The 57132-nt window shown below is 71.2% G+C and carries 49 protein-coding genes (2 of these 49 running past the window's edge); 33 read left to right on the top strand and 16 right to left on the bottom strand.

Annotated elements, in window-relative coordinates; genetic code table 11:
• Nucleotides 1-1253 carry the final stretch of a DUF5682 family protein gene (locus ACTMTI_RS23985; RefSeq protein WP_441122731.1) on the top strand. It extends 1516 nt beyond the left edge of the window, so the window shows 1253 of its 2769 coding nt (coding positions 1517-2769); the start codon falls outside the window, past its left edge; its stop codon occupies nucleotides 1251-1253.
• A gap of 59 nt (nucleotides 1254-1312) precedes the next feature.
• On the opposite strand, the gene ACTMTI_RS23980 is transcribed toward ACTMTI_RS23985, so the two are convergent.
• Complete coding sequence (locus ACTMTI_RS23980) at nucleotides 1313-1750, bottom strand: RidA family protein (protein WP_441122730.1); 438 nt, start codon at nucleotides 1748-1750, stop codon at nucleotides 1313-1315.
• Between the two features lie 186 nt (nucleotides 1751-1936).
• On the opposite strand from ACTMTI_RS23980, the gene ACTMTI_RS23975 reads away from it, so the two are divergent.
• Complete coding sequence (locus ACTMTI_RS23975) at nucleotides 1937-3907, top strand: WD40 repeat domain-containing serine/threonine protein kinase (protein WP_441122729.1); 1971 nt, start codon at nucleotides 1937-1939, stop codon at nucleotides 3905-3907.
• A 6-nt stretch (nucleotides 3908-3913) separates the two neighbouring features.
• Here ACTMTI_RS23975 and ACTMTI_RS23970 read toward each other — a convergent pair whose 3' ends face one another.
• From ACTMTI_RS23970 to ACTMTI_RS23960, 3 genes are all read right to left on the bottom strand, one after another.
• Nucleotides 3914-5353, bottom strand: a complete 1440-nt coding sequence (locus ACTMTI_RS23970; RefSeq protein ID WP_441122728.1) for a PepSY-associated TM helix domain-containing protein — start codon at nucleotides 5351-5353, stop codon at nucleotides 3914-3916.
• 139 nt (nucleotides 5354-5492) lie between these two features.
• The gene (locus ACTMTI_RS23965; RefSeq protein WP_441122727.1) at nucleotides 5493-6080 is read right to left on the bottom strand and encodes a hypothetical protein; all 588 of its coding nucleotides are present in this window, start codon (nucleotides 6078-6080) and stop codon (nucleotides 5493-5495) included.
• A gap of 67 nt (nucleotides 6081-6147) precedes the next feature.
• A complete protein-coding gene (locus ACTMTI_RS23960) occupies nucleotides 6148-6999 on the bottom strand; it encodes a polysaccharide deacetylase family protein (RefSeq protein WP_441122726.1) in 852 nt (283 codons plus the stop codon).
• A gap of 200 nt (nucleotides 7000-7199) precedes the next feature.
• Between ACTMTI_RS23960 and ACTMTI_RS23955 the strand changes: the two genes are divergently transcribed.
• The gene (locus tag ACTMTI_RS23955) at nucleotides 7200-8429 is read left to right on the top strand and encodes an RNA-guided endonuclease InsQ/TnpB family protein (RefSeq protein WP_441122725.1); all 1230 of its coding nucleotides are present in this window, start codon (nucleotides 7200-7202) and stop codon (nucleotides 8427-8429) included.
• A gap of 214 nt (nucleotides 8430-8643) precedes the next feature.
• On the top strand, nucleotides 8644-9297 hold the full coding sequence (locus ACTMTI_RS23950; RefSeq protein WP_441122724.1) for a hypothetical protein: 654 nt from the start codon (nucleotides 8644-8646) through the stop codon (nucleotides 9295-9297).
• Nucleotides 9298-9309: 12 nt separating this feature from the next.
• On the opposite strand, the gene ACTMTI_RS23945 is transcribed toward ACTMTI_RS23950, so the two are convergent.
• Nucleotides 9310-12558, bottom strand: a complete 3249-nt coding sequence (locus ACTMTI_RS23945; RefSeq protein ID WP_441122723.1) for a glucodextranase DOMON-like domain-containing protein — start codon at nucleotides 12556-12558, stop codon at nucleotides 9310-9312.
• A 150-nt stretch (nucleotides 12559-12708) separates the two neighbouring features.
• Between ACTMTI_RS23945 and ACTMTI_RS23940 the strand changes: the two genes are divergently transcribed.
• The 5 genes from ACTMTI_RS23940 (at nucleotide 12709) to ACTMTI_RS23920 (ending at nucleotide 19794) form a co-directional block, all read left to right on the top strand.
• Complete coding sequence (locus ACTMTI_RS23940; RefSeq protein WP_441122722.1) at nucleotides 12709-13869, top strand: Ig-like domain-containing protein; 1161 nt, start codon at nucleotides 12709-12711, stop codon at nucleotides 13867-13869.
• A 368-nt stretch (nucleotides 13870-14237) separates the two neighbouring features.
• A complete protein-coding gene (locus tag ACTMTI_RS23935) occupies nucleotides 14238-15104 on the top strand; it encodes a fumarylacetoacetate hydrolase family protein (RefSeq protein WP_441122721.1) in 867 nt (288 codons plus the stop codon).
• 181 nt (nucleotides 15105-15285) lie between these two features.
• Nucleotides 15286-15861, top strand: a complete 576-nt coding sequence (locus ACTMTI_RS23930; RefSeq protein ID WP_441122720.1) for an RNA polymerase sigma factor — start codon at nucleotides 15286-15288, stop codon at nucleotides 15859-15861.
• Nucleotides 15854-16792 (top strand): hypothetical protein, encoded by a 939-nt coding sequence (locus tag ACTMTI_RS23925; RefSeq protein WP_441122719.1) that lies wholly within the window; start codon nucleotides 15854-15856, stop codon nucleotides 16790-16792. Before ACTMTI_RS23930 ends, ACTMTI_RS23925 begins: the two co-directional genes overlap by 8 nt.
• Nucleotides 16793-16977: 185 nt before the next feature.
• Entirely contained in the window at nucleotides 16978-19794 is a 2817-nt protein-coding gene (locus tag ACTMTI_RS23920; RefSeq protein WP_441122718.1) for a beta-galactosidase, read from the top strand.
• On the opposite strand, the gene ACTMTI_RS23915 is transcribed toward ACTMTI_RS23920, so the two are convergent.
• Nucleotides 19791-20120: a putative quinol monooxygenase gene (locus ACTMTI_RS23915; protein WP_441122717.1), complete on the bottom strand. Its 330-nt coding sequence runs from the start codon at nucleotides 20118-20120 to the stop codon at nucleotides 19791-19793. The two genes, ACTMTI_RS23920 and ACTMTI_RS23915, sit on opposite strands and share 4 nt — an antisense overlap.
• Before the next feature lie 235 nt (nucleotides 20121-20355).
• Here ACTMTI_RS23915 and ACTMTI_RS23910 point away from each other — a divergent pair, with 235 nt between their 5' ends.
• From ACTMTI_RS23910 to ACTMTI_RS23885, 6 genes are read left to right on the top strand one after another with little or no spacing between them, the layout of a single operon-like run.
• Nucleotides 20356-21360, top strand: a complete 1005-nt coding sequence (locus ACTMTI_RS23910) for an ABC transporter substrate-binding protein (RefSeq protein WP_441122716.1) — start codon at nucleotides 20356-20358, stop codon at nucleotides 21358-21360.
• Nucleotides 21357-22163 carry an ABC transporter ATP-binding protein gene (locus ACTMTI_RS23905; RefSeq protein WP_441122715.1) on the top strand — a complete coding sequence of 269 codons (807 nt, stop codon included), beginning with the start codon at nucleotides 21357-21359 and terminating at the stop codon, nucleotides 22161-22163. Before ACTMTI_RS23910 ends, ACTMTI_RS23905 begins: the two co-directional genes overlap by 4 nt.
• On the top strand, nucleotides 22156-23112 hold the full coding sequence (locus ACTMTI_RS23900; RefSeq protein WP_441122714.1) for an ABC transporter permease: 957 nt from the start codon (nucleotides 22156-22158) through the stop codon (nucleotides 23110-23112). The genes ACTMTI_RS23905 and ACTMTI_RS23900 overlap by 8 nt, the downstream gene beginning before the upstream one ends.
• Nucleotides 23109-24431 carry an LLM class flavin-dependent oxidoreductase gene (locus tag ACTMTI_RS23895; RefSeq protein WP_441122713.1) on the top strand — a complete coding sequence of 441 codons (1323 nt, stop codon included), beginning with the start codon at nucleotides 23109-23111 and terminating at the stop codon, nucleotides 24429-24431. The genes ACTMTI_RS23900 and ACTMTI_RS23895 overlap by 4 nt, the downstream gene beginning before the upstream one ends.
• Nucleotides 24428-24949 carry an NADPH-dependent FMN reductase gene (locus tag ACTMTI_RS23890; RefSeq protein ID WP_441122712.1) on the top strand — a complete coding sequence of 174 codons (522 nt, stop codon included), beginning with the start codon at nucleotides 24428-24430 and terminating at the stop codon, nucleotides 24947-24949. The genes ACTMTI_RS23895 and ACTMTI_RS23890 overlap by 4 nt, the downstream gene beginning before the upstream one ends.
• Complete coding sequence (locus tag ACTMTI_RS23885; protein ID WP_441122711.1) at nucleotides 24946-25557, top strand: flavin reductase family protein; 612 nt, start codon at nucleotides 24946-24948, stop codon at nucleotides 25555-25557. Before ACTMTI_RS23890 ends, ACTMTI_RS23885 begins: the two co-directional genes overlap by 4 nt.
• Nucleotides 25558-25665: 108 nt before the next feature.
• On the opposite strand, the gene ACTMTI_RS23880 is transcribed toward ACTMTI_RS23885, so the two are convergent.
• Nucleotides 25666-26619 carry a helix-turn-helix transcriptional regulator gene (locus tag ACTMTI_RS23880; RefSeq protein WP_441122710.1) on the bottom strand — a complete coding sequence of 318 codons (954 nt, stop codon included), beginning with the start codon at nucleotides 26617-26619 and terminating at the stop codon, nucleotides 25666-25668.
• Nucleotides 26620-26681: 62 nt separating this feature from the next.
• Here ACTMTI_RS23880 and ACTMTI_RS23875 point away from each other — a divergent pair, with 62 nt between their 5' ends.
• Entirely contained in the window at nucleotides 26682-28913 is a 2232-nt protein-coding gene (locus ACTMTI_RS23875) for an ATP-binding cassette domain-containing protein (protein WP_441122709.1), read from the top strand.
• 190 nt (nucleotides 28914-29103) lie between these two features.
• On the opposite strand, the gene ACTMTI_RS23870 is transcribed toward ACTMTI_RS23875, so the two are convergent.
• Complete coding sequence (locus ACTMTI_RS23870; RefSeq protein WP_441122708.1) at nucleotides 29104-29820, bottom strand: TetR/AcrR family transcriptional regulator; 717 nt, start codon at nucleotides 29818-29820, stop codon at nucleotides 29104-29106.
• A gap of 99 nt (nucleotides 29821-29919) precedes the next feature.
• Here ACTMTI_RS23870 and ACTMTI_RS23865 point away from each other — a divergent pair, with 99 nt between their 5' ends.
• From ACTMTI_RS23865 to trpA, 4 genes are all read left to right on the top strand, one after another.
• Entirely contained in the window at nucleotides 29920-30858 is a 939-nt protein-coding gene (locus ACTMTI_RS23865) for an NADP-dependent oxidoreductase (RefSeq protein ID WP_441122707.1), read from the top strand.
• A 38-nt stretch (nucleotides 30859-30896) separates the two neighbouring features.
• Entirely contained in the window at nucleotides 30897-31577 is a 681-nt protein-coding gene (locus ACTMTI_RS23860) for an SDR family NAD(P)-dependent oxidoreductase (protein ID WP_441122706.1), read from the top strand.
• Between the two features lie 204 nt (nucleotides 31578-31781).
• A complete protein-coding gene (gene trpB / locus ACTMTI_RS23855; RefSeq protein WP_441122705.1) occupies nucleotides 31782-33005 on the top strand; it encodes a tryptophan synthase subunit beta in 1224 nt (407 codons plus the stop codon).
• Nucleotides 33002-33808, top strand: coding sequence for a tryptophan synthase subunit alpha (gene trpA, locus ACTMTI_RS23850; protein ID WP_441122704.1), 807 nt, complete (start codon nucleotides 33002-33004; stop codon nucleotides 33806-33808). The genes trpB and trpA overlap by 4 nt, the downstream gene beginning before the upstream one ends.
• A gap of 73 nt (nucleotides 33809-33881) precedes the next feature.
• Here trpA and ACTMTI_RS23845 read toward each other — a convergent pair whose 3' ends face one another.
• Nucleotides 33882-34676, bottom strand: coding sequence for a GntR family transcriptional regulator (locus tag ACTMTI_RS23845; protein ID WP_441122703.1), 795 nt, complete (start codon nucleotides 34674-34676; stop codon nucleotides 33882-33884).
• Nucleotides 34677-34783: 107 nt separating this feature from the next.
• Between ACTMTI_RS23845 and ACTMTI_RS23840 the strand changes: the two genes are divergently transcribed.
• Nucleotides 34784-36007: an endonuclease/exonuclease/phosphatase family protein gene (locus tag ACTMTI_RS23840; RefSeq protein WP_441122702.1), complete on the top strand. Its 1224-nt coding sequence runs from the start codon at nucleotides 34784-34786 to the stop codon at nucleotides 36005-36007.
• Nucleotides 36008-36139: 132 nt separating this feature from the next.
• Entirely contained in the window at nucleotides 36140-39046 is a 2907-nt protein-coding gene (locus ACTMTI_RS23835) for a M36 family metallopeptidase (protein ID WP_441122701.1), read from the top strand.
• Nucleotides 39047-39121: 75 nt separating this feature from the next.
• On the opposite strand, the gene ACTMTI_RS23830 is transcribed toward ACTMTI_RS23835, so the two are convergent.
• On the bottom strand, nucleotides 39122-39535 hold the full coding sequence (locus ACTMTI_RS23830) for a winged helix-turn-helix transcriptional regulator (protein ID WP_441122700.1): 414 nt from the start codon (nucleotides 39533-39535) through the stop codon (nucleotides 39122-39124).
• Between the two features lie 83 nt (nucleotides 39536-39618).
• Between ACTMTI_RS23830 and ACTMTI_RS23825 the strand changes: the two genes are divergently transcribed.
• The 3 genes from ACTMTI_RS23825 to ACTMTI_RS23815 all read left to right on the top strand — a co-directional run bounded on the left by ACTMTI_RS23825 (nucleotide 39619) and on the right by ACTMTI_RS23815 (nucleotide 41539).
• Nucleotides 39619-40431 (top strand): NAD(P)H-binding protein, encoded by an 813-nt coding sequence (locus ACTMTI_RS23825; RefSeq protein ID WP_441122699.1) that lies wholly within the window; start codon nucleotides 39619-39621, stop codon nucleotides 40429-40431.
• A gap of 100 nt (nucleotides 40432-40531) precedes the next feature.
• Entirely contained in the window at nucleotides 40532-41095 is a 564-nt protein-coding gene (locus ACTMTI_RS23820; protein ID WP_441122698.1) for a TetR/AcrR family transcriptional regulator, read from the top strand.
• A gap of 57 nt (nucleotides 41096-41152) precedes the next feature.
• Nucleotides 41153-41539, top strand: coding sequence for a tautomerase family protein (locus tag ACTMTI_RS23815; RefSeq protein WP_441122697.1), 387 nt, complete (start codon nucleotides 41153-41155; stop codon nucleotides 41537-41539).
• A gap of 234 nt (nucleotides 41540-41773) precedes the next feature.
• Here ACTMTI_RS23815 and ACTMTI_RS23810 read toward each other — a convergent pair whose 3' ends face one another.
• From ACTMTI_RS23810 to ACTMTI_RS23795, 4 genes are all read right to left on the bottom strand, one after another.
• Nucleotides 41774-42238, bottom strand: coding sequence for an N-acetyltransferase family protein (locus ACTMTI_RS23810; RefSeq protein WP_441122696.1), 465 nt, complete (start codon nucleotides 42236-42238; stop codon nucleotides 41774-41776).
• A 54-nt stretch (nucleotides 42239-42292) separates the two neighbouring features.
• The gene (locus ACTMTI_RS23805; RefSeq protein WP_441122695.1) at nucleotides 42293-42778 is read right to left on the bottom strand and encodes a hypothetical protein; all 486 of its coding nucleotides are present in this window, start codon (nucleotides 42776-42778) and stop codon (nucleotides 42293-42295) included.
• Nucleotides 42779-42932: 154 nt separating this feature from the next.
• A complete protein-coding gene (locus ACTMTI_RS23800; protein ID WP_441122694.1) occupies nucleotides 42933-43340 on the bottom strand; it encodes a hypothetical protein in 408 nt (135 codons plus the stop codon).
• A 138-nt stretch (nucleotides 43341-43478) separates the two neighbouring features.
• On the bottom strand, nucleotides 43479-44759 hold the full coding sequence (locus tag ACTMTI_RS23795) for a serine hydrolase domain-containing protein (RefSeq protein WP_441122693.1): 1281 nt from the start codon (nucleotides 44757-44759) through the stop codon (nucleotides 43479-43481).
• A 190-nt stretch (nucleotides 44760-44949) separates the two neighbouring features.
• On the opposite strand from ACTMTI_RS23795, the gene ACTMTI_RS23790 reads away from it, so the two are divergent.
• The 8 genes from ACTMTI_RS23790 to ACTMTI_RS23755 all read left to right on the top strand — a co-directional run bounded on the left by ACTMTI_RS23790 (nucleotide 44950) and on the right by ACTMTI_RS23755 (nucleotide 55236).
• On the top strand, nucleotides 44950-46062 hold the full coding sequence (locus tag ACTMTI_RS23790; RefSeq protein ID WP_441122692.1) for a LacI family DNA-binding transcriptional regulator: 1113 nt from the start codon (nucleotides 44950-44952) through the stop codon (nucleotides 46060-46062).
• A gap of 185 nt (nucleotides 46063-46247) precedes the next feature.
• Nucleotides 46248-47348, top strand: a complete 1101-nt coding sequence (locus ACTMTI_RS23785; RefSeq protein ID WP_441122691.1) for a Gfo/Idh/MocA family protein — start codon at nucleotides 46248-46250, stop codon at nucleotides 47346-47348.
• A complete protein-coding gene (locus ACTMTI_RS23780) occupies nucleotides 47345-48250 on the top strand; it encodes a PmoA family protein (protein ID WP_441122690.1) in 906 nt (301 codons plus the stop codon). Before ACTMTI_RS23785 ends, ACTMTI_RS23780 begins: the two co-directional genes overlap by 4 nt.
• Complete coding sequence (locus tag ACTMTI_RS23775) at nucleotides 48247-48957, top strand: cupin domain-containing protein (protein ID WP_441122689.1); 711 nt, start codon at nucleotides 48247-48249, stop codon at nucleotides 48955-48957. The genes ACTMTI_RS23780 and ACTMTI_RS23775 overlap by 4 nt, the downstream gene beginning before the upstream one ends.
• Before the next feature lie 53 nt (nucleotides 48958-49010).
• Nucleotides 49011-52952: a carboxypeptidase regulatory-like domain-containing protein gene (locus ACTMTI_RS23770; RefSeq protein ID WP_441122688.1), complete on the top strand. Its 3942-nt coding sequence runs from the start codon at nucleotides 49011-49013 to the stop codon at nucleotides 52950-52952.
• A gap of 5 nt (nucleotides 52953-52957) precedes the next feature.
• The gene (locus ACTMTI_RS23765) at nucleotides 52958-53989 is read left to right on the top strand and encodes a LacI family DNA-binding transcriptional regulator (protein WP_441122687.1); all 1032 of its coding nucleotides are present in this window, start codon (nucleotides 52958-52960) and stop codon (nucleotides 53987-53989) included.
• Nucleotides 53990-54030: 41 nt separating this feature from the next.
• Nucleotides 54031-54768 (top strand): class I SAM-dependent methyltransferase, encoded by a 738-nt coding sequence (locus tag ACTMTI_RS23760; RefSeq protein ID WP_441122686.1) that lies wholly within the window; start codon nucleotides 54031-54033, stop codon nucleotides 54766-54768.
• 279 nt (nucleotides 54769-55047) lie between these two features.
• Nucleotides 55048-55236 (top strand): hypothetical protein, encoded by a 189-nt coding sequence (locus ACTMTI_RS23755; protein WP_441122685.1) that lies wholly within the window; start codon nucleotides 55048-55050, stop codon nucleotides 55234-55236.
• Nucleotides 55237-55302: 66 nt separating this feature from the next.
• On the opposite strand, the gene ACTMTI_RS23750 is transcribed toward ACTMTI_RS23755, so the two are convergent.
• Both ACTMTI_RS23750 and ACTMTI_RS23745 read right to left on the bottom strand, forming a co-directional pair.
• Complete coding sequence (locus ACTMTI_RS23750) at nucleotides 55303-56289, bottom strand: endonuclease/exonuclease/phosphatase family protein (RefSeq protein ID WP_441122684.1); 987 nt, start codon at nucleotides 56287-56289, stop codon at nucleotides 55303-55305.
• A gap of 68 nt (nucleotides 56290-56357) precedes the next feature.
• Nucleotides 56358-57132 carry the 3' portion of an SAM-dependent methyltransferase gene (locus ACTMTI_RS23745; protein ID WP_441122683.1) on the bottom strand. It continues 17 nt past the right edge of the window, so only the last 775 of its 792 coding nucleotides appear in the window; its start codon lies beyond the right edge, outside the window; it ends in the stop codon at nucleotides 56358-56360.

The raw sequence follows: 57132 nt of genomic DNA, 5'->3' as shown, positions 1-57132 counted from the left end.
GCACCATCCAGCGGGCGCTGCTGGACCTCAACGCCAACCCCGAGCTGGTGCCCTGCTCCGAGTTGCTGTGGATGCTGCGCTACCTGCTGCCGCACGAGGCCGTGCGGCCCATCATGGGCGAGCGCAGGCTGGGGGAGCGCTCGATCCAGGAGAGCTGGGACCTGGCGTTCGGCAAATACCAGCGCTCCATCATCGAGCTCGGCTACGAGGGCGTCACCATCGAGCAGGTGCTGGAGCAGCGGCTGCGCCGGTCCGTACGCGACCCCAAGGCCACCGCGGCGGTCGCGCTGGCGGCGGTCGAGGACGCCGTGCTCTACCTGGGCAGCAGGCGTTTCGCCGACGAGCTCGGGGCGCGGGCGGTGGAGCTGCTCGCGAGCGAGCGCAGCGTGGACGACGCGCCGGAGGTGCTGCGCAGGATCCGGCGGCTGATGGGCTATTACCGCGCTCATGAGCCGGAGCTGCCGGCCTGGTGCGAGGAGTTCGCGACCGCCGGTTACGCGCATTACTGCACCCTGCTGCCGACGGCGTTCGTGGACGACGACACGGGCATCCGGCAGGTGGCGGCCATGCTGGGGTTCCTGTTCTCGATGGAGAGCCTGGCGCTGGCACTGGGTTGCGACCGGGTCCAGCTGGAGCTGGCCGTGCAGCAGTCGCATCCCGAGGCGCCGGGCAAGGTGGCGCTGCTGTGGGCGGCGCGGCACCAGCTCGGGCTGCTGCCGCTGGCCGACCTGCGGTCGCGGTCCGACGAGCTGCTCGCCAACCCGCTCGTCATCCCGTCGTTCCCGCACTACATCACGGGGTTCGTGCAGGCGCTGGAGCCCGTGCCCGCACTGTCCGGGTTCGTGGTGGAGGTGATCTCCAAGGCGTTCGGGCGGCTGCCCGACAACGTGCTGCTGCCGTGGCTGCCCAAGCTCATCACGACACTGCGGGACCAGGCGGGCGAGCTCATGCCGGTGCTCGTCCGTGAGGCGGGGCGGACGTTCCCCGGCAGCCTGGCCGCCGTGGACGCCTGGACACCGCCGTGGTCGGCCCGGCCCGCGCCGGCCCGGGTGGCGACCGCGCCGGTGGCGTCCGGGCCGGTGGCCGAGCTGCTCATGGGGCACCCGGCGGCCTGCGACGCGGTGGCCGAACTGCTCGGCTGCGAGGGCGGGTGGCGCATCCCGGCGGCGGCCGGAGCCGTACACCCGGAGGCGACCGCGCTACTGGCGGAGCACCCGGACTCCGCCCTGGCGGTGGCGGGCCTGCTCGGCTGAGGCGGAGGCGGGCGGGCGCTCGGTGCGACGCCCGCCCGCCCGAGCCAGGCGGCGGGGGATCAGCCGGACGCGCGCTCGGTGATCAACGCGACCGCCTCGACCTCGACGAGCTGGTCGTTGTAGCCGAGGACGGCGACGCCGAGCAGCGTGCTCGGCACGTCGTGGTCGCCCATGTAGTCCCGGTAGACCTTCCACGCTTCGCCGAGGTCGGCCTGCCGGGACGAGGCGACGTACACGGTGGTCTTGACCACGTCGGTCAGCGCGGCCCCGGCGCCGGCGAGCGCCGTGACGAGGTTGCGCATCACCTGGTGGGTCTGGCCGGCGACGTCGCCCACGGCGACGGTCGCGCCATCGGCGTCGAGCGGGCAGGCCCCCGCCGCCCAGATGGCCCGCACCGGCACGTCCGCGACGGCCGCGTACGCGTAGTCCACGCTCTGTGCGAGCTCGGGGCTGCGGATCAATCGGACACCGGTGGTGGTCCCTGCAAGTGAAGACATGGCGGCCATCGTAGGGAGTCCTCTCGATCACGGGAAATGAATTATCGGGCAACGGTGAATGTCTTCTTCGTAGCGTTCGCAGGGAAAGGTCGGATCTGGCCAACTGTGTCTTCTTTGGGGGTAATCCGGCGCTGCCGCTGAACCGTAGTATCCGGTGCTGAGTCTCCTGATACGAAGAGGTGGGCCTTGTCGCCTCCGGACCCGGGCCAGGACCTTGGGCACATCTCCGGCTACCGGCTCACCGGATTCCTCGGCGAGGGCGGGCAGGGCGCGGTGTATCGCGGCCTGAGCCCGGTGGGCGACGAGGTCGCGGTCAAGGTGCTGCACGCGCGGATGTCGGAGGATCCCGAGGAACGCCGGCGGTTCTTCAGACAGGTGGACCTGGCGCGCCGGGTCGCGCCCTTCTGCACCGCCAGGGTGCTCGACATGGGGATGCACGACGACCGCCCCTACATCGTGAGCGAATACATCCGCGGCGAATCCCTCGACCGCGTCGTCCGGCACGAGGGGCCGCGGACCGGCGGCGGGCTGGAGCGGCTGGCGGTGGCGACCGCGACCGCGCTGGCCGCGATCCACCGCGCCGGGGTCGTACACCGCGACCTCAAGCCGGGCAACGTCATCCTCGGCCCCGAGGGTCCGGTGGTGATCGACTTCGGGATCTCGCGAGCTCTCGATCACGCCGTGACCCAGTCGGGGGCGTTCGGCACGCCGGGGTACACGGCGCCCGAGCAGGTGAACGGGGACGAGGCCGGTCCGGCCGCGGACGTGTTCAGCTGGGCCGCCACGATGGTGTTCGCGGCCACGGGGCGGCGGCCGTTCGCCGGCGCGTCGGTCGCGGCTGTGCTGCACGCGCTCCTGTACGACGAGCCGGACCTGACCGGCGTTCCCGAGTCGCTGCGGCCGCTGGTGGCGGCCTGCCTGGACAAGAACCCCGGCCGGCGGCTCACCACCGACGACCTCGTCCGCGCCTTGACCGGCGGCGAGGCGCCGACTGCAGATGCCGCCGCCCCCAAGGTCGCGACCCCCACGGCCGAGATCACCGCCCCACCGCCCCGGCGGGTGCCCGAGCTCCCGCGCCGTGCGCTGCTCGCCGTCGGAGCGGCGGTCGCGGCGACGGTCGTGGCCGTGTCGATGTGGCCCCAGGCCGAGACACCCCTGCCTCGCCCTGCCCCTACGACCGCGTCCGGCGTCCCGTTCGGTGGCGAGATCGGCAAACCCCTTGCCGGGCACACCAACGACGTGCGGGCGGTGGCCGTCGGCACGCTCGACGGCGTCCCCGTCACGCTGACCGGCTCCGACGACGAGACCGCCCGCGTCTGGAACCTGCGTACCTCCCAGCAGATCGGCCGGCCGTTGGCCGGACACACGGAATGGGTCAGGGGGGTCGCGTACGACCAGCTCGACGGCGCGCCGATCGCCGTCACGGCCGGCGACGACGACACGGCCCGTGTCTGGGAGCTCGCCACCGGCCGATCCCGCACCCTGGCCGGGAACCGCGGAGACGTCAAGTCGGTGGCGACCGGCCGGATCGGCGGCACGCACGTCGCCGTCACCGCCTCCACCGACGGCACCGCCCGCGTCTGGGACCTGCGGACGGGCGAACAGCTCGGCGCGCCGCTCACCGGACACGCGGGAGCGGTGTGGGCGGTGGCCATCGGTCAGGTCGGCGGCATGCCGATCGCCGTCACCGCCGGCGACGACGCGACCGTGCGCGTGTGGGACCTGGACTCCAGGAAACAGCTCGGCGCGCCGATGACCGGCCACGCCGGCTGGGTGCGATCGGTGGCGATCGGCAACCTGGCCGGCACGCCGGTGGCGATCACCGGCGGCGAGGACAGGTCCGTGCGGGTGTGGGACCTGGACTCCAGGAAACAGCTCGGCGCGCCGCTCACCGGGCACACCGGCTGGGTGTGGTCGGTCGCGATCACGAACCTGGGCGACCTCCCCGTGGCGGTCACGGGCAGCGAGGACGCGACGGTGCGGGTGTGGAACCTCAGCACCAGGACGCAGCTCGGCACGCCGTTCACCGGGCATGCCGACTGCGTCTGGGCGGTGGCGACCGGCCTGCTCGACGGCCGGCCGATCGCCGTCAGCGGCAGCCGCGACCAAACGGCCCGCGTCTGGAGCCTCGGCCCGCCGTACCCGACCGGCGGCTGAAACCCCTCAGCCGACGATCCGCGCGAGCGCCGGGACGCGTCGCAGCACGAGCCAGTCCAGCAGCAGCACCGCCACCATCGACACACCTGCCAGCGGGAACAGCAGCCCGAGCAGCGCCATGATGACCATCACCCCGTACGCGGTCCGCCTGTCGGTGGGGCGGGCGGGCGCGCCGGCCCGGCCGCGCGGGCGGCGCTTCCACCACATCCACACGCCGGTGACCACGAGCGTGATCAACGCCAGGCAGGCGCCGAGCATCACGACGAGGTTGGCGGGACCGTACCGGCGGCCCTCGTGCAGCGCGACGCCCTGCTCGACGAGCTTGGCCATGGTGCCGTACTCGGCCCAGCCGTACGACACCAGCACCTTGCCGCTGTACTGGTCGACGTGGAGCGTGCGCGCGTCGGACGGGTCGCGGCGCGGATCGGCCACGATCGTGTAGACGCCGGTCGGGCCGTCCGGGAGGAGGACCTTGACCTCGCACTCGGCGCACGCCGTGATCGCGGGCCGGGCGGCGGCCAGCGCGGTCTCGACCGGCACGGCGCCGGGCTGCAACACGCCGCCCCCGCTGCCGTGCGCGCCGTGCCCGCCGGACTCCGGCACGGGCAGCCGCTCCGCCGCCCACGGCACCTTGGCGTCCGGGTTGGCGGACAGGTCGCCGGACAGCGGGGGAGTCGAGGTGTGCGGGAAGTCGTCCGCGCTGGGGGTGGTGGAGCCGGTACGATCCTGGATCTGCTGCAGCCCGTCGCCCCACACACCCGACCAGGGAAGCCCGGAGATGACGAGGAAGACGACCGCGGCCCCCGCACCGAGCCCGACCAGGATGTGCAGGCGGCGCAGCCGACCGCGGCCCGAGCGCGGTGCCTTCGGCCGACCACGCCGGCCACTCCACCACAGGTACGTCCCGGTGGCGACGAGGATCAGCGCCCAGCACGCGGCGATCTCCACGATCCGGTCGCCGACGGTGCCGGACATCAAGTCACCGTGGATGGTACGCACGACGCGCATGAACGTGGCGCCGTCGTCGATCTGACCGACCACGGCCGCCGTGCCCGGGTCCACGTACACCGAGATGCCCTGCGCCCACGGGCCCGTGTCGGCGCCCTGCAGGATGACGCGGGTGGTGCGCTCGGGCGACGGCGGCGGGATGACGGACATGACGGCCGAGCCCGGGAGCGCTTTCTGGGCGGCGGCGACCTGCTCCGACAGGGGCCGCGCCGCGGCGACCGGCTCGGCGAGAGTGCGGACGTCCTGGTAACGCCACTCCTCGAATGGCTCCTTGAACAGGTAGATCGAGCCCGTCACGGCGAGGACGAGCAGGACGGGCGCCACGAACAGGCCGGCGTAGAAATGCCAGCGCCAGACGGCGCGGTAACGCTGGGAGGGGGCGCGGGCAGGGGCGATGGCAGGCAGGGCGGCTTCAGGCCGCGCCTCGACAGAGGTCATGGGGCTCCGTTCCGGAGGCGCGCACGCCGGACGGGCGCACGCGTGAGCAGGGGGATGGTCGCGGCCGTCCTGCGGCCACGCCGAACCGGCCGTACGGACCCGCTGGTCACGTACGGCATCGAAATTTCAGTCGGCCCTGCTAACGGGGCGGCCCCCGGCGGCACATCGCCCAGGCCAGCACCTGGGACGTGCGGATGACGGCCGCGGCCGTCACGACCGGGCCGGGACGCGGCGCCGGCGGGGCCGCGAGCCGGGCGGTCAGCCGCCACAGGTCCCGCAGCGAGCACGCCAGCAACAACACGAACGTGACCAGCGCCGTCTCGCCCCGCTCCAGCCACCACGCGCACAACGTCGCCACGATGACGTGCGCCACCAGCATCCCGATCCCGGCCTGGAGCCCGCTCCCATGATGGCCGGAGTAGGGGGCGGCGCCCGAGCTGAACAGGTGATGCATCCCGTACTGCGCCGCGAACGAGGCGCCGAGCAGCGTCCCCATGGACCGGCGCCGTCGGGCCAGCAGGAACGCCCCCGCCCAGGTCATCGCGACGGCGGCGGCGAGCGTCCGCAACGAGACGCCGGGGCCGCCGGCCAGGATGTGCATCCCCAGAGCGGCGTACACGCAGACCGCCGCGAACACCGCCGCCCGCAGCCCGCGCAGGCCGGCCCGCCCGGCCTGCGCGGTGTCCCTGCTGCCGGTGCCGCTGTGTCCTTTCTGATCGGGGTTCATGCGCGATCACCGCTCACACAGGCAGATACGCGGACGTATTGAGAAAAGTTCAGATATGCCCGGATGCTCAGAGGATGCCGGGACCGCCACCGCTGTAGGCCAGCCGCGGCGTGGCGCCGCCGAACAACTGGCTGACGGTGACGAACTTGTAGCCCCGCTTGGACAGGCTCTTCAGCACCCATGGCATGGCCCGCACCGTCGTGGGGTGGATGTCATGGAACAGGATGATGCTGCCCGGGCGCACCGACCTGACCGCCTTTCTGGCGACCTTGGCGCTGTCGCGGAAGCGCCAGTCCAGGGTGTCCACGCTCCACATGACCATGGGACGCGAACTCTGCATGCGCACGGCGGCGTTGAGCGCCCCGTACGGCGGCCTGATGATCCGCGGCACGATGCCGGTCGCCGCCTTGATCGCCTGGTCGGCCCGGGCGAGCTGGGAGCGGACGCCGGCGGCCGACAGCCTCGTCAGGTCGGGGTGCGACCACGTGTGGTTGCCGATCTCGTGCCCGGCCGCGGCCGTCCTGCGCAGGATCCAGGGGTAGGCGGCGGCGTTCTGACCCACGACGAAGAACGTCGCCCGGGCGCGGTAGGCCGCGAGCTGTTTCAGCAGCGCGTCCGTGTAGCGGCCCGGCCCGTCGTCGAAGGTGAGCGCCACGCACTTGGCGCGGCGGCAGTCGACCGGGTGGCCGCGCGCTTCCTCCGCGGCGGCGATCATGGGCGCGAGCAGCGCCTGCGACGCCTTGGACCACATCTGGGACAGCCCCGCGTACGGCCACTCGGATAACCCGGTCGGCGACGCCCCGGGCGCCGAGCCGCCGTCCCGGGCGTCGGACCGCGGCGCCGCCTGGACCGTTCCAGTGCCGGTCGCCAGTTGGCCGGCTCCGCATGCCGCCGCCGCCAGGAGGGCCGTGGCGATCATCCTCGCCGTCCCCCGTCTCGCCCCAGGCCGAACCGGCCGGCGCGACCTCGCACCCATGTTCATCTGAATTGTGGCGCGGAGACCCGGTCCTTCAGGACCGGGAGGGAGCGCCACTCCTCCTTTCGAAAACAGTATGGAAAAGCTCGGTAACAGTAAGTAATATGCTCGGTGAGTGAGCCTGGAGTGACAGGAGGTGCGCGATGGCGATCCGCCGCTCCGCCACCAAACGGCAAGGCCTGCCCTCGGTGGTGCAACTCCGGCTCACACCCAGCCCCGCCCAGGCCGACGCCCTGGCCGCGGCGGTGCTGGTGTCCAACCAGGCGGCCACCGTCGTCTCCCGCCTGGCCTGGCAGCAGCGCACCTTCACCGTGCTGGAACTGCACCGGCTCGCCTACTACGACGTGCGCGCGCAGGTGGCCGGGCTGGGCGCGCAAGCGGCCGTACGGGCCATCGCCCGGGTCGCCGGGGCCTACGCCAACCGGCGCGCCACCAAGAAGCGTGCTCACATCTTCCGCCCGCACGGCGCCGTCCCCTATGACGCCCGGCTGATGAGCTGGAACCGGGACGCCCGCACCGTGTCGCTGTGGACCCCCACCGGCCGCGTCACCGTCCCCTACACCAGCCGGGCAGAGGACCTCAAGGCCGTCAACACCCTGCCGATCGGCGAGGCCGACCTGATCTACCGGCGCGGCGTGTGGCTGCTGCAGGTCACCCTCACCCTGCCCAAACCCCGCACGAGCGAGCCGGTCAACGGCTTCATTGGGGTGGATCAAGGAGTGGCCAACCTGGCGGTCACCAGCGACGGGGCGGTGCTGCCCAGCCCCGCCCTGCCCGGGCCGATCAACGGCAACGGCCACGTCCGCACCCTGCGCGAGCGGCGGCATCGCCAACGCCGCCGCCTGCAGGCCAAGGGCACTCCTGCGGCGCGGCGGGTGCTGCGCCGCCTGTCCGGGCGTGAGCGCCGGATGATGACCGACCTCAACCACCAAATCAGCAAACACGTGGTGCGCGAAGCCGAACGCACCGGCCAAGGGATCGCCCTGGAAGACCTCCAGGGCATCCGCGGACGGGCAAGGGCTCACCGGCTCCAGCGGCGCACCCTGCACAACTGGGCCCTCGCCCAGAACATCGAGTTCACCCGCTACAAGGCCGAACGCGCCGGAGTCGCCTTCGTCCTGGTCGACCCCGCCTACACCTCGCAGGCCTGTCCAGGGTGCGGATGTGTCTCCAGAGCGAATCGGCCGGCACGGGGCCGGTTCGTCTGCACCGGATGTGGCCTCGCTGGGCACGCCGACCACATCGCGGCCCGCAACATCGCCGCACGCGGCGCTGCGGGCTGGGCTGCTGTCAACCAGCCACACGCTACCGGCCTCCCCTCAGCCAGACGGGACCGTGAGAGCAAACCACCGGCTTCAACCGGTGGCAGTTGACCGATCCCCCTTGCGCACCGCCCCGGTGCCCCCTGAATGCGGCCCCGACCGGGACCACCCCATATGAGTTCGACAACCGACGTACGCCCTTGGTTCGCGGGAGCCCGCTTCCCGGATGACCGGCCGGCGGCCGTTCTTCGCTCCCCAGGCCTTGGGCCGCCGCGTCGGCGCGTGCGCTTGCTCCGGCGCTCCCGGGCCGGGAATCATCCGGGGGATGGACTACTACCTGATCTCCACCTCGGCAGGCGACCGGTCACCGGCGGGAGTCCTGGTGGAGGAGTTCGTCCTCGGCGAGGATTACACCGCCGCCGGCATCGACAGCGCCGAATGGGGATCGGCGACCGGCGTCTGGTCCGCCGCCCCCGAGGTGAGCCGGGCCATCCGTACGGACGCGGCCCTGCGCGCCCGGGTGACGCCGGTGGGCAGGCGGAGCGCGTACGACACCTACGCCCGGCTCGGCGGCGGCGAGCTGCCGGATGAGGATCGGTTGCGCACCTTCTTCCGGCGCCGCCAGCCCCTGCCCGCGGCCGCGCCACTCAACCTGGGCACCTCGCCGGCCAAGTCACGCCGCTACCGCATCCTGTTCGCCGGGGAGCTGGGCGCGGACGGGCTGGCGAACGCGAGCCAGGCCCTGCGGCTGGAGCCGACCGGCGACCCGCGCGTGGTCGGGAAGGCGTCGGGCAGCGCGGGCGGCCACGGCTTCACCTGGGAGCTGCGCCGCATCGGGGCGGGCATCGCCTGGTGCGTGGACGTGACCGCACGGCTCGGCACCGGCCCGGTCGCCGCGCTCGGGGCGCTGCTGCACCACCACCGGCAGGCCATCCGCGAGCAGGGCCTGATCCCCGTCACGGTCGAACGCTTCGCCTGACGGGACACCCCGTCAGGGCACCGGGACGGCGGGCACGGCGACCGGGCCGAGCAGCGGGTTGAGCACGTCCGCCTGGGACCGGCCGACCGGGACGATCACGTCCACGGCCTTGGGGACCGTGCCCGGGCCCACCGCGCACAGCGGATCCGTGCCGCCCGCCGCGCACACCCCGAACTGGTACGGCTGCGGCGTCGCCGCGAACCCTCTGGCCTGGTCGGCGCTGAAGCCGTCCTGCCCGGTCAGCACGACGGCGAACCGCCACCCCGGCCCCGGCGTGCCGAAAGCGCTCCTGGGCAGCGCGACCGTGATCGTCCGTGTGGTGCCGGACGCCCGGACGGCGGCACCCGCCAGGTTCGCGCCCGCGGCCGTGACCCACACCGGGGCCGCGAAGCCCTGCACCTCCACCCGCTGCGACCAGGCGTCCGCGATGCGGTGGTTACGCTGCGGGAACGCCGCCTCGGCCGAGCGCGCAGCCACGGCCGGGTCCTGCACGTAGACGTCGAGCAGCTGAGCGCCCATCTGGTTGCCGAACGTGGGGGACAGGTCGCGGACCTCGGCCCGCAGGTAGACGGTGGTCGCATCCGTGATCACCTGGAACCTGCGCAGGTCGAAGGCCCCGTCGTGGAAGTCGGCGGCCGTCGGGTAGGCGTACGTGCCGGGGCCGTCGTCGTCGCCCTCGGGGTCGGTGACGTCGAGCACCGTCGTGGCGTTCACGATGTCGCCGACGACCGTGCGGCGGGCGTGCCCGGTGCGGCCGTCGGCGGTGGTGGCGGTCACGGTGAGCACGACCTCGCCGAACGAGACGGGCGCCGAGGCGGCGAAGGCGCCGTCCGATCCGGCGCGCACCGACACGACCTTCGTGGGAGCGCCCGTGTCGATGGGCGTGGCGGCGATGTCCACGCGCGCGCCCGGCGCCGTGGTGCCCTCGACGGCGACCGACGTGCCGGCGACCGCGGCGCCGTCCGCGGGGGCGCTCACGGTCAGCGGCGCGGCCTGCGGCATGCCGTGGGCGGCGTAGCGGCGGCGTACGACGTCGGGCTGCTCGACCGGGCGGGCCGAGCCGAGCGACAGGATCAGCCTCAGTGCCTGCGCCTGGGCCCAGGTGAGCGGGGATGCCGAGCCCGCGGCCCCGCCGTCGCGGAAGCCGATCGACGCGGTGGCCGGGTCGGCGCCGTACGGGGCGGCGGCCAGGTCCGGGTTCTCCCACGCCTGCTCGGGGACCAGTCCCGTGCCCGACGACATGGCCCGCATGGCCGTCAGCAGCGCGCTCGCCGTGGCCTGGTCGCCGGTCTGCAGCGCCTGCTCGGCCCGTTCGCCGGCCAGGACCGGCCACACGTGACCCGACCCGGTGTTGCCGGTCGGCCACGGCTTGCCCGACGGCGCGCAGGAGGTGGGGTCGGGCTCGTGGCAGTCGCCGTACCCGTCCTCGGTGCCCGCGGTGCCGGAGCCGTAGCGGTACCAGCCGGGCCCGCCCGCGGTCGTGCGGCGGAGTACCCGGTCCACGACCGGCAGGCTGGCCAGCACGTCGGGGTCGTCGGGGCGCAGGATGCCGAGCCGGGTCAGCTCCAGGAACCCGGCGTCGACCACGCGCCGCTGGTCCTCGGTGGGACCGCCGTTGCCGAGGTTGTACGACTCGGCCGCGTCGGGGTCGCCGGTGCGCGACAGGCGCAGGAAGTAGCGGGGCGCGTACGGGCCGGTCGTGGTGACCGTCCACGACTTGACCGAGCGGGCGAAGCGGTCGGCCGTGGCCCGGTAGAGCCTGGCCCTGGCCCGGTCGCCCTGCTCGGCGGCGATCTCGCCGGCCGCGACGAGCCCGGCGATCTCCGCGGCGATCGTGGACGGCGAGTGGCCCGGCTGCTCCTCCCACCGCTCCGCGCCGAACGCGGGACCTCGCGACACCAGGAAGTCCGCCGCCGCCCGCACGTCGTCCCACACCCCGGTCAGCCCGGACTGGTACGCCATCAGGATCGGGTACGCGGTCTCGTCCAGCTGGTCCCCGCCCGAGTCGGGCGCCAGCTTGCCGTTCAGCAGCGAGTTGCGCGGCAGCCGCCCGTCAGGCAACTGCTGACGTTCGAGCAGGAACCGGGCCGTCGCCCGGGCGGTCGCGAGGTCCCCGGCCGCGAGGAACCCCGTGAACGCCTCATACAGATCGCGCGAGAACACCTCCCGATAGGACCCGAAATAGACCGCCTTGCCGCCGACCAGCTCGCCCGCGCCGACCGCCTGCCCCCACGGGCTGGCCAGCGACGCCACGACCGCGCCGGGGAACGTCTTGTCCTCGCTGGCCTTCAGCACGTTGGCGGACAGCCGGTAGAGGTCCTCCAGCCCGCGCGGCGGCCGGCGCAGGCCCGCGTCGTAGGCTGCCCAGCCCGCCTCGTACTTCGCCCGGGTGAGCGCGAACGGGCGGTCGGCGGCCTCGCCCGCGGTCCGCAGCGCGGCGGCCCTGGTGCGCCCGAATCCGAGCGCGAACGTCACCTCGCCGTTGGCGTCGATGGGCAGTCGCGCGGTGGCGACCACGTTGCCGTCCGGGGCCTCGGTGTAGGGGGTCAGCGTGCGGGCCGTGTCGAGCTGGGCGGCGCCGTCGCCGGGCGTGCCCGCGTACCCGACGCTCGCCTGCGGCAGCCGCCGCTCGGCCCGCAGCGCGAGGTGGGTGGGCACGGCGTAGTCGCGGGCCGGGGCGGAGGTCTCGGTGTTCTCGTCGGAGATCACCGGGGCGCCGGTGGGACCGTCCACCACTCCGCTGTCCGCGCCGCCGTTGGCCTGGCCGCCGCCGCCGTTGCCGTTCACGCTCGCGTCCAGCCGCACGTACAACCCGAGCCCCGGCGGCTGCAGCCGGACGCGGGCCACGACGGCGTTCCGGTCGGGATCGGTGACGTACGTGGTCGTCAGCCGGTAGCGGCCGCTCCTGCTGGCGGAGGTGATCGTGCAGGTCAGCCCGGAGCGGTCGGTGGCCACCTGGTACGTGGTGTCGCGCGCCTGCAGTTCGGTGAACGTGCTGCCGTCGGTCACGACGAACTGCATGGTCTCGACGTTGGTGTTGTCGATCGTGGGCTCGTAGACGTCGGACAGGACGCCGCCCGCGACGGTGTACCAGACTTTGGACGACTTGCCGGCCGCCGTCCCCACGCAGTCCTTGCGGGCCAGCCCGAAATGCGACGGCGCGCCGGGCGCTCCCGGCGCGGGCCCGGTCGCCAGCACCGGATCGGCGGGTACGCCGATCAGCGCGGCGGAGACGCATAAGACAAGGACGATTCGTCGCATCGCGGACATGGCAACTCTCCCGTCGGACCCCGTATCGTCGAGCGAAGACCCGCCTCAGCCGCCTGTCAACCCTGTCCGATCCGCATGCTTGCCGCCGCTCGGGGCACACAGGGATAGTTCCTCATAAGTCAGGCACGGGAGGCATCGGTGATGCGGACCGGCACGATGATCGTTCTCGCGGCGGTGCTCTTAACAGCCGGCTGCACCTCTGGCGGCGGCACCGCGTCCCCGGACAAGCCGGTCGCCCCCGTGGCCAAGCTGTCGATCACCCCCGCCGACGGAGCCAAGAAGGTGCCCCCGGACACCCCGATCAGCGTCAAGGCCACCGGCGGGAAGGTCACCGGGTTGACGGTCGCCGACGTCAAGGGCCGCGCGGTGAAGGGCGCGATGGCCGCGGACGGGACCTGGCGGCCCCAGTGGGCGTTGCGCCCGTCGACCGCGTACACGATCAGCGCCCAGGCCATGGGCACCGACGGCAAGCCGGTCACGGCGCAGGCGAAGTTCACCACGCTGAAGCCGAAGCGCGTGCTGGAGAGCGGCATGTCGCCGCTGGACGGGGAGACGGTCGGCGTCGGCATGCCCGTCCAGCTCCTGCTGTCCCAGCCGGTGACCGCCAAGGAGGACCGGGCCCGGATCGAGCGGTCGCTGGTGGTGCGCATGTCCAAGCCGGTCGAAGGCGCGTGGAGCTGGGTGAGCGACCGCGAGGTGCAGTTCAGGCCGCGCGAGTACTGGCCGGTCGGCGAGCAGGTCACGGTTGTGGCGCACCTGGCGGGCCTGCGCGCGGGAGAGGACGTGTGGGGCACCAAGGATCGCACTCTGGCCTTCACCGTCGGCCCTGAGCACATCACCAAGGTCAGCAACGAGACGCATCGGGCTGTCGTGCGGGAGAACGGCGAGGTCGTCAAGACCATCCCGGTCAGCCTGGGCAAGCCGGGCGACGACAGCTACTCCGGCGTCATGATCGCCCAGGAGAAGGCCGCGGACATCGTCATGGACTCCGCCACAGTCGGCAAACCGGGTGAATATCGCATCCGCACCAAATGGAACGTCCGGATGACCTACAGCGGCACCTTCTTCCACGCCGCTCCATGGTCGACCGGTGCACAGGGGAGCCGCAACGTCAGCCACGGCTGCGTCAACGCCAGCCCGGAGAACGCCCGCTGGTTCTACGACTTCACCCAGCGCGGGGACATCATCGAGGTCACCGGCACCTCCAGGAAACTGCAATTCGGCAACGGCCCCACACCGTGGGCCAAGTCGTGGCAGGCCTGGCTGGCGGGCAGCGCCTTGGGCAAACCGATCAACGGCTGACCGCGGTGCGCGGGAGCGGGTGCGGCGAGCCAGACTGGGTAAATATCGTCATCGTCGAAGAAAGGCGTTGAGATATCGGGTGCCTGCTGACGGAGGCGGACGCGAGGTGGTCCGGCTTCCCACGCTGCTGCTGTGGATGCTGGTCTGGCTGCTGAACGTCTACGAGTTCCTGGTGGCCTTCTGACCGCCCGCGCCCGGGACCACCAGGCCGGACTCGATATCGCGCTACGTGCGTCAGTGATTACAGCAAGCCACAGCCCGTGCTGTCAGGCGATCGCGACCGAAAGCATGAGCACCCGGCGGGACGTCGCTCCGGACGGGTAGGGAAGACTCTCATCGGACCCATCTGACGAGAGTGAGGAACAGCCATGCACATCGTACGGTTCGTCAGCCCCCTGGCCGGCGCGGACGCGGTCGGCGTCGATGACGGCGAGCAGGTGGTGGAGCTGTCCGGGGTCACCACCGTCGGCGAGCTGCTGCGGCTGCCGTCCGGGGAACTGCGCGAGCGGTGCGCGGGCGCGGACGGGACGCGGCACCCGTCGGGTTCGGTACGCAGGCTGGCGCCGGTGGACGGGCTGATGGAGGTCTGGGCGGCAGGCGTGACCTACCGGCGCTCGCGGGAGGCCCGGGTGCTGGAGAGTGAGCGCGCCGCCGACGTGTACGAGCTGGTGTACGACGCCGAGCGGCCCGAGCTGTTCTTCAAGTCGGTGGCGTGGAAGGTGACCGGGGACGGCGGGCGCATCGCGGTGCGCGCGGACTCCGAGATCGACGTACCGGAGCCGGAGCTGGGCCTCGTCCTCAACGCGGCCGGCGAGATCGTCGGCTACACGGTGGTGGACGACGTCAGCTCGCGCACCATCGAAGGGGTCAACCCGCTCTACCTGCCGCAGGCCAAGATTTACCTGGGCGCGTGCGCGGTCGGGCCGGCGATCAGGCCCGCGTGGGAGGTGGCGGACCCGTACGCGCTCGACATCACGCTCACCATCGCCCGCGCGGGGGAGACGGTGTGGGACGGCAAGTCGTCCACGTCCGAGCTGCACCGCCGGCTGGACGAGCTGGCCGGCTACCTGTTCAGGGCCGACACCTTCCCCGACGGCGCCGTGCTGGCCACCGGCACCAGCCTGGTCCCGGACCTGCCGTTCACGCTGCAGGACGGCGACACCGTGACCATCGGCATCGCCGAGGTCGGCACCCTGACCACCACCGTGGTCCGTGGCCTGAACGCCATGCGCTGACTCCGTTGCCCGGCAAACCCGGCGCGGGCCACCGGGACCAGCCCGGCGCCCGCGCTCGCCGCCGAGCCGGCACGGCGCGCGTCGGCCGGCGACCTCGCAGGGCTGCCATGGCGGGAACCGCAGGAGGCTCATCGGGCTAGTGACGGGTGTATGGACAACATCGAGACGCGGAAGGCCACGCGTGAGCACACCCGACGTGATACCCGAAGAGTGCGATGAAGCGTTACTGAGGCCCCGGTCACTTGACGACCCCGGTTGCTTCGACGATCTCTTCCGCCGGCACGCACCGCCGATCCACCGCTACGCCGCCCGGCGGCTGGGCAGTCATCTCGCCGATGACATCGTCGCCGCGACCTTCCACCAGGCGCTCAAGCACCGCGACAGCTACGACCCTGCCCGCGGGGACACGCTGTCGTGGCTGTGGACCATCGCCACCAACCTGATACGCCGTCACCACCGTTCGGAGGCACGGCTCTATCGCGCGCTCGCCCGTACGGGCGTCGACCCCGTCATCGAGGGCCACGCCGACCGCGTCGTCGACCAGGTCACTGCGGCGACCGTGACTCCACGCCTGGCCAAAGCCCTGGCAGGACTGCGCAAGGCCGATCGCGATCTGCTGTTGCTGGTCGCCTGGGGCGAACTGACCTACCAGCAGGCCGCCGACGTGCTGGACATCCCTGTGGGCACGGTCCGCTCGCGGCTGAACAGGACCCGCGCCAAGCTGCGCAAAGCTCTGGGAGAGGTATCGGATGGATGAGATGAAGCTGCTCCAGCAGATGCGCGCCGAGATGCCTACGCCCGATCCCGACGCTCTGGCGGTGGCCGTCGGCTGGCGATCGGAGCGCCCGGCAGAGCAGCGCCGCCCGAACCGCCGGCGTTCACTCGTACTCGCCCCAGACCTGAGCCGGGGGCTGATCGTCGGCGCTGTATTGACCGCGGTGCTGGCAGCAGTTCTGGTGATCGGCCCGAGCGTCGTGCCCGGCGGGTCGGGCAGCGCGACCTCTTACGCCAACGCCGCCATCGAGATCGAGAAGGAGGACGGCTATTGGGTGGCCAAGATCAAGGACCCGCTCGCCGACCATGAGCGCTATGCCGAGGGGTTCAGGGCGGTGGGGTTGGATGTACGACTGCGCCTCGTTCCAGCTTCCCCGGCAAAAGTTGGGCGTTTGGTTGGGCTCGATGCGGACAAGCCGCAGACCAGCCCGCCGCCGCGAAGTGATGGAACACCGAGACCTCGCGTCTACATCGACATTTCAGCGGGTAACGAGCCGTCCGGCTGCCAGATCGGGCAGGGCGACTGCCGCCTTACCGTACGCATCTCCGAAGATTTCCACGGGGCTGTGTCGGGTGAGTTGGGCCGGCCCGCGCAGCAAGGGGAGCCCTACCAATATCCGACTCTCGCCACCGATCCCGGTGAGGTACTCCAAGGCGTCGATGTACACGAGCGGCCTGTGGCTGAGGTCCTCGACGAGGTCAAGGAGCGCGATCTTCAAGTCGTGTACGAACGGGTGACGTCCCATGACGAGGAGCCGTCCAACTATGTCTATAACCAGAGCTACCACCTGACATTCGCCCCCATCGACGCCAAAGAGGTCGGGGCGGACTGGATCGTCTGGCAGGCGCGGTCGATACAAGACGGCGTAATTCAGCTGCAAGTCTCGCCCGAAAAGCTCAAGCCCCTGTCGTGATCGACAGGCCGGTGGCGGGCGGCACTCGCCCGCCACCGACTCTTCAAGAGGCTGCGGGCCTGGCCGGACATCGGCCCGTTGAACACCGTGGTAGGCGGTCGTCGCGGCTAGGGCGTTGACTTTTGTTTGGATGATCGCCAAATTAAAGAGGCGCATTCCGCTCCGCGCAGACCTGGAAGGCGACCATGAGGCGCTTGCTCTCGGTGCTCCTGGCCATGCTGCTGACCTGGGCCGTTCCGGTCGTGCCCGCGCACGCCCGGACGGCGCACGAGGTCACCTACGACCGGTACTCGCTGATGGTGGACGGCCGCCGGATCGTCCTGCAGTCGGCGGAGTTCCACTACTTCCGCCTGCCGAGCCCGGAGTTGTGGCGGGACGTGCTGGAGAAGGTCAAGGCGGCCGGGTTCAACGCCGTCTCGCTCTACTTCTCCTGGGCCTACCACTCGCCGAAACAAGGCGTGTACGACTTCGCCGGCGTGCGCGACGTGGACCGGCTGCTGCGCACCGCCTCCCAGGCCGGGTTGTACGTGATCGCCCGGCCTGGGCCGTACATCAACGCCGAGAGCAGCGGCGGCGGCCTGCCCGCATGGGTGAAGACGGTGCCGGGGCGGGCGCGCAGCAGCGAGGCCGGATACCAGGCCGCGTACCGCGAGTGGCTGCACCGGATCAATCCGATCATCGCCAGGCACCAGGTCACCGACGGCGGACCGGTGATCCTCTACAACGCCGAGAACGAGTACCAGGTCAACACCGACGCCGCGTACATGCAGGACATCCAGGATCAGGCCCGGGCCGACGGCATCGACGTGCCGATCACGACCAACGACTGCTGCGACGGCGGCAGCTGGAGCTCGACGTGGGCGACCGGCCCCGGCGCCGTACAGATCCCGGGCATCGACGACTACCCGCAGTCCTTCGAGTGCGCCACGCCGGACGTCTGGGGTCCCTGGGGCGAGGGGCTGACCGAGCGGCTGCGCGACGACATCCCCGTGTTCGCCGCCGAGTACCAGGCGGGCGCGATCGACCTCGGGAACGCCGGGTACGAAAAGTGCCGTGAGCTGACCGGGCCCGCGTTCATGAAGTTCTTCTACAAGAACAACCTGGTCACGACCGGGGCGACGATGTTCTCGTACTACATGGGGTACGGCGGCACCAACTGGGGCTGGCTCGCCCAGCCCAACGACGTCTACACCTCCTACGACTACGGCGCCGCGATCACCGAGGCCCGCCGGCTCACCCCGAAGTACGCCGAGTTCAAACGCCAGGGCTACTTCCTGCAGGCGGTGGCCCCGCTGGCCAAGACAGACCCGGTCGCCACGCCGCCCGCCCCGGACAACCCGGCCCTGACCACGGTGGCGCGCGCCAACCCGGACACCGGCACCCAGTTCGTCCTGGTACGGCACACCGACCGGGCCGCGACGACCACGGACTCCGCCACGGTCGACTGGGCCGGCCACCGGGTCCCCGTGCAGGTCAAGGGGCGTGACGCGCACGTCCTCGTCGCCGGGTACGACCTCGGCGGCCAGCGCCTGGTCCTGTCCACCTCCGAGATCATGACGCACGCCGCCATCGGCGGCCGCGACGTCGCCCTCCTCTACGGCACGAGCGGCTCGCCCGGCGCCACCGTCCTGCGCTACGCCTCCCAGCCTTCGGTCACGGTGCTCGACGGCAGCGTGACCAGCGCCTACGCCAATGGCGACCTGCGGCTGGACTACACGCACGACGGGCTGGCCCGGGTGCTGGTCACGGGTGGCGGGCGGCGGCCGCTGCTCCTCCTGCTCGGCACGGATGAGGAGGCGGGGACGTTCTGGCGGGCGGACACGGACTCCGGCCCTGTCCTGGTGCGCGGCACCGAGCTCGTACGCTCCGCCTCGGTGCGCGGTGACACCGTGCGCCTCGCGGCCGACACGGTGGCGGGGGAGGTGGAGGTGTTCGCGCCGGGCCAGGTCCGGCGCGTACAGATCGGCACGCACGACGTCGCGGCCGCCCGTACCAAGAGCGGCTCGCTGCTGGGCGCTACCCGCGCGCCCGGCGCGGTCCGGCTGCCCGAGCTGACCTCCTGGCGCGCCCGCGCCGAATCCCCCGAGGCGCAGCCGGGCTTCGACGACTCCCGCTGGACCGCCGCCGACCGCACCACGACCACCAGCCCGCACCCGCCCAAGACCCTGCCCGTCCTGTACGCCGACGACTACGGCTACCACTACGGCAACGTCTGGTATCGCGGCCACTTCACCGCCACCGGCGCCGAGACCACGATCGACCTCAACGCCATCACCGGCCGCCGCGGCAACTACCTGGTCTGGCTCAACGGCCGCTACCTCGGCTCGGCCGCGGGCGGCGTACAGGCCGACTCCGGCGACCAGTGGACCCCGCCCAACCCGGACCCCGGCCCCGGCCACTTCGCCATCCCGTCCGGGCTCCTCAAACCGGGCGCCGGCAACGTGATCGCCGTCCTCGTGGCGAACATGGGGCACAACGACGACTGGATCGCCGACGACCTGCGCTTCAAGCAGCCGCGCGGGCTCGTCGCCGCCTCCGTCGGCGGCACGCCGATCACCTGGAAGATCCAGGGCGCGGCCGGCACGGACCCGGTCCGGGGCCCGCTCAACAACGGCGGTCTGTACGGGGAACGCACCGGCTGGCACCTGCCCGCGTATGCCGATAAATCATGGAAAAACGCTGGCGGCCCGCTAGCGCCGGGCGTCACCTGGCACCGGACCGCGTTCCGCCTGGACCTGCCCGACGGCCAGGACGTTCCGGTGGGGCTCCGCTTCGGTGGCGAGCAGTCGCCCGCGTACCGCGTAATGATCTTCCTCAACGGCTGGAACGTCGGCCAGTACGGCGGCGACATCGGCCCGCAGAAAGACTTCTACCTCCCGGCCGGCCTGCTGAAGGAGCAGGGGACGAACACGATCGCCCTCGCCGTCACCGCCGAGCAGGCCGCACCCGCGGGACCGGGGCCGATCAGCCTGTTCGCCTACGGCAACGTCCGGGTGGACTAGCGCGGGGGGACGGCCATCTCGCCGAGCTCCGACCAGTCGTCCTGCGGGACGGCCGCGTTGACGATGCGCGGCGTCTCGGCCAGGTAGTCCGGCAGCGTGCGCTGGGCCTGCTTGAAGTGGTCGGAGCGCACGTGCGCCGCCCCGGCCGCGTCGTCCCTGAACGCCTCGACCAGGACGTACTCGTTGGGGTCGGCCACGCTACGCGACCAGTCGAACCACAGGCAGCCGGGCTCGGCGCGGGTCGCCTCGGTGAACTCGCCGGCGATCTCCGGCCAGCGGTCGGCGTGCTCGGGCAGGACGCGGAATTTCGCGGTGATGAAGATCATCGATCGGGCTCCGGAGATCGGCTGCACTACGTGACGAGCCTAGCGCGATCTATTTCCCTATATTCATGTAGGAAATATTGACTTCATCGTTCCCCGGCCGTAGCGTCGTACGCATGAGCCAGGGCCTTCACCTGACCCGGCGCCCGCACGTGGACTTCGGCCACGTCGCCAGCGCGCAGTGTCGCTGATCACGTAACGCAAGGCAGACCTCTCTCCCTCCCCAGAGGAACCCATCGTGATCAAGTTCAGACATGCCCTCCTATCCGCGCTTCTGACTGCCGTGGTGGCCGGCTGCGGCGTGGCCTCCGGAGCAACGGAGGCGAAGGTGCTGCGCTACCAGGGCAGCACCGGCGCCGTCACCTTCCCCGAACTGGCCGAGGAGCTCGGCTACCTCGGCGACGTCAAGCTGAAGTGGGTGGGAAACACCACCTCGGGACCGCAGGACATCCAGTCGGCGGCCACCGGCCAGACCGACTTCGGCGGCGCCTTCGACGGCGCGATCGTCAAGCTCAAGGCCGCCAAGGCCCCCATCAAGGCGGTGATCGGCTACTACGGCGCCGACCAGGAGAACTTCAGCGGCTACTACGTGAGCGAGAACAGCCCCATCAGGGCCGCCCGCGACCTCGTCGGCAAGAAGATCGGCGTCAACACGCTCGGCGCGCACCACGAGGCCGTCATCAAGGAGTACCTCCGGCGCGAAGGGCTGACGCCGGAGGAGATCAAGCAGGTCCAGCTCGTGGTGATCCCACCGGTCAACACCGAGCAGGCCATCCGTCAGGGACAGCTCGACGCCGGCACCCTCACCGGCGTGCTCAAGGACAAGGCGCTCGAACGCGGCGGGCTGCGTCCGCTGTTCACCGACGTCGGGCTGCTCGGCCCGTTCACCGCCGGGTCGATCGTCATGCGGGAGGACTTCATCGCCCGCAACCCTGCCACGACCAGGACGTTCGTGACCGCGTTCGCCAAGGCCGTGGAATGGGCTCAGACCCACTCGCGCGAGGAGGTCATCGCCACCTTCGAGAAGATCATCGCCAAGCGCGGCCGCAACGAGAGCGCCGACACCGTCCGGTTCTGGAAGAGCACCGGCATCGCCGGCAAGGGCGGCGTCATCGCCGCGAAGGAGTTCCAGACCTGGATCGACTGGCTCGAACGCGAGCGCGACATCCGGCCGGGCCAGGTCAAGGCGGCCGACCTCTACACCAACGAGTTCAACCCTTACGGCGGCGGGAGCGCCTCATGAGCAAGATCGTCATCCGGGACGTGACCAAGACGTTCCAGGTCAGGGACGCCGGCGAGCCGTTCACCGCGCTGTCCGGCATCGACCTCGACGTGCGCGAGGGCGAGTTCCTCACGCTCGTGGGCCCGAGCGGCTGCGGCAAGTCCACCCTCCTCGACCTCGTCGCCGGGCTGGTCCGGCCGACGACCGGTGAGATCCTCATCGACGGCGCGCCCGTCACCGGGCCCGGGCTCGACCGGGGCATCGTCTTCCAGCAGTACGCCCTCTTCCCGTGGCGCACCGCCCAGGCCAACGTCGAGTTCGGGCTGGAGGCCAAGGCCGTGCCCAGGAAGGAGCGGGCCCGGCGAGCCCGGGACCACCTCGCGCTCGTGGGACTGTCCGGGTTCGAGGACCGCTACCCGCACGAGCTGTCCGGCGGGATGCGGCAGCGCGTCGCGATCGCCCGCAGCCTCGCCTTCGACCCCGACGTCCTGCTGATGGACGAGCCGTTCGCCGCGCTCGACGCGCAGACCCGCGAGTCGCTGCAGGAGGAGCTGGTACGCGTCTGGCAGCACACCGGCAAGACTGTCGTGTTCATCACACACGGCATCGACGAGGCCGTCTACCTGGGACAGCGCGTCGCGGTGATGACCTCCAGGCCCGGACGGATCAAGGAGGTCGTCGAGGTGGCGTTCGGCTCGCGCGAGGGCGACCTGCGGGCGGACCCGGCCTTCGGCGAATACCGCCACCACGTGTGGCAACTGCTGCGCGACGAGGTCGCGGCGGCGCAGGCGCAGGAGCGAAAGGTGGTGACCTCCCATGGCTGACGCCCTGGACGAGCGCACGAAGCCGCCCGGTGACCGCCACTGGTACGACCTCCCGGACGACGAGGCCGACCCCACCGCGGACCCTGACGACGGGGAGCGCGCCGGAGCGGCAGTGGCGGACACCGCGCGTGCGGCGGGCGCCGGCGGCGCCGGACCGGAGCGGCCCCGCGCCAGGACGCGGTGGCAGGCCATCACCCTCAAGGTCCGGCGGGCGGCCGTGAACTCCGCCGCCATCCTGCTCCTCCTGGCCGCCTGGGAGCTCCTGCCCAGACTCGGCGTCGTGGACCGCGTCTTCGTCCCCCCGCTCTCGGAGAACCTCGCCGCCTGGTACGACCTCCTCATCAGCGGCCGGCTCCCCGAGCACCTGCAGGCTTCCCTGGTCCGCTCGCTGTCCGGCTTCGGCCTGGCCATCGTGCTGGCCATCCCGCTCGGCCTGCTGATCGGCTGGTACCGGCCGCTCGCCGACCTCCTCACCCCGCTGCTCGAGGTGTTCCGCAACACCTCGGCGGTGGCGCTGCTGCCGGTGTTCACGCTGATCCTGGGCATCGGCGAGACCACGAAGATCGCGTTCGTGCTGTACGCGTGCTCGTGGCCGATCCTGCTCAACACCATCAGCGGCGTGAAGACCGTCGAACCCTTGCTGATCAAGTCGGCCAGGTCCATGGGCCTCGGTCCGGTCCGCCTGTTCCAGAAGGTGATCCTGCCCGCCGCCGTGCCCACGATCTTCACCGGCGTGCGGCTGGCGGGCGCGTACTCGATCCTCGTGCTGCTGTTCGCCGAGATGGTCGGCGCCAAGGCCGGGCTCGGTTACCTCATCCTCGACACCCAGTCCAGCTTCCGCATCCCCGACATGTACGCCGGGATCATCACGATCTCCGCGCTCGGCCTGCTGTTCAACCTGCTCCTGATCGCCGTCGAGCGCCGCTTCTCCACCTGGAGGACCACATGACGAGAAAGCTCCACCTCAACGCCTTCCTCATGGGCGTGGGCCACCACGAGGCGGCCTGGCGGCACCCGCGCACCGAGCTCGCCCGTCTCACCGACGTCCGCCATTACCAGGAGCTGGCCAGGATCGCCGAGCGCGGCACGCTCGACTCGGTCTTCCTCGCCGACGGCGTGGCACTCCAGGGCAACGTCGCCCACAACGCCCTGGGCGGCCTCGAACCGCTCACCCTCCTGTCCGCCCTGGCCGCCGTCACCGACCACATCGGCCTCATCGCCACCGTGTCGACGACGTACAACGAGCCCTTCCACGTGGCCCGCAAGTTCGCCTCGCTCGACCACATCAGCGGCGGCCGGGCCGGCTGGAACATCGTCACCTCCGCGGGCGAGGCCGAGGCCCGCAACTTCGGCGCGGAGCGCCCCGCGCACGCCGCCCGCTACGCCAGGGCCGGCGAGTTCCTGGACGTCGTGCGCAAGCTGTGGGACAGCTGGGAGGACGACGCGATCGTGGGCGACCGCGCCGGCGGGCGCTACGCCGACACCAGCAAGATCCATCCCATCGAGCACGCGGGCGAGCACTTCGCGGTCCGCGGCCCGCTGAACACCTCCCGTCCGCCCCAGGGCCACCCGCTCCTGGTTCAGGCCGGGTCGTCGGAGGACGGCAAGGAGTTCGCCGCCCGCCACGCCGAGGCGGTCTTCACCGCGCAGCAGACGCTCGCCGAGGCGCGGGAGTTCTACGCCGACCTCAAGGGCCGGCTGGCGGCCTACGGCCGCCGGCCGGACGAGCTGATCGTCCTGCCGGGGATCTCGCCGATCATCGGCTCGACCGAGCGCGAGGCGCTGCGGCTGGAGAAGGAGCTGGAGGACCTCATCATCCCGGCGTACGGGCTGTCCCAGCTCTCCCACTTGACCGGCATCGAGCTGACCGAGGACGCGCTCGACACGCCGTTGCCCGACATATCCGTCGAGACCGAGGGCGCCCAGAGCCGCCGCAAGCTCGTCGTGGACCTGGCCAGGCGCGAGCGCCTCACAGTCAGGCAGCTCCTCGCCCGGCTGGCCGGCGGGCGCGGCCACCGCGTCGTCGCCGGCACGCCCGAGCAGATCGCCGACCAGCTCCAGGAGTGGTTCTTCGCCGGCGCTGCCGACGGTTTCAACATTATGCCGCCGATCCTTCCCAGCGGCCTGGCCGACTTCGTCGACCACGTGGTGCCGGAGCTGCGGGCGAGGGGGCTGTTCCGGCACGAGTACGAGGGCCGCACGCTCCGCGAGAACTACGGCCTGGCCCGGCCGGGTTCGCGGTACGCCCGGCTGGCGGTGGCCGGATGAGCGTCGTCACGCTGGTCGGCAACCCCCGGGCGGGCTCCCGGACCCGTACCGTGGCCGTCGAGGCCGCCCGCGCGATCGGGGAGCGGATCGGCGTGCCCGGGCCGTACGACGTCGTCGATCTGTCAGGGCTCGGACCGCACCTGCTCGCGCCCGGCCCCTCCGCTGCCGTGGAGGCGGCGCTGGAGCTCGTCGCGGAGGCGAGCGTGCTGGTGGTGGTCAGCCCGACCTACAAGGGCACCTACACGGGGCTGCTCAAGGCGTTCCTCGATCGGTTGCCGCCGGACGCGCTGGCGGGGAAGGCGGCGCTGCCGGTGCTGGTCATGGGGGACGCCCGGCACTCGCTGGCAGTCGAGGTGCACCTGCGGCCGCTGCTGGTGGAGCTGGGCGCGCTCGTGCCCACACCCGGCCTGGCGGTGCTCGAATCCCAGCTCCCGCGACTGGCGGAGGTCGTGGCGACATGGGCGGATCGGGTCGCGCCACAGGCCGCCGTGACGATCGAGGAAGGAGCGCTCCGATGACGGAAACGTTCTCCGAGAGGAGGTCCCGGCGCGGTACCGGGCCCGCGGGCGAGCCTCCGGGCGGAACACGGCCCGCGGGGGAGCGCCGGCGCGGGGCCGACGTCCGGTTCCCGCCGCTGGGCAGGGAAGTCGACGCGGGCGGGTTCCGGCGGGCGCTGGCCGCGCACGCCGCCGGCGTCGTGGTCATCACCGCGCAGGCCGACGGCGTGCCCGCCGGGCTCACCGCCACGTCCTTCTCCTCCGTCAGCCTCGATCCGCCGCTGGTCTCCTTCTACGTCGACCAGTCCTCCACCACCTGGCCCAGGCTGCGCTCGGCCGATCATTTCGCGGTCAACGTCCTGGCCGGCGACCAGGCCGAGCTGGCGGCGCGGTTCGCGCGCAAGGACGTCGACCGGTTCGCCGAGCCCACCCGCTGGCGACCGGGTCCGCTCGGAGCGCCCCTGCTGCAGGACGTCTCCGCGCACCTGATCTGCCTGCCGCACGAGATGGTCGACGTCGGCGACCACGTCCTCGTCGTCGGCCTGGTCGCCGAGGCAAGGGTGCACGGCCCCGGCCGCCCCCTCCTCTACCATCAGGGCCGCTTCGGCCGCTTCATCGCCCACCCCTAGGTGTGGCGACCGGGCGCGTCGGCCTCGGTGACGCGTTCGAGGGCCGGGATCGGGGAGCTCCCCTCTGGAAGTGGTGTGAGGGGAGCTCCCCGATCCCGGTCCGGATTGTCACTCGCAATCGAGGAGGCGTGCGCCGAAGGCCTGGCAGGCGGTTCGGAAGGCGCGCGGTTCATGGATGGTGAAGCCGGCGTCCAGGAAGGCGAGGCTCAGGAGCAGCCATTCCCAGGTGTCGAGCATCAGGACGACCTTGGTCCGGCGCTCGTCCAGTGCCGCGAGTTCGGCCTCTTGGTACTTGAGGGCGTCGGCGACAGCCGGGAGGGGCGCCTCCACGGTGAGAACGACGCGGTCGCGGTGCTTGTTGAGCCCTTGCCGGAGATAGTCCACGGCGGTGTCCGCGGGCAACGGCCTCGGCGTGTAGGTGCTGGTTGACGTCTGGAGACCGGTGACGCGGTCTATACGGAAGAGGCGCCAGTCGTCTTTGCGGGTGTCCCAGGCGAGGAGGTACCACCGCTGGTGGTGGTGAATCTGGCGGTGGGGTTCGACGCGGCGGGAGGAGACCGGGCCATCCTTGCCGCTGTAGTCGAAGGTGACGATCAGGCGGCGCTGGATGGCGTCGGCCAGGGTCGACAGGTCCTCGGCGCTGGTGCTCGGGCCGAGCGAAGTGCTGGTTTCCAGGCTCGCGCGGAGCTGGGTGGCGCGATGCCGGAGGCGCTTCGGCAGGTATTGGTCGACCTTGCCGTAGGCGCGGGTCGCGGCCTCGTCCACGCTTCCCTCGGTGGCGCTGCCAGTGGCGGCGAGGGTGGCCAGCCCGAGGAGAGTCGCGATCGCCTCGTCGTCGTCGAGCACAAGCGGTGGCATGGCGTTGCCTGCGGTAAGCCGGTAGTGGCCACCGGGGCCGGGCTGAGTCTGGACCGGGTAGCCGTAGCCGCGGAGGCGGTCGATGTCGCGGCGCAGGGTCCGGGGACTGACGTCGAGCCGTGCGGCGAGCTCGTCGCCGCTGAACGCCCGTCCGGACTGAAGAGTGGTGAGCAGGGCGAGGATGCGTTGGGTGACGTCCGCCATGCATCCAGTCTCACCAAAATTGCGGCCACTCTCTGTCCACATCTGTTCATAGCCTCACCGACATGCACAGGCGAACGATCCGCATCCGGGGTGCCCGGACCAACAACCTGAAGTCCGTCGACGTGGACATCCCCCGCGGCCGGTTGGTCGTGTTCGCGGGCGTGTCAGGTTCGGGGAAGTCATCGCTCGTATTCGACACGATCGCGGCAGAGGCCGGGCACCAACTGAACGAGACGTTCCCACCATTTGCCCGTAATCGACTGCCGAAGTGGACTCGCCCCGAGGCAGACGAGATCAAGGGACTGTCGCCGGTGGTGGTGATCGATCAGCGCAGGATCGGCGGGAACGCCCGATCCACCATCGGCACCATCACCGACACCTGGACCTATCTGCGGCTGCTGTTCTCCCGCGTCAGCTCACCGCATGTGGGCGAGTCGAACCGCTTCTCGTTCAACGACCCGGCCGGCATGTGCCCCACCTGCGCTGGGCTGGGCGAGGTCGTGGCGAGCGCCGTCGACCGGTTCCTCGACCTGGACAAGTCGCTCGCCCAGGGGGCGATCCTGCTTCCCGGGTTCGGCAACGGCGGCTACTGGTACTCCCAATACGCCGACATCGGCAGCTTCGATGCGGGCACTCCGCTCCGGGACTGGACCGAGGGGGAACGCGACGCCTTGCTCTACGGCGGTGAACACGCCGCACGCCTGGGCACCAAGCCTCCTGCGGATTACGAAGGCGTCGTGGAGCGCTTCGAACGGATCTACCTGCACACCTCCGACAACCTCTCCGATCGCAAGCAGGAGACGATCGCCCGGTTCACCCGCTCAGAGATCTGCCATGACTGCCGCGGCGACCGGCTCAACGAGGCCGGCCGCACCGCCACCGTCCTCGGCTGCACCATCGGCGAAATGGCCCGCATGGAGATCACCGAGCTCGCCGGCCTCGTCGAGCGGGTGGCCGACCCGGCTGTCGCGCCCGTCACGGCCGCGCTCAGGGACCGGCTCGGAGCCATGGTCACGATGGGGCTCGGTTACCTCCACCTCGGCCGCGCCACCACCAGCCTGTCCGGCGGGGAGTCGCAGCGCATCAAGACCGTCAAGCACCTCGGCAGCAGCCTCATCGAGATGCTCTACGTCTTCGACGAACCCACCGTGGGTCTCCACCCGCACGACATCAAGTCGATGGTCACCCTGCTGCAGCAGCTCCGCGACCAGGGCAACACCGTGCTGGTCGTCGAGCACGACCCCGCGGTCATGGCCGTGGCCGACCAAATAGTCGAGATCGGGCCCGACGCCGGCGCAGAAGGCGGAGAACTGGTCTTCCAAGGCACCTTCGACGAGCTCCGGACGGCGCGAACGGCGACCTCCACGGCCCTCGCCAGGCAGACCCCGATCACCACTGACCCGCGAGCGGCCACCGGTGTGATCACGGTGGCCGGCGCCACCCGAAACAACCTCAAGAACCTGACCGTCGACATCCCTGCCGAGGTCCTCACGGTCCTCACCGGTGTCGCGGGGTCGGGCAAGTCCAGCCTCGCGGCCGAGCTGGTCGCCCAGCAGGGCGCGGTCGTGATCGACCAGAGGCCGGTCAGCGTCAACCGTCGCTCCACCCCTATCACCTACACCGGCATCGCGACCCCGATCCGCAAGCTCTTCGCCAAGCACAGCGGCTTGCCGGCCGGCTTCTTCAGTGCCAATTCCGAGGGCGCCTGCCCCGACTGCAAGGGTCTGGGCGTCATCTACACAGACCTGGCCTTCATGGACGGCCAGGAGACCGTTTGCGAGACCTGCCAGGGCCGGCGGTTCACCGGCGACGTGCTCCGCCACCGAGTCAACGGCCTGTCCATCGCCGACGTCGACGACCTGACCATCAGCAACGCCATCGAGCAACTGCCCGACCGTGCGATCCGTACGGCGCTGCGACACCTCGACCAGGTCGGACTCGGCTATCTCCGCCTCGGCCAGCCATTGACGACGCTGTCCGGTGGCGAATGCCAGCGAGTCAAGATCGCCAAGGAGCTGCGCGACACCGCGGAGCCGACCCTCTACGTGCTCGACGAACCCACCACAGGTCTGCACCTGCGCGACATCGCCACCCTGCTCCAGATCCTCGACCAGCTCGTCGGCCAAGGCCACACCGTCGTCGTCATCGAACACAACGTCGACGTCATCCGGCACGCAGACTGGATCATCGACCTTGGCCCCGGCCCCGGCAAGCACGGCGGCCAGATCCTCTACCAAGGGCCAGTCGCCCAGATGGACGGCACTGTCACCGCAGACGCCCTGCGAGCCGGGTAAAAGCGCAAGCCGCCCGGCGCTGCCCCGGCCGCCCGGCGACGACCCGGGCGGGGTCCCAGTGACTATCGAGCAGAATCCAACGAACCCGGGTGAGACGCTGGAGGAGCTGGCGCAGTCCCTTCCAAGGGTGGCGCCGTCGAATGGGTGTACTGGGACGGCGGTATCGCTCACCTGCTGCCCCGCGGCATCGTCAACGGCTGTCTGTTCGCTGGGTGTCCCCTCTGGGGGCGGGGCGGGTGAGGCGGACCATGGCCCGATACAGCGCGGTGGGTGCAGGAGCCTGCTCCAGAGGCGGGAGGTCGGCGCCGGGGGCCGCGTAGGCGCGCAGCATCTGGCCGACCAGGCGGCGCCAGCTACCGGGGGCGGCGTCGCCGGTGGCGGCGACGACGCCGGCGTTGGCCATCAGCAAGATGACCATGTCCTGGTGGGTGAAGTCCTCGCGCAGGCGGCCGGTGGCCTTGGCGCGGCCGATGAGTTCGAGGAAGCCGTGGTAGGCCTCGGCGCGGCGCTTTTCCAGCGCCTTGGCGGCGGGAAAGGTCGTGGCCAGCACATCGGCGAAGCCGCGGTCGGCGGCCTGCATGGCGCACACGGCCTGGATGAAGCCGATGAAGCCGTGCCAGGGGTCGGGATCGGCGAGGGCGGTGGCGGTGGCGGCGGCGTAGGCGTCCATGCGGTCGGCGAAGACGGCGTTGATGAGTTCTTCGCGGGTGGCGAAGCGGCGCGACAGAGTAGCTTTGCCGACGCCCGCCTCGCGGGCGATGCAGGCCATGGAGACCTCGAGCCCATGGCTGGCGTACAGGCGGCGGGCGGCGGCCAGGATGCGCTCGCGGTTGCGTTCGGCGTCGGCGCGCAGTCCCGGTTCGGGTTGGCGGTCGGTGGGCGAGTCGGGCTCTGCGGTGGGTGTCACGATCTCACTCTACCCAACTGGAACAGGCTACCCACTTTCGTTGTTAGGCTGTCATCATGGAACCGGGTAGGCCGTTCCACTTTCTGAAAGGTGCAGCTCATGCGTGCTGTAACGCTGAACTCCGTCCCCGAGACCCCGGCCGTGACCGAGGTCCCCGCTCCTCGCCCCGAGGCCGGGGAGGTGCTGGTGAGGGTGGCCGTCTCCTCGATCAACGGCTTCGACGCCTCCACTGCGGCGGGCTATCTGCAGCAGATGATGGAACACCGCTACCCGCTGGTGCTGGGGAAGGACTTCGCCGGCACCGTCGAGGCACTCGGCAAGGGTGCCGAAGGCTTCACGGTCGGACAGGCGGTGTTCGGCGTGGTGATGAAGCCCTTCCTGGGCACCGGCTCGCTGGCCCAGTACGTCACCGTGCCCGCCGGCTACGGCATCGCCCCCATCCCCGAGGGCCTGACCGTTCAGGAGGCGGGCGCGCTGGGCGTGGCCGGTACAGCGGCGCTGGACAGCATCACCGCCGTGGCGCCGGCCGAGGGAGAGACGGTGTTGATCTCCGGCGCCACCGGCGGGGTAGGCGCGCTGGCCGTGCAGCTCGCCGCCGCCCGCGGCGCCCGAGTGGTTGCCACCGCCCGTCCCGGCGCCGAGGCCGACTTCGTCACCGGCCTCACCGAAGCCAAGGTCCACCTCGTGGACTTCAGCGGCGATCTGCCGGCTCAGGTACGCGCGCTCGCCCCGGCAGGTGTGGATGCCGTGCTGCACCTGGCGGGCGACGGCCTCCAGCTCGCGAACCTGCTGCGGCCCGGTGGCCGCCTCGCATCCACCCTCGGCCTTACCCCGGATGCCGTTCAGGGACCCGACGTCACCGTCCACACGATCATGGCCGACCCGAACCCGCAGACCCTGGCCGTCCTGGCCGAGCAGGTCGCCTCCGGCACGCTGCGTGTCCCGGTCACCGCCACCTATCCGCTGGAGCGGGCCCCGGAGGCGTTCGCCGCCTTCGGCGCCGGAACGCTCGGCAAGCTCGCCGTCACTTGCTCCTGAAACCCCCGTCCCTGCCCTTCCACGGAAGAGATTCGATCGTGCCCACCATCGCCATCATCGGCGCCGGCCCCGGCATGGGCCTGGCCATCGCCCGCGCCTTCGGCAGCCGCGGCTTCGACGTCGCCCTGATCGCCCGCACCAAGGAGAAGCTGGGAACGCTGGTCGCCCAGCTCGGCCAGGAAGGCATCACGGCCGCCGCGTTCCCCGCCGACGTCCTCGACCGCGCCTCACTGACGGATGCCCTGGACGCGGCCAAGGCCCGCTTCGGCGGCATCGACGTATTGGAATACTCGCCGGCCCCGCACTCCCCGGTGCCCGGCTTCACTCTGGCCGCTCCCTCGGAGGTCACGGTGGACAATCTGCAGCCGCAGATCGAGTACAACTTCTACGGCGCCGTCACGGCGGCCCAGGCGGTACTGCCCGCCATGCGGGAGGCCGGCGCCGGGACCCTGCTGTTCACCACCGGCGGCGGATCCGTGGACCCGGTGCCGATGCTCGGCAACGTCAACGCGGCCGCAGCAGCTCTGCGCAACTGGGCGATCAACCTGAACAAGGAGCTGGCCGGCAGCGGCGTGTACGCCGCCCACGTGGCGATCAACGTCTGGATCGGCGGGGGTGGCCCGGCAGGATCCCGGACGGCCACGCCCGAGCAGATCGCCCCGCTGTACTGGGACCTGCACGAAAACCGCGACCGCTCCGAGGCCGTCTTCAACGCCTGACCGGCCGGCCCGCCCCGCTTCCGGGAGGGGGCATCCGCTCCCTCCCTACCCCATCCCCTCTGCCAAGGAATCCGTACGTGAACGTCTTCCTGTGGATCGTGCATGCCGTGCTGGCCGCCATGTTCGCATGGCCGGCAGTTGACGCGTCGGAGAGAAGGCAGCTAAAACCGTTCTAGAAGACTAGAACTTAAGGGGCGGATCTCCATGACAACAGATCGCGAGCTTTCCCGGCGCGCAGGGCCGTACTTCGGCGGGTTCGGCGGGCGGTTCACCCCCGAAGCCCTGGTGGCCGCCCTGGACGAGCTGGAGGTCGCCTATCAGCAGGCGCTTTCGGACGCGGAGTTCGTCGCCGCGATCGAGGCCCTGCACCGCACGTACACGGGCCGGCCGAGCCCGATCACCGAAGCCCCCAGGCTCGCCCGGCACGCCGGGAACGCCCGGATCCTGCTCAAGCGTGAGGACCTCAACCACACCGGCTCCCACAAGATCAACAATGCGCTGGGCCAGGCGCTCCTCACCGTGCGCATGGGCAAGCCGAGGGTCATCGCCGAGACGGGCGCCGGCCAGCACGGCGTGGCCACCGCCACGGCCGCGGCGCTGCTCGGCCTGGACGCCGTGGTCTACATGGGGGAGGTGGACATGAGGCGGCAGGCTCTGAACGTCGCCCGCATGCGCCTGCTCGGCGCCCAGGTCGTCCCCGTGACGTCTGGCTCGCGCACGCTCAAGGACGCCATGAACGAGGCCATGCGCGACTGGGTGACCAACGTCGAGCACACCCACTACCTGATCGGATCCGCGGCCGGACCGCATCCGTTCCCGACGATGGTGCGCGAGTTCCAGCAGGTGATCGGCGTGGAGGCACGCCGGCAGGTGCTCGAGCTGGCCGGACGCCTGCCCGACGTCGTCTGCGCCTGCGTCGGCGGCGGATCCAACGCGATCGGCGTCTTCCACGCCTTCCTCGACGACTCCGGGGTCGAGCTGGTGGGGCTGGAGGCAGGGGGTGCCGGAATCGAGACGGGCAAGCACGCCGCGTCCATCTCCGGCGGCTCGATCGGCATTCTGCACGGTAACCGTACGTTCGTCCTGCAGGACGCGTACGGCCAGACCCTGGAGAGCCACTCGATCTCCGCGGGGCTCGACTACCCGGGCGTCGGGCCGCAACACGCCTGGCTGCACGACATCGGCAGGGTCCGCTACGAGCCGGTCACCGACGCCGAGGCCATGGAGGCGTTCGGGCTGCTGTGCCGTACCGAGGGGATCATCCCGGCCATCGAGAGCGCCCACGCGCTGGCGGGCGCGATCAGGGAGGGCAGGCGGCTGGGGCCGGACGGGATCGTGCTCGTCAACCTCTCCGGCCGTGGCGACAAGGACATGGACACGGCCGCCCGCTACTTCGGGGTGCTGGACGGAGAGGGGAACGGCGCATGAGCGCGCGAACGGTCATCGAGCGGGCCGGGCGGGAAGGCCGGGCCGCGCTCATCGGCTACCTGCCCGTCGGCTTTCCCGATGCCGCCACCTCGGTGGCGGCGATGAAGGCCATGGTCGCCGGTGGCGTCGACGTCGTGGAGGTGGGGCTGCCGTACTCGGACCCCCTCATGGACGGCCCGCTCATCCAGCGGGCGACCGAGGCGGCGCTCGCGGGCGGGGTGACGCCGGCGGACGGGTTCACCGCCGTCCGGGAGCTGGCAGGGGTTCCGGCGCTCGTCATGACGTACTGGACGCTCGTCGACCGGTACGGGGTCGCGCGGTTCGCGGCGGACCTGGCGGCCGTGGGCGGCGCGGGGGCGATCACGCCGGACCTCATCCCGGACGAGGCCGCCGGCTGGCACGCGGCGGCCGACGACCACGGGCTCGACCGCGTCCACCTGGTGGCGCCGACCTCCACACCGGAGCGGATCGCGCTGGCCGCACGGTCGTCGCGCGGCTTCCTGTACGCGGCCTCCCTCATGGGAGTGACGGGCGAGCGGGACCTGGTGAGCGGTGCGGCGCGGGACCTGGTCGCGCGGGTCAAGGAGGTCACCGAGCTGCCCGTGTGCGTCGGGCTCGGAGTGGGCACCGGCGCGCAGGCCGCCGAGGTCGCGGGGTTCGCCGACGGGGTGATCGTCGGATCGGCGTTCGTCCGGGCGCTCATGGACGCGCCCGATACGGCGTCGGGCCTGGCCGCGGTCGAGGCGGTGGCGCGGGAGCTCGCGGCCGGCGTGCGAAATGCCGTGGGCGTCGAGGTGAAGTGAGACGGCCGGCGTGCGAAATGCCGTGGGCGTCGAGGCGAAGTGAGACGGCCGGCGTATGAATGTGAATGAGGGTTCAGGCGTCGAGGCGTAGCGAGACGGCCGGTTCCTGGACCTGCCGCCTGGTGGTGAACACGATGTGGGAGGCGCACATGACCGCCCGATCCGCCAGCACCGCCCGGTCGTCCGCGTCATAGGTGACCCGTGTGCTCATGAGCGCCGCGTCGCCGGTCGGCCGGCGCAGCAGAGTGGCCTGTTCCTCCGACAACACGACCGGCCTGATCGCCTCGGTGGCCCACGCCGGCGACACCCCGCACCGCTCCTCGATCAGCCGGTAGAGCGGCGTCCGTTCCAGCTCGCCGCCCGTAGGCTCGCCGCCCAGGTCGAGCGGTGTGTAGGACACCTGGTGGATCACGGGGGAGCCGTCCACGACGCGTAGCCGTTCGATGACCGTGACCTCGGCGTCCGGGCCGAGCCCCAGCTCCGCCCGCACCGCCGCCGAGGCCGGCCCGCGGCGCGTGCCGAGCAGCACCGTCCGCAGCTCGATCCCCTGCCCGGCGAGATCCTCGGCGAGACTGCCCAGGTTGTTCATCTGGTAGGGGATCACGGTCCCGGCCACGAAGGTGCCGAGTCCCTGCCGCTGCTCGATGCGCCCCTCCGCGCTGAGCCGTTGCAACGCCTGCCGGACCGTCATCAAGCTGACCCCGTAGTAGTCGCTCAGCTCCCGCTGCGCGGGCAGCGGCTCGCCGGGCGGGAACGTGCCACCGTCGATCTGAGCGAGCAGATCACGGTAGATAGCCTGATATTTTGGCTCACCCCCCTGCGACCCGGTGAGGCGCGGCCGCGGCTTTCCCTGAGGGAACGTGGGCATGTCTAACTCCCTGCTGAAAACCAAAGCTTATCTTCGCCTACTGGCACAACCCTCCTGGGAGATGCCATGATCCGGACCACCGTGCCAGCCCAGCGAGGTGAAAGATCATGATCTTCCGTCGAGTCCTGTCCGTTGCCGCCGCGGCAGCGCTCCTGCCCTTAGTGCCGGGCACGGCGGAGGCCGCGAGCCGCGCCACCCGGTTCGCCACCTTCAACGCCTCGCTCAACCGCAACACCGAAGGCCAGCTCGTCGCGGACCTGTCCACACCGGACAACACGCAGGCGAAGGTCATCGCCGAGATCATCCAGCGGGCACGCCCCGACGTCCTGCTCATCAACGAGTTCGACTACGACGCCGCCGGCGCGGCCGCCCGCCTCTTCCAGGACAACTACCTGTCGATCGGGCAGGGCGGCGCGCGGCCGATCTCCTACCCGTACCGGTTCACCGCCCCGAGCAACACCGGCATCGCCTCCGGCTTCGACCTGAACAACAACGGCGCCGTCGTGACCACGCCCGGCGCGCCCGGCTACGGTGACGACGCGTTCGGCTTCGGGGCCTTCCCCGGCCAGTACGGCATGGTGGTCTACTCCAAGCACCCGATCGACGTCCGCGGCGTGCGCACGTTCCAGAAGTTCCTGTGGAAGGACATGCCCGGAGCCGCGCTGCCCGACGATCCCGCCACGCCGGAGCCGGCCGACTGGTACTCGCCGGAGGAGCGGCAGGTGTTCCGCCTGTCCTCCAAGAGCCACTGGGACCTGCCGGTCCGCGTCGGCCACCGTACCGTGCACTTCCTGGTCAGCCACCCGACGCCGCCCACGTTCGACGGCGCGGAGGACCGCAACGGCCGCCGCAACCACGACGAGATCAGGCTCTGGGCCGACTACACGCACCCGGGCCGCGGCGGCTACATCTACGACGACCGCGGCCGGCGCGGCGGCCTCCCGCCCGGCGAGCCCTTCGTGATCGCCGGCGACCAGAACGCCGACCCCAGCGACGGCGACAGCTACCAGGGCGCCATCCACCAGCTCCTGGAGCATCCCAAGATCGACTCCGGGTTCGCGCCGTCGAGCGCGGGCGCGACTGAGGCCGCCGCGCTGCAGGGCGGCGCGAACGCCACCCACACCGGCGACCCGAAATACGACACCGCCGACTTCGCGGACACCGCGCCGGGCAACCTCCGCGCCGACTACGTGCTGCCGGCCAAGCGGCTGAAGGTGGCCGGCGGCGGCGTCTTCTGGCCGGTGTCCAGCGACCCGCTGTCGCGCCTCACCGGCGTCTTCCCGTTCCCCAGCTCCGACCACCGCCTCGTGTGGCTGGACGTCAAGCAATAGCAGGCCTCACGGGAAAGATGCCGACGGTCCGCTCCCGTCCCACATCCAGATCTTGTCACATGGTCAATGCGGTGTTACCTCTTGCGAGTGCGCGTGATCCGCGCACTCCGGATCCGCAGGAGGGAACCGACCTTGTCGTCAAAGTCCTGGTTACGCAGCAGCACCCTCGTCGTCGTCGCGTTAGCCGCGTCCGCTCTGGCCCCCACTGGGGCCGCCCGAGGTGAACCCGGCAACGGGCAATCGAACATCGTCCACGACTTCCAGGCCGAGGAACACGGCAAGCCGGACCTCGACAACAGACAGGGCCGGGTCCCGCCGCCCGCCGGAGCCAACGCGCGCAGGGCGGGCCCCGGCGCCGAGATCCGCTGGAACGCTCTCGGAACCCCGGCGGCCGTCGTCAGCTCCGAACCCCTGGCCGAGGGCCTCGGCTCGGACCCCGAGCAGGCCGCCCGCGCCTACCTCAAGAACAACGAGAGCGTCTTCGGCCTGCCGGCCGCGGCCGTCGACGCGCTGGAGCGGGTCGCGGTCAACCCCATCGGCGCGGGACACGCCGTGCTGCTGCGGCAGCGGTTCGGGGACCTGCCGGCCGGCGTGGACGGGCTCGTCGCGATCGGCGTCGTCGACGGCACGGTCAGGCACGTCACCTCCACGTTGTCACGCGCCACGCAGGCGCCCCCGGCCGCCGCGATCAGCGCGCAGCAGGCGATGGAGATCGCGGCCAGGGACGGTGGCATCGACCTGGCCACGGCGGCCACCAAGCAGGCGACCCCGGTGGCGGTGCCCGCGCCCGACGGGGTGCACCGCGCGTACCAGGTCGTCCTGATCGGCGGCGGGGACGGTGAGGCGGCGGCGTACACGACGCACGTGGACGCGGTCAGCGGCGCCATTCTCGTCCGGGAGAACCTGGTCGACCACTTCGAGCCGGACAACCCGCACTGGGAGGCGTTCCCGGCCAACCCGCGCGACGACTACTCCTCCGCCGACACCCGCCAGACCTGGTGTCACCAGCAGGGCCCCGGCTGCGACTACGTGAGCGGCGGCGACCCGGCGACGGGCAAGGCCTGGGACGTCGACCACACCACCGGCGAGCCGACGAACACCAGCCTCGGCAACGCGGCCAGGACCTTCGAGAACCGGGCGAGCGGCGACCCGTTCACCGTCGGCACCCGTTCCAACGTGCTCACGCCGACCAGGAACTACACCTACCCGTGGCGCAACACCTGGTACACGGCCAAGTGCGACCCGGCCGTGCTCGACCAGCCGGGCGAGAACGACCTCGAGGCCGCCATCGCCAACCTGAACGCCATGCACAACCGCATGCACGACTGGTCCTACCGGCTCGGCTTCACCGAGACCGCCTGGAACATGCAGGGCGACAACGGCGCGCGCGGCGGGCTCGGCAACGACCCCGAGCAGGGCAACGCGCAGGCGGGCGCGCGCGTGCTGTCCGTGCGTGACAACGCCAACCAGATCACCGGGCCCGACGGGGTCGCGCCGATCACGAACATGTACCTGTGGCAGCCGATCGCCGGGGCCTTCTACTCGCCCTGCGTGGACGGCGACTACGACATGTCGGTCATCGGCCACGAATACACCCACGCCATCTCCGGCCGCATGATCGGCGGCCCGAACGCGGGGTGGAGCGGCGCGCAGGCCGGCGCCATGAACGAGAGCACCTCCGACCTGTTCGCGATGGAATACCTCTTCGAGTACGGCTTCCGCCCCGCGGGGCGCACCCCGTACGTCACCGGCGGCTACGTGACCGGAGACAAGGAGCGCGGCATCCGGAACTACGACATGTCGAAGTCCCCGCTCAACTACAGCGACCTCAACTACGATCTCGTCGGCCAGCAGGTGCACGCCGACGGCGAGATCTGGTCGGCCACGCAGTTCGACGTGCGCGCGGCCTTCCTCAAGCGGTACGGCGACGGCACGGCCAAGCTGCAGAGGTCCTGCGCCGACGGGCAGACGCCGGTGGAGCGGTGCCCGGGCAACCGGCGCTGGGCGCAGCTGTCGTTCGACGCACTGCTGCTGATGGCCTCAGGCGCGGTCGACTATGTCGACCACCGCGACGCGCTGCTCGCCGCCGACGCCATGCGCTTCGGCGGCAAGAACCAGGACATCATGTGGCGCGCGTTCGCCGAGCACGGCCTGGGCAAGGAAGCGGCCAGCACGGGTCCGAACGACGGTGAGGCGACGCCCAGCTTCGTCAACCCGGCGGGCAAGAACGGCTCGCTCCAGCTCAAGCCCCTGGGCGAGGCCAAGGACGCGGCACTGCGGCTGTACGTGGGCGACTACGAGGCACGCGCGGTCCCGGTGGCCGACACCGACCCGGCCACGCCGCTCGGCGACACCGTGGAAATGACACCGGGCGTGTACGACTTCGTGGTCGCGGGCAGCGGGTACGGCCATGCGCGGCTGAAGTTCGCGGTGCTCCCGGGCGTGACGCTGCCGCTGCCGCTGGCCCTGCCCCGCAACCACGCCTCGGCGGCGAGCGGCGCGGCGGCCACCGGAGACGGCGTCAACCACGCCAAGCTGGTCGACGAGACCGAGGCCACGAACTGGGCCTCGCTCACCGGGGCGCCCGCCGGCAAGTCGGTCGTGGTGGACCTGGCCGGCGACGAGCCGGTCAAGATCCGCCGCGTACAGGTGAGCGCGATGCTCCGGCCCAACGTCAACGACCCGGCCGACCCCGGTGGGCAGAACCGCTTCTCGGCTCTGCGCTCCTTCGAGGTGCTGGCGTGCAGCCAAGGCTGCGCCGACCCGGCGAACTACACGAAGATCTACACCAGCCCGGCGGACGCGTTCAAGTCAGGGCCGCCGCGGCCCAGGGGCGCGGACATGATCTTCAAGTCGTTCGGCGTACAGGCCACGAGCGCCACCCATCTGATGTTCCGCGTGCTCACCAGCCAGTGCACCGGCAACCCGCTGTACGCGGGGGAGCAGGACAACGATCCCAACTCCGCGACGGACTGCGCCACGGCCAGCCCGCAGCGGGAGCAGGTCAGAGCTGCCGAGTTCCAGGCGTTCTCGCGCTGATCATTCCTTGAGTGGCGGTACGGGTCCGCGTCCGCGCGGGCCCGTACCCCAAGCCGGACGGGCTGTGCCCGTCGCTCAGCGGATTCCGGAGCCGGGATGCTCGGCATCCCATTCCTGGCGTGCTCGCGCGATGGAGTCACGGTGTTGCGCTGACCAGTCGGCGAGGGCTTTCACCAGATGGGTGAGGCTGTGGCCGATCGTTGTGAGCTCGTACTCGACCTGCGGAGGCACCGTTGGGTACACGGTCCGGGTGACCAGCCCGTCCCGTTCCAACCGGCGCACCGTGAGCGTCAGCATCCGCTGCGAGATACCGGGAATCGCGCGCTGCAGCTGCCGGAAACGGCGTACGCCCTGTGCCAGCTCGACGACGACCAGGACCGACCATTTGTCGCCGATCCGGTCGAGCACCTCGCGGATCCCGCAGTCCTCGTGTTCGTCCCCACAGGTGACGACGGCTTCCGTGGTTACCTCTGTGTGCCCCACCGACATGGAAGTGCCTCCTTACGCAGCCGCGTGCGAATCCGCAGGATGGTCCCAGTTACCGAAGAGAACCTATCCGAATGGGGACCCTGATGATCCTGGTTACCGGTGCCGCGGGCGCTCTGGGCACGCTTGTCGCCGATCGCCTGGCCGGCCGCGACGACACCGTCCTCGGCACTCGCGATCCTCGGCAGACCCAGGCGCGGTTGCCCGTCCGCCGGATCGACTTCGACGATCCCGAGACCCTCTCGGAGGGCTTCAAGGGTGTGGACGTGCTGCTGATGATCTCCGCGGGCTACGGCGAGGACGACACCGTCATAGCCCGGCACGGCGCCGCTCTCGACGCTGCGGAGAAGGCAGGTGTGGGCCACGTCGTCTACACGAGTCTTACCGCCGACGGCGACCACCTCCCGTACGCCCTGCCGCACCGCTGGACCGAGCGCCGGATCCAGGAGAGCGGCATGGACTGGACCATCCTCCGCAACGGCCTCTACGCGGAGTTGCTGGCCGGGCTCGCGGCACCGTCGGCGGACGGCCGGATCACCGCCCCGCTCGGCGAGGGCCGGCTGGCCGCCGTCGCCCGCGCGGACCTGGCCGACGCCGCGGTACGCGTGGCGGTGGAGGCGCCCACTCATGCGGGGCGTATCTATGAGCTCGTCGGCGAGGAGGCCATCGGCGGCGCCGACCTCGCGGAAGCACACGGCCAGCACGTCACCTACGAGCCGCAGACACTCGCTCAGGCACGCGCACTGTTCGCGGCCTCCGGCGCCGAGCCGTTCCAGGTGCCGATGCTGATCGGCACCTACTCCGCCATTGCCGCCGGATTCATGTCACGCACCGGTGGCGACCTGCGCCGGCTGCTGGGCCGCGCACCCCGTTCCCCGCTCTCAGCGGCTCTCGCGTAGCCCCCTGGCAGAGCAGGGCCAGGCCCTCCTGGTACTCGTCGACGGCGGCCCGGCAACCACGAACGTGAAGTTGTACCTACTAGTATGTATGGTCATGGTCATGGACACGCGGGAACGACTGATCGAGAGCACCCGTGAGCTGCTCTGGGAGCGCGGCTACGTGGGCACGAGCCCGAAGGCGATCCAGGAGCGATCCGGAGCCGGTCAGGGCAGCATGTACCACCACTTCCACGGCAAGCCCGACCTGGCGCTGGCCGCGATCGGCCGCAGCGCCGAGGAGCTGAGGAGCAGGGCGGAAGCCGAGTTCGCCGGTCCTGGCACCGGGGTCGAGCGGATCACCGCCTACCTGCGGCGGGAACGGGACGCTCTGAAGGGCTGCCCGGTCGGCCGCCTCACCCAGGACCCCGACGTGATGGCGGACCCGGAACTGCGCGGACCGGTCGAGGAGACCTTCGCCTGGCTCACCGACCGGCTGGCCGGGCTGCTGGCGGAGGATCGGGCGAACGGTGAGCTCGACGCCGGGCTCGACCCTGCGGCCACGGCCACCGCGCTGGTCGCGGTGCTGCAGGGCGGTTATGTGCTGGCCCGCGCCGCCGCCTCGGCCCAGGTGTACGCCCAGGCCGTCGACGGCGCCCTCGCCCTGCTCGCCGGCTACGTCCGCTGACCCCGGGAACCGTGCGCTCGACAACTGCTCCAACCGCTCTGAAAGGAGAACCGCTACATGCCATTTGTTCGTATTGACGCGTTGAGGGCCGACAGCGATCGGCTCGACGCGCTGGGCCGCGCCGTGCACGACGCCCTGGTCGAGACGATCGGCATTCCGCCCGACGACCGGTTCCAGGTCCTGGTCTCTCACGACGGCATCAGCAGCACATTGCGCTTTGACGATTACCTCGGTGTGCACCGCGACGACGGCATCACGTACGTCGCGATCACGATGCGCTCCGGGCGCACGCCCGCGCAGAAGCACGCGGAGACCGAGCCGCGGAACGTGTTCGTCACCCTGACCGAGAACGAGTCGATCGACTGGTCGCTCGGCGACGGGGCGGCGCAGTATGTCGTTTCCCCCGATGTGGCGGGCTCTCCATCAGCGGGCCTCGGAAACTGACGACACCTCACCGGCGGCAGCGTCGCTTTGTTCGCCGATCGCCGGGACGCTGGCAGGTTGCGTCTCCAGGAACATCAGCAGCGCGCGTTCTTCTCAATATCGTCCGCCCGGTCCACGCCCTTTCTGATCAGATGGCGCAGTGTTTCTTTGGGCGCCGGCGCGGTGAGGCCGGCAGGGCGAGTCTGCGACCGATGGCCGATGAGAAGCGGCGGGCTCCATGCTCGGCCGGCATGGTCACGGCGAGCGCGGACCGGAGGATTGGACCGGCGGGCTCTCGTAGTGGTGGAGCAGGGCCGGCTCACCGGCCGCGTTGAGCCAAGTGGCACGGGAGCTGCCCACCCTGCGCCAACCGGACCGTTCGTAGAACGCGATGGCGGCCTCGCCCTCGGAGGAGACCTCCAGCTTGAGCGGAGTGCGTACGGCGGCGCGGACCGTGTCGAGGAGCTGGCCGGCCAGGCCGCGTCCGCGGGCGCCGGGGGCGACGAACAGGCGGGTGACCTCCGCGTCCCGGGTGAGCGCCACGTGGCCGAGCACGGCCCCTGCCTCGACCGCTATCCAGGCCCCGGCCAGGCCGTCGGGCGTCAGCCAGCGGCCAGGGTCGGCCGGCCAGTCCACGGGGTAACGGTCTGAGGCCTGCACCTCGGCGAGGGCTTTCACGCAGGCGTCCAGGTCATCAGGGGTTCTGGGGCGGATCTCCACTCGAGCGAGCTTATGAGGTAACCCGTCAGGGCTGGTAGGCCGCCTCCTGCGCCGCTAACGCCAGACGACGTCGTCGAGGAAGGCTTCGACGGCCGTCATCACCTGGCCGAGGACCTCGGCGGTCTCGCGCAGCGGCCCGGCCACCTGCATGCCATGGTCGGCGCCGTCGACCTCGAGCACGTGCGGCGTCAGCTCCCGGGCCAGCGTGCCGTCCCAGAGGTCGTCCGTGGCGCCGCCGACGAGCAGGAATGGCGCTGTGGCCCGGCGCAACGCGACCGCGCACGCGGGCATGGTGAGCAGCGGCGTCAACCAGACACCCGGCAGGCCGCGGTCGGCGGCGACGGCGGCGCCGTACGAGCCGAGCGACTTGCCGATCAGCAGCGGCGCCTGGAGCTTTTCGACGACGGGCGTCACCTGCTCGTACACCCATGACGACCGCGCTTCCAAGGGCTGGTTCGCCGGTGGCGCCCACCAGATGAGCTCGACGTCGGCGCAGCGGTGACTGACTGCCGCGTTGACGTAGGGGAGCAGTCCTGCCATCGGTCCGTATCCCCGCCGGGGATGACGACGGCGTGCCGGTTCGATGCCCCTTCGGCCATGTTCGTAAGGTAACGGACCGACCGGTTCGGGGCCGGCACAGGGCTGAGGCCCGGCGATCGTTCGCCGGGCCTCAGCCCTGCGCCGCGTCACGTCTTCAGTAGATGCGGTACTTCTTACCGCAGTTGTCGAACTTGCCGGCCCAGCAGGTGAAGGTGTAAACCTTCTTGATCCCGCGCCCGCTCCAACTGCCGACGACCTTGCCGTCCCAGGACTTGTTGAACTTGTGCCAGCCGCCGTTCTGGTAATACTCGAACCACACCCAGCCCTTCTTGCCGCCGACCTTGTCCACGCCGTACCACTTCGTGTGGACCTTGCCGTCGGCCTTCCACGTCTTGCCGAACGTGTAGGCCTTGCCGTCGCTCGAGAAGAACTTGCCCCAGCTGCCGCCGCTGGTCTGGGTGGCCGCGGTCGTCTGCGTGGCGGCCTGGGCGGCGGGGGCGATGGCGAATCCGGTGACGGCCATGGAGCCGGCGAGTGCCGCGATGGCAAAGGTCTTACGCATGTGGGTTTCCTCCCCGTATCGGTGCTGCCGGGTTTTCGTCCGGCAGCACGGACATTACGGAGCCCAGAAGCGATCATCTGTGGAGGAATCCACACAGCGAAGGTGATCAGCGCCACAGCGCCGCCGGGGTGAGCGCTGTCAGCGCTTGACCGACAGCCGGTCGGCGGGCAACGGGACGAACGGCGTGCCGGAGGACTTCGCGGTGGGGGCACTCTGCCCGCACAGCGCCAGGAGCAAGTGGTCGCCGAGGGCGAAGTCGATCGGGCTCGGCTCCAGGTTGCCGTTCTCGTCGATGGTCTGGTACTTCATCAGGTTGAGTGCGAAGGAGATCTGGCGGGTCCCGTCCGGGCTGGACAGCGACTGCGTGCCCATGCCGAAGACGCCGCCGTCATGCCCCCAGAACCGGCCGCACGGCAGGTCCAAGTAGTAGAGGCCGAGCCCGTAGTCCATCTGACCCCCGCCGGCCAGCACGACCACCGTCTTCTGCATTTCGGCGAGCTGTGCGGCGCCGATCAGCTCGCCGCGCAGCAGCGCCCGGTAGAAGCGGTTGAGGTCGTCCATCGTGGACGTGACGGCACCCGCGGTGCCCGCCCACGACATGTTGTAGACGCTGTAGTCGCGCGGCGGGTCGATCAGCCCGAACCACGACTCGTACGCCTTGGAGTGCGACCCCGGGATGTGCGGCGTGCGCGGGAAGGAGGTGTGCCGCAGTCCTGCCTTGCGGATGACATTGCGGGTGATGTATCGCTCGGCGTCCTCGCCGGTCACCTTCTCCAGCAGCAGGCCCGCGAGCACGTAGTTGGTGTTCGAGTACCGTCCGGGCACGGCTCCGGGCTCGCCGGTGGGCGCCGCGCCGAGGCCCAGCTTCGCCAGCTCTTCGGGGGTGAACGTGCGGAAGCGGTTGTCGTCCAGGCTCGTCGTCGACCCCTCCAGCAGGGAGGGGAACGCCGGCCCGATGTAGTCGGCGATGTGGCTGGTGTGGTTGAGCAGCATGCGTACGGTGATCTGCCGGCCGCGCTCGCCGGGGATCAGGCCGGGCAGATAGCGGCCCACGGGGGCGTCCAGTTCGACGGCGCCGCGCGCCACCTGCTGGAGGATGGCCACGGACGTGAACGTCTTGGTGATGCTGCCGACCCGGTGCACCATGCCGGGCCGCACCGGGCGGCGCGTGCCCACGTCGGCCACGCCGGACGCGCCCCGCCACGTTCCGTCCCCGTCGCGGACGTCGGAGTAGATGCCGTACATCCCGGCCTCGTGCACGGCGTCGAGGGACTCGCGCAGCGCCTGCCGGTCGAGCCCTCCGGGCGTCGCGGCGGCCGTGGCCGGAGTGGCCAGGGTGCCTGCCGCGAGCAGCGCGCCCATCGCGGTCAGGACGGCGGCCGTCCGCCGGCCGCTCGATCTGAATCGGCGAGAAATCATGCTCGTCAGCATGAACTGAGCGGAATGGCGGGGTTAGTCCTCTACGTCACCGGCTCCATATGACACGGGTCATGCCGGATTCATGACTTCCGTTCTGGCGCGAGGAGGCCGGACTGGTGGGCGAGCCGCCCCCACCTGATGAGCAATACTCTTCTCAACCGGTCTGTAGCCCTCGGAAAGGACACTGCCCATGCCCCATGCGGCGCGGCCCACGGTCACGCTGCACGACGTGGCCGCGGCGGCCGGGGTCTCCGTCGCCACCGCCTCCCGCGTCCTGGGCGGCAGCGCCAGGAAGGTCGCGCCCGAGTACGAGGCCCGCGTGCTGGCCGCCGCGGCGGCCCTGCGCTACACGGTGGACGCCGCGGCCAGGGCGATGCGCCGGGCGAGCGACTCGATCGCGCTCGTCGCCGACGACCTCACGACGCCGTCCATGGGCATGGTGGTGGCCGCGATGGAGCGCGAGGCGCGGGCCGCCGGGGCCTTCGTCACCGTGTCGTCCACCATGGGCGCCCCGGAACGGCAGTTGGAGACCGTCCGCCTGCTGCGCGCGCTGCGCCCGCGCGCGCTCGTGCTGACCTCCCGCCGTTTCATGGCGAACGCGCTCGGCGGGCGGCTGCTCAAAGAACTCCTCGCGTACGAGAACGAGGGCGGGCGGGTCGTGATCGTCGGCGAGACGGATATGGCTTTCGACGCGATCGGGTTCGACGATTTTGGAGCCGGGCGGTCGGCGGGCGCTTTTCTCGCCGAAACAGGGCACCGGCGGGTGGCGATATTCGCCGGTCCCAGAGAACTGCGGATCGTGTCCGATCGTACGGCGGGATTCATCGCGGGATTGCGCGCCGGGGGCGTTGCGGAACGGGACATCCGCACTGTTCACTGCCTTGTCAGCCGGCAGGGCGGATTCGACGCGGCGCGGCGGCTGGCGGCGGCGGGAATGGACGGCAGGCAGGCGGTTCTCGCGGTCAACGACATCGTCGCCATCGGTGCGATGTCGGGTTTCCGGGCCGCCGGGATAAACGTTCCCGAGGACGTTTCGGTGACGGGAATCGACGACATACCGCTCGCCGGTGACGTGACGCCGCGATTGACGACTGTGGCGCTTCCGCTGGCGCACGCGGGCGCGGAGGCGATCCGCTTCGCGCTCGGTGAGCCTGCGGGGCTCGCGGAGCCCGCGGGGCTTGCGAAGCCTCTGGGGCTCGCCGAGCCCGCCGAGCTCGCGGAGCCCGCGAAATCGCATGTGCCACGGCGGCTGGTCGTCGAGGGCCGGCTGATCGTCCGCGCCAGCACCCGCGCCCGCGCTTGACCAGCAGTACCACCGTTCCGGCGACGCGCGCATGCCCCGGCGACAGGCCAAGGCCGTCGTCCTGGCACTCCCGGTAACGCTCTTGACGCTCACGTAAAGGGCATGCAAACTGCGGAATACGTTTTCCCAACCGGGGCGGACCCCGTCTCGTGGTGATACGACCCCACCACCACAGGAGCATTGCTTTGTCGCAACGGAACTACCGGGCCGCGATCGTCGGCACCGGTGGGATCGCCACCGCCCACGCCCGCGCCATCGCCGCCTCCGGCGGCCGGGCCACCCTCGTCGCCGTGGCCGACGTGGACCTCGGCCGCGCCAAGGCGTTCGCGGAAACGTGGAACGTCCCCAGCGCGCACGCCGGCCTGGCCGAGCTGCTGCGGGAGGAACAGGTGGACCTGGTCCACCTGTGCACCCCGCCGCAACTGCACGCGCCGCAGGCCGTCGCATGTCTGGAGGCGGGGGTGACGGCGCTGGTGGAGAAGCCGCCGACGCTGTCGCTGGCCGAGTTCGACACCCTGATCGAGGCCGAACGCCGCTCGACGGGACACGTCGCGACGGTCCTGCAGCACCGCTTCGGGGCGGGCGCGGTACGCCTGCGCCGCCTCGCCGAGGCCGGCGAGCTGGGCCGCCCGCTGCTGGCGACCTGCCTCACGCAGTGGTACCGCGACGAGGCCTACTACGCGATGCCGTGGCGCGGCACGTGGGAGTCCGAGGGCGGCGGCCCGACGATGGGACACGGCATCCACCAGTTCGACCTGCTGCTGTCGATCCTCGGGCCCTGGCGCGAGGTCACGGCGGTGGCCGCCCGCCAGGCTCGCGACGTCGACACCGAGGACGTGTCGATGGCGCTGGTGACGTTCGAGAACGGCGCGGTCGCCACGGTCGTCAACTCGGTGGTGTCGCCCCGGCAGACCTCCGAGCTGCGCTTCGACTACGAGCATGCCACGGTCGAGGTCGAGCACCTGTACGGCTACACCGACGACGACTGGACCGTCACCCCCGCACCCGGCCACGAGGGCGTCTCGGCCGTGTGGGCCCAGGATCGCAGCACCGAGCCGAGCAGCCACGAAGGCTGGCTCGCCGCCGTGCTCGACGCCCTCGACCAGGGCCAGGCGCCCCCGGTGACCGCCGGGGACGCCAGGCGGACGATGGAGTTCATCTCCGCCCTGTACGCCTCCGCCTTCACCGGCGAACGCGTAGGAAGTGGACAGATCACTGCTGACAGCCCGTTCGCCCGCACGATGGAGGGCACGGGAACCCCATGGGAAAAGGTGAGAAACAAGTGACCCTGCAGGCCAACCACGCACTCGGCCGGTCGGTCACCGTGACGGCGGGCGACGTCGAGCTGTTCAGCTACGTCTACCGCCCCGACACGCCGGTGCTGGAGTCGCCGAAGCCGTACCTGCACCCCATCCGCACCCGCGGCGGGGCGCTGGTGTCGCTGTTCCGGCCGCACGACCACGTGTGGCACAAGGGCATCGCCTGGTCGCTGCCGCACGTGGGCGAGCACAACTTCTGGGGCGGGCCGACGTACGTGCACGGCAAGTTCTACGTGCAGCTCGACAACAACGGCAGCGCCACGCACCGCGAGATGACCACCCTGACGGCCGGCGGCGACCGCGTCGAGATCGGGCACACGCTCGACTGGACCTCGCAGGCCGGCGCGCCCGTCATCGAGGAGCGGCGCTCCCTGGCCGCGACCGTCGTGGACGAGGCGACCTGGGCGCTGGTGTTCGACACGACCATGACGAACGTGTCGGGCGGCACGCTCGACTTCGGCTCCCCGACCACGAAGGGCCGCGAGAACGCCGGGTACGGCGGCCTGTTCTGGCGCGGCCCGAGGTCGTTCACCGGGGGGATCATCCAGTCGCCCGCCGGGGCGGGCGGCGACGAGCTGCGCGGCACGCGGGCGGAGTGGTTCGGCTTCCGCGGCCGCCACGACGAGACCGGCGACCACTCGACGATCGTCGTGGTCGACGACGCCGCGAACCCGCAGCACCCGCCGAAGTGGTTCGCGCGCAGCGAGGACTTCGCCTGCCTGTGCCCGGCGCCGTTCTTCAGCGAGGAGGTGCCGCTGCCGGACGGCGAGAGCCTGCGCTTCAGGTACGCGGTCGTGATCGCCGACGGCGACCGCGGCGAGGACGGCACGGCGGTGCTGGCCAAGCAGGGACGGGCGGCGCTGGCATGACGTTCCCCGGCGGCACGTCGGTCAGCCGGCTGACGGTCTACACGGGGGCGTGCGCGGACGGCCTGGAGGGCGGCACGCCGCACCTGCACACCGCCTCCACCGAGGCGTACGTGGTCGTCGCCGGGCGCGGCGCGCTGCAGACGCTCGACGCGAACGGCCTGCGCGAGACGGAGCTGAGCGCCGGCTCGACGGTGTGGTTCACGCCGGGCACCATTCACCGGGCGATCAACCGCGGCGGCCTGGAGGTGGTGGTCGTCATGCAGAACGCGGGCCTGCCGGAGGCCGGCGACGCGGTCATGACGTTCCCGCCGGAGATCGTGGCCGACCCGGAGCGCTACCGCGAGGCCGCGACCCTGCCGGCGGAAGGGGGAACGGAGGCCGTCGCGCGGCGGCGCGACCTGGCCGTGGAGGGCTTCCTCAGCCTCGCGGACAGCGTCGCCCAGGGCGACCTGGGCCCGCTCCGGCGTCTCTACGACAGCGCGATCGCCCTCGTCCGGCCCAAGGTGGCCGGGTGGCGGGAGATCTGGGAGGGCACCGTCGCCGAGGAGACCCGCCGCACCGCGGAGGTCCTCGACGCCCTCGGCCGCGGCGACGGAGCGCACCTGTTGCGCTCCGCGCTGATGGAGAGCCCGCCGGAGGAGCGGTGGGGCATGTGCGGGCACCTGCGCGCGCACGACGTCGCCCACCCCATCGTGCACACGAGCTGAACGTCCACCGGGGCGACCCGGTGGACCACCACCCCCCAACAAGGAGCGCGGCGATGCGCCATGCCCACCCCGTTACCCTCCTGCGCATGCTGATGGTCGCCGTCATGGTCGGAGCGTTCGCCCTGCCCGCCCGCCCCGCCGCCGCCGCCGCCGTGCAGGCGGGCACGACCTACTACGTCGACGCGGCCGCCGGCGACGACTCCGCCTCCGGCCTCGACGAGACGCACGCCTGGAAGAGCCTGGCCAAGGTGAACGCGACCACGTTCGCCCCGGGCGACCGCATCCTGCTGCGCGCCGGACAGCGGTGGACCGGCCGGCTCTGGCCCAAGGGCTCCGGCGCGAGCGGCGCCCCGATCACCATCGACCGCTACGGCGACGGCGCCAAGCCCCGCATCGACGGCGCCGGCCAGGTGGACGACGCCGTCCGGCTGTTCAACCAGGAGCACTGGACGATCCGCAACCTGGAGGTCACCAACGAGGTTCCGGCCACCGGCACCCCCGGCGAGAACCTGCGCGACCTGCGCGGCATCCACGTCTCCGGCGACAACAGCCAGACGCTCGACGGGTTCGTCATCGACGGCGTCGACGTGCACGACGTCACCGGCCAGGTCGATTGGATCGGCGGCAGCGTCGAGAACAACGCGCCCGGCGTGCGATTCCAGACCGGCTGGGACGGCTCGAAGAAGACCGGCGGCATCGTCTTCGACACCACCGTCCCCGACCTCGGCGCGCCGCCGGAGCGGGCGACCGTGCTGAACGACGTGGTGATCCAGAACTCCAGGATCGCCAACACGTCGTTCGCCGGCATCGTCATCAAGCAGTACACCGGGGACGGCAAGAACGACGCGGGCGAGACGATCGCCGTGTCCACCGGCTGGGGCACGCGGCAGGGCCCGGACGACCCCAAGTTCACCCCGCACACCGGCATCGTCATCAGGAACAACCACGTCACCCAGGCCGACACCGCCTACGGCTGCAACGGCATGTACGTGACGAACGTCCGCGGCGCCCTCATCGAGCGCAACGTCGTCCACCGCACCGGCACCTCCGGCATCGAGACGTACTACGCCGACGACGTGACGTTCCAGTTCAACGAGGTGTACGAGACGCAGCAAAAGGCAGGCGGCGCCGACTCCAACGGCATCGACCCGGACAAGGGCACCACGCGGCAGGTCGTCCAGTACAACTACCTGCACGGCAACGGCGACGGCCTGCTGCTGTGCCAGTTCGCCTTCGGCGACGTCGTGGTCAGGAACAACGTGATCGCCGGCAACAGCCGCTACCAGATCTACCTGCACTCCGACCGGGCCGCCACCGCGAAGATCTACAACAACACGGTCTACAACGACCGCAGCGCGTACCTGATCTACGGGTACGGCAGCTACCTGGAAGCCCGCTACGACATCACCAACAACGTCCTGTACTCGACGCGGGCCGCGGCGACGCTGACGACCAGCCCGACCATCACCTACAGCCGCAATCTCTACGGCGGCGCGACCCTGGCGGTCCCGGCCGGCGACAAGGCGGCGGTGGTCGCGGACCCGCTGTTCGCCGACGCCCCGCTCGACGGCCCCTACGGCACCCCGGAAACCGGGCCCCGGCTCGAGACCGCCCACGGCCTGCGCGTCACCTCCGGCTCGCAGGCGATCGACGCGGGCGCCGAGATCACCGGGAACGGCGGCCGCGACTACGCCGGCACGCCTCTCTACAACGGCGGCCCCGACCTCGGCGCGTTCGAGTACGCCACCGCCGAGGGCGCCACGGCCGAGTCCGTCATCGGCACCGCGCGCACCCCGTCCGGCGCCCCGATCAGCGGCGCCACCGTGACGGCGGCGGGCGTGACGGCCACCACCGGCGCCGACGGCAGGTTCGCGCTCAAGAACATCCCGTTCGCCGACGGCGTCGAGGTCACCGCCACCAGGAACGGCTACCAGAGCGCCACCGAGACCGTGAACGTCCGCTTCGGCAACGTCGCCACCGTCCACCTGACCATGGCCTCGACCAGCGTGGTCGGCTCCGTCACCGGCCGCGTGCTCGATCAGGCCGCCCAGCCGCTGCCGGGCGCGACCGTCACCGTCAAGGACGGCGACCAGGCGCTCGGCACCGCCACCAGCGGCGCCGACGGCGCCTTCACGGTGGAGAAGGTGCCGATGGGGGAGGGGTACGCCGTCCGCGCCGAGGCCGGCGGCTACGTGGCCGCCACCCGGCCGGGGCTGCGCGTGGAGGTCGCCACGGCGACCGACGCCGGCGCGCTCCTCCTCGTCCGCCCCACCCCTGACTACGTGGCCGTCCACGACTTCGACGACCTCCCTGCCGGGCCGCTGACCGGCGGCGACGGCCTCACGGTGAGCGCCGCGGGCGGGCGCGTCGAGGTCACCGGTGAGCAGAGCGTCACGCTCACCCGTACGGCCAACAGCGGCAGCACGAGCCTGTCCGGGACGTTCGCGCTGAAGGGCGTCGTGACCGTCGAGGCGAACGTCATGAGCGAGCAGGCGTACACGTCCGGCAACCATTGGTGGGCCGTCCCCTACATCCGCAACGCGAACGGCCAGAACGCCGTCAGCGTGGCCTTCACCAAGAACACGATCGTCGCCTACGCCGGCGCCACCACGAAGACGGTGGGCTCCTACGAGCCCGGCCGCCGATACCACGTCGCCGCCGTCATCGACACCGTCAACCAGCGCTTCGACCTGCTGATCGACGGCCGGCGCGTGCTCGAGGGTGCCGCGTTCAGGAACCCGATGGACGCCGTCGCGCAGATCGACTACTACGCCAACAGCAGCAACTACGGCAGCATCACCCTCGACGACATCCGGGTCTCCCAAGGAGTGGGGCTCGCGCGCGACGACACCGCCCTGCTCAGCGTCGGCACCAGCCAGGGCGCGCCCAGCGACATGGTGCTCGACGTGCCCGCCAGAGTCGGCGAGGTGGACGTGACCGCCGTGGCCCGCAGCCCGTTCGCCAGGTCGGTCGCCATCGACGGCGAGCGCGCCGGCGGCCCCCAGGCCACGAAGCGGATCACGCTCGGCGACACCGGCGCCGACGTGCGCATCGTGGTCACCGCCGAGGACGGCACCGAGAAATCCCACACCCTGCAGATCAGGCGGCGGCCGCTCGCCCAGGACTCCACCCTGTCCGCCCTCGTCCCCGACGCGGGCACGCTCGACCCGGCCTTCGACCCCGACATCCGCGAGTACGCCCTGGCCGTCCCCGGGGACCGCGTCGCGTTCACCCCCACCGCGCTCAACCCGAAGTCGGCCATCACGGTCCAGAACCGGCCGGTCGCCACCGGGACGAAGTCGCCCGCGATCACCATCCCGGCCGAGATCGCCATCAAGGTGGTGTCGGAGGACGGCACGGCCGACACGACGTACAAGGTCAAGGTCACGGGTCCGGGGCTGCCGCAGGACGGCGCCACCGCGCCGCCCGCCCGCGCGGTCCTCTCCACGACCAGCGGCTGGGAGCACGGGCTGCACACCGGCACGTACGACGTGGTCATGAACCTCTGGTACGGCGTCAACGCCGGCGTCTTCGTCCTGTACGAGAACGGCAAGGAGATCGCCAGACGCGACCTGACTCCCAAGACCCCGTCGGCGCAGAAGGCCACCGTGCCCGTCACCGGCCGCAAGAACGGCACGTACGTCTACACCGGCGAGCTGCTCAACCAGGCCGGCCGCACCCCCACCACCTCGGTGAAGGCCGAGGTCACCGACGCCGACCCCGGCGAGCCCGTGCTCAGCTCGGACAACTGGGACGGCGACGGCGACTACACGATCCGCATGAACATGTGGTGGGGCACCAACGCCGCCGAGTACCGGCTCTACGAGGACGGCGTGCTCATCGGCACCCAGCGGCTCGACGCCGCCACCCCCGCCGCCCAGAGCGCCGCCACCGTGCTCACGGGACGGCCGGCGGGCCGGCGCGCGTACGTGGCCGAGCTGGTGAACACGGCGGGCGCGACCAGCAGCGAGCCGTTGACCGTAGTGACAGAATGACCGGCATGGATGACGGGTCCAAGGCCCTGTCGCCGCCGACCCTGCACGACGTCGCCCGGGAGGCGGGCGTCTCCATCGCCACGGCGTCGCGCGCGCTCAACGGCAGCGCGCGCAACGTCAGATCGGAGAACGCCTCCCGGGTCCGGGCGGCGGCGGCCAAGCTCGGCTACGAGCCGCACCTGTCGGCGCAGGCGATCGCCAAGGGCTCGACCAGGACCGTCGCGCTGGTGGTGGGCGACGTCGCCGACCCATACTTCTCCTCGATCGCCGCCGGGGTCACCCAGGCGGCCGAGGCCGCCCAGCTCATCGTCACCATGGCGGTGGCGGAGGGGCCGCCGGAGCGCGAGCTGGAGATCGTCAAGACCCTGCGCGGCCAGCGGCCCCGCGTCATCATCGTCGCGGGCAGCCGCATCGAGGGCGCGAGCACGCGGGACGCGCTCGTCGAGGAGCTGGCGGAATACCGCACGGCCGGCGGGCGGGTCGTCATGATCAGCCAGCGGGACCTGCCGTTCAGCACCGTCACCATCGACAACCACGACGGCGCGGGGCGGCTCGCGCTGGCGCTGGCCGAGGCCGGCTACCGGCGGTTCGCGATCTTCCACGCGCCGGCCGAGATCCGCACCTCCCGCGACCGGCACGATGGCTTCCTGGCTGCGCTGCGCTCGCGCGGGGTCCCCGATCCGGTCGCGATCGAGACCGGCTTCACCCGCGCCGGCGGTTACGACGCGGCGCGGCGGCTGGTGGAGCGGGGGTTCGAGGACGTGGAGGCGGTCTTCGCGGTCAACGACGTGATGGCCATCGGCGCCATGACGGCCTTCCGCGACGCGGGGGTGATCCCGGGGAAGGACCTCGGGGTCGCGGGCTTCGACGACATCGGCTCGGCAGTGGACGTCGTCCCCGCACTCACGTCGGTCGCGGTGCCGCTGCGGGAGGCGGGGCTGGCCGCGATGCGGCTCGCGCTGTCGGAGGAGGACGGCACGCCGGACGTGTGCCTTCCCGCCGACGTCGTCCTGCGGGAGAGCACACCGCCGCGATAATCCCGTGCACGCGGGGAGCCGCGCACGGCAGGATCATGGCCATGGACTACGACGAGCTGATCCACGAGGCACTGACCACCTCGTTCGAGGGCTGGGACTTCGCCGTGTTCCACGGCCGGATCGGGTATGACGGCGACCTGCCGTGGGACTACGAGAAGCTGGTCCGCGAGCACCTGCCCGAGGCCGCGTCGCTGCTCGACCTGGGCACCGGAGGCGGCGAACTGCTGGCCTCCCTGGGACCGCTGCCGCCCCGCACCGTGGCCACCGAGGGCTACCCGCCGAACGTCCCGGTCGCCCGCCGCCGCCTGGAGCCGCTGGGCGTCGAGGTGGTGGAGGCCGGCGGCCGCCCGCTGCCGTTCCCCGACGGCTCGTTCGACCTGATCGTCAACCGGCACGAGACGTACGACCCGCGCGAGATCCGCCGCGTCCTGACCGAAGGCGGCACGTTCGTCACCCAGCAGGTCGCCGGACACGACCTCGAAGAGATCAACGCGGCGCTGGGCGGCCCGCCGCACAAGGACCCGGACTGGAACCTCGCCACCGCGACCGCCGCCCTCACCGAAGCCGGCCTCGACGTCACCTGGAGCCGGGAGGCGAGCACCACCACCACATACCACGACATCGGCGCGCTCGTGCTGTTCCTGCGGGTGGTCTCGTGGCAGGTGCCGGACTTCGACGTCGACACCTACGACGCCAGGCTGCGCGCCCTGCACGCGGACATGGAACGCGGCCGCCCGCTGAGAGCGACCGCCCACCGCTTCGCCCTCCTGGCCCGCTGACCCCGCGCCACCCCCGCGACGGACCGGATGCGGAAGTGGCCGCCGGCACCGGAACCCCCGTACGCGCGCCGGTGCGGAAACCTGCCGCGCAGGGCCGCCTAACTTGCACCAAGGGCAAGAGATCGACTCCCATGTGGAGTAATTCCTATCCGCTCTGTCGCGGGAACCAGTGGCCCCCGCACCCGCCGGGATGGCAGGCTGCCCGCAACCGCTCCTGCCCTCCTGCGAACGGAGGCCGGGGGCGGTACCCCCGCGGTGCTCAATGAAAAGGAGTGCGACATGACCCATGACGCCGGCCGCGTCGCGGCCAAGCGGATCAACGACCACGTGGAGCTCGTCCACGCGAACAACCCGGACCTGGTGCTGGAGGTTCCGCGCCTCGACTGGGAAGCGTTCACCATGGCGGTCAAGTCGGGCGCGTTCGACCTCGCCACCCTGGAGCGGCAGGCGGAGGAGAACGCGGCCTGACCCCGGCGCGCGGCCTCGCGGCGCCCGCTCCCGCGCAGGGGAGCGGGCGCCGCCCGTCGTCGACCGCTAGGGGAGGCGCAGCTCGGCGAACACGCCGCGGTGATCGGTCCTGGGCACGTCCACGACCTCCGCCCGGCGCACGGCGACCCGCTCATCCGCCAGGACGTGATCGATGGTGATGATGGGCGGTAGCGTCCGGCCGCTCGGCCACGTCGGGATCAAGCCCTTGCCCACCCGGTCCGCCGCGTCCACGTAGCCGCGTGCCAGCAGGTCGCGGAAGGCGCGGTGGTCGAGGCTGGCGTTGAAGTCGCCGGCCAGCACCCGGATCGCCGAGGAGGAGGCCGAGGGCAGGGCGCGCAGGGCGGCGTTCCACTCTTCCTCCATGCGGCCCAGCGGCGGGTTGGGGTGGATGGCCACGATCTCGACCTTGCTCCCGCCGGGCAACGCCATGGAGGCGGCGGGCATGTTGTGGCCGAGCGGCGTGAACAGGCCGGTCAGCTCGGTCACCGGGTGCTTGGCGAAGATGCCGCTGCCGGTGGCGCCGAACTCCGGCTGCAGCACCCGGTGCGGCAGGAGTTGCTTGAGCCCGGCCGCGTCCAGCCGTTCGACCGCGTCCGGGGTCAGCTCCAGCGCGCTGAACGCCTCGACGTCGTACGTGCGCACGAGATCGACGACGGTCTCGGCGTCGCCCCGGCCGAACAGGTTGACCGTCAGCACCCGCAGCGGCGCGCCGCCCGCCGCGGGCTGGTCCGCACCCGTCAGCCGCGGCGCCACGCAGGCGGCCAGCACCACGCAGGCGAGCGCGGCGACGAGCGCGGCCGGGCGGTTGCGCCGGATCAGGACGAGCGCGGTGAGTGCCGCGAGGACCGCGCCGTAGGGGGTCACGGTCATCAGCTGAGTGAGGAACGAGCCCTGCTCCAGGCCGCCGATCCTGATCACGGCCCAGATGGCCGGCAGCGCGGCGACCGTCCAGGACAGCCATCGCCTGCGTCGTCGTCGCGGTGCCGCCCGGTCCTCCGCAGCCACCTGCTCGGTCCCGACCGTGGTGCTCACTCCGCCATCCCATCCCCGATTGGACTCACTACTTGAACTTTAAAGGGTCTGGGGGAGGCGTGCGTCGTTCACCGCTTGCGGCCCACTCCGGCGTACATCCAGGTCGCGGAGTCGGCGAAGAGAGGCGTGTCGTGCCATTCGGAGACCGCCACGAGGCCGGGCTCGACCAGGTCGAACCCGTCGAAGTAGCGCAGGATCTGCTCCCTGGACCTAGGCGTGCGGTGCATCGCCTGGTGCTTGGTGGCCGCCAGGTAGTCGTCGGCGATGTTCTTCGGCAGCAGGTCGAGCGTCAGATGGCTCAGCACCAGATAGCTGCCCGAGGGCAAGGCCTCGGTGAACGCCTCGACCAGCCCGGCCGGGTCGTCCTCGTCGGCGAGGTGCATGAGGATCGCGACCATCATGAGCGCGATCGGCTCGGTGAAGTCGAGCGTGTCCCGCACCTCGGGATGGTCGAGGATGGCGCGCGGGTCGCGGACGTCGGCCTCGATGTAGGCGGTCTTGCCGTCGGCCGTGCTGGTCAGCAGGGCCCTGGCGTGGGTCATCACGATGGGGTCGTTGTCGACGTAGACCACCCGCGCGTCGGGTGCCTCCGCCTGCGCCACCTCGTGCGTGTTGCCCTGGCTGGGGATGCCCGTGCCCAGATCGAGGAACTGCCTGATGCCGAGCTGCGTGAGGTGGCGCACGGCCCGGCCGAGAAAGGCCCGGTTGTTCCTGGCGCTCTCGCGCACGCCCGGCACCGCCGCCATGGTGGCCTCGGCCACCCGGCGGTCGGCCTCGAAGTTGTCCTTGCCGCCCAGCCAGTAGTCGTAGACGCGGGCCGAGTGGGGGACGTTGGGGTTGATG

This window comes from Nonomuraea sp. H19, from assembly GCF_052068215.1.
Lineage (GTDB): Bacteria > Actinomycetota > Actinomycetes > Streptosporangiales > Streptosporangiaceae > Nonomuraea.
The sequence above is the reverse complement of the archived record's forward strand: the minus strand, read 5'-3'. Positions and strand labels throughout refer to the sequence as shown.

Bases quoted from the DNA above. Each gene is read 5' to 3' on its own strand.
- ACTMTI_RS23945 (WP_441122723.1), bottom strand. From the start codon at position 12,558: ATGCGACGAATCGTCCTTGTCTTATGCGTCTCCGCCGCGCTGATCGGC.
- ACTMTI_RS23965 (WP_441122727.1), bottom strand. From the start codon at position 6,080: ATGAACCCCGATCAGAAAGGACACAGCGGCACCGGCAGCAGGGACACC.
- ACTMTI_RS23770 (WP_441122688.1), top strand. From the start codon at position 49,011: ATGCGCCATGCCCACCCCGTTACCCTCCTGCGCATGCTGATGGTCGCC.
- ACTMTI_RS23775 (WP_441122689.1), top strand. From the start codon at position 48,247: ATGACGTTCCCCGGCGGCACGTCGGTCAGCCGGCTGACGGTCTACACG.
- ACTMTI_RS23805 (WP_441122695.1), bottom strand. From the start codon at position 42,778: ATGGCAGGACTGCTCCCCTACGTCAACGCGGCAGTCAGTCACCGCTGC.
- ACTMTI_RS23765 (WP_441122687.1), top strand. From the start codon at position 52,958: ATGGATGACGGGTCCAAGGCCCTGTCGCCGCCGACCCTGCACGACGTC.
- ACTMTI_RS23795 (WP_441122693.1), bottom strand. From the start codon at position 44,759: ATGATTTCTCGCCGATTCAGATCGAGCGGCCGGCGGACGGCCGCCGTC.
- ACTMTI_RS23960 (WP_441122726.1), bottom strand. From the start codon at position 6,999: ATGATCGCCACGGCCCTCCTGGCGGCGGCGGCATGCGGAGCCGGCCAA.
- ACTMTI_RS23755 (WP_441122685.1), top strand. From the start codon at position 55,048: ATGACCCATGACGCCGGCCGCGTCGCGGCCAAGCGGATCAACGACCAC.
- ACTMTI_RS23880 (WP_441122710.1), bottom strand. From the start codon at position 26,619: ATGGCGGACGTCACCCAACGCATCCTCGCCCTGCTCACCACTCTTCAG.
- ACTMTI_RS23790 (WP_441122692.1), top strand. From the start codon at position 44,950: ATGCCCCATGCGGCGCGGCCCACGGTCACGCTGCACGACGTGGCCGCG.
- ACTMTI_RS23890 (WP_441122712.1), top strand. From the start codon at position 24,428: ATGAGCGTCGTCACGCTGGTCGGCAACCCCCGGGCGGGCTCCCGGACC.
- ACTMTI_RS23980 (WP_441122730.1), bottom strand. From the start codon at position 1,750: ATGTCTTCACTTGCAGGGACCACCACCGGTGTCCGATTGATCCGCAGC.
- ACTMTI_RS23825 (WP_441122699.1), top strand. From the start codon at position 39,619: ATGATCCTGGTTACCGGTGCCGCGGGCGCTCTGGGCACGCTTGTCGCC.
- ACTMTI_RS23935 (WP_441122721.1), top strand. From the start codon at position 14,238: ATGCACATCGTACGGTTCGTCAGCCCCCTGGCCGGCGCGGACGCGGTC.
- ACTMTI_RS23865 (WP_441122707.1), top strand. From the start codon at position 29,920: ATGCGTGCTGTAACGCTGAACTCCGTCCCCGAGACCCCGGCCGTGACC.
- trpA (WP_441122704.1), top strand. From the start codon at position 33,002: ATGAGCGCGCGAACGGTCATCGAGCGGGCCGGGCGGGAAGGCCGGGCC.
- ACTMTI_RS23970 (WP_441122728.1), bottom strand. From the start codon at position 5,353: ATGACCTCTGTCGAGGCGCGGCCTGAAGCCGCCCTGCCTGCCATCGCC.
- ACTMTI_RS23925 (WP_441122719.1), top strand. From the start codon at position 15,854: ATGGATGAGATGAAGCTGCTCCAGCAGATGCGCGCCGAGATGCCTACG.
- ACTMTI_RS23955 (WP_441122725.1), top strand. From the start codon at position 7,200: ATGGCGATCCGCCGCTCCGCCACCAAACGGCAAGGCCTGCCCTCGGTG.
- trpB (WP_441122705.1), top strand. From the start codon at position 31,782: ATGACAACAGATCGCGAGCTTTCCCGGCGCGCAGGGCCGTACTTCGGC.
- ACTMTI_RS23920 (WP_441122718.1), top strand. From the start codon at position 16,978: ATGAGGCGCTTGCTCTCGGTGCTCCTGGCCATGCTGCTGACCTGGGCC.
- ACTMTI_RS23950 (WP_441122724.1), top strand. From the start codon at position 8,644: ATGGACTACTACCTGATCTCCACCTCGGCAGGCGACCGGTCACCGGCG.
- ACTMTI_RS23905 (WP_441122715.1), top strand. From the start codon at position 21,357: ATGAGCAAGATCGTCATCCGGGACGTGACCAAGACGTTCCAGGTCAGG.
- ACTMTI_RS23820 (WP_441122698.1), top strand. From the start codon at position 40,532: ATGGACACGCGGGAACGACTGATCGAGAGCACCCGTGAGCTGCTCTGG.
- ACTMTI_RS23800 (WP_441122694.1), bottom strand. From the start codon at position 43,340: ATGCGTAAGACCTTTGCCATCGCGGCACTCGCCGGCTCCATGGCCGTC.
- ACTMTI_RS23815 (WP_441122697.1), top strand. From the start codon at position 41,153: ATGCCATTTGTTCGTATTGACGCGTTGAGGGCCGACAGCGATCGGCTC.
- ACTMTI_RS23940 (WP_441122722.1), top strand. From the start codon at position 12,709: ATGCGGACCGGCACGATGATCGTTCTCGCGGCGGTGCTCTTAACAGCC.
- ACTMTI_RS23830 (WP_441122700.1), bottom strand. From the start codon at position 39,535: ATGTCGGTGGGGCACACAGAGGTAACCACGGAAGCCGTCGTCACCTGT.
- ACTMTI_RS23840 (WP_441122702.1), top strand. From the start codon at position 34,784: ATGATCTTCCGTCGAGTCCTGTCCGTTGCCGCCGCGGCAGCGCTCCTG.
- ACTMTI_RS23760 (WP_441122686.1), top strand. From the start codon at position 54,031: ATGGACTACGACGAGCTGATCCACGAGGCACTGACCACCTCGTTCGAG.
- ACTMTI_RS23875 (WP_441122709.1), top strand. From the start codon at position 26,682: ATGCACAGGCGAACGATCCGCATCCGGGGTGCCCGGACCAACAACCTG.
- ACTMTI_RS23915 (WP_441122717.1), bottom strand. From the start codon at position 20,120: ATGATCTTCATCACCGCGAAATTCCGCGTCCTGCCCGAGCACGCCGAC.
- ACTMTI_RS23885 (WP_441122711.1), top strand. From the start codon at position 24,946: ATGACGGAAACGTTCTCCGAGAGGAGGTCCCGGCGCGGTACCGGGCCC.
- ACTMTI_RS23845 (WP_441122703.1), bottom strand. From the start codon at position 34,676: ATGCCCACGTTCCCTCAGGGAAAGCCGCGGCCGCGCCTCACCGGGTCG.
- ACTMTI_RS23900 (WP_441122714.1), top strand. From the start codon at position 22,156: ATGGCTGACGCCCTGGACGAGCGCACGAAGCCGCCCGGTGACCGCCAC.
- ACTMTI_RS23895 (WP_441122713.1), top strand. From the start codon at position 23,109: ATGACGAGAAAGCTCCACCTCAACGCCTTCCTCATGGGCGTGGGCCAC.